Origin of the sequence: Pedobacter sp. (genome assembly GCF_041645105.1) — a bacterium.
Lineage (GTDB): Bacteria > Bacteroidota > Bacteroidia > Sphingobacteriales > Sphingobacteriaceae > Pedobacter.
The window spans coordinates 57,672-115,342 of the sequence record NZ_JBAZQQ010000007.1 but is presented as its reverse complement, the minus strand read 5'-3'; the positions used below and the strand labels follow the sequence as shown (position 1 = coordinate 115,342).

At 34.1% G+C, this 57,671-nt stretch carries 48 protein-coding genes (2 of these 48 cut by a window edge); 20 read left to right on the top strand and 28 right to left on the bottom strand.

Annotated features, from left to right (window positions below; translation table 11 throughout):
- The 6 genes from WC623_RS20235 to WC623_RS20210 all read left to right on the top strand — a co-directional run.
- Window positions 1-820: the 3' portion of a glycosyltransferase family 4 protein gene (locus WC623_RS20235; protein ID WP_372854507.1), read on the top strand. Its footprint begins 464 nt before the window's first position; 820 of the gene's 1,284 nt are visible here — the last part of the coding sequence; its start codon lies beyond the left edge, outside the window; it ends in the stop codon at window positions 818-820.
- A gap of 7 nt (window positions 821-827) precedes the next feature.
- On the top strand, window positions 828-2,639 hold the full coding sequence (locus WC623_RS20230) for an ABC transporter ATP-binding protein (RefSeq protein WP_372854505.1): 1,812 nt from the start codon (window positions 828-830) through the stop codon (window positions 2,637-2,639).
- Complete coding sequence (locus WC623_RS20225) at window positions 2,636-3,820, top strand: glycosyltransferase (protein WP_372854503.1); 1,185 nt, start codon at window positions 2,636-2,638, stop codon at window positions 3,818-3,820. The genes WC623_RS20230 and WC623_RS20225 overlap by 4 nt, the downstream gene beginning before the upstream one ends.
- 23 nt (window positions 3,821-3,843) lie before the next feature.
- The gene (locus WC623_RS20220; protein WP_372854501.1) at window positions 3,844-4,746 is read left to right on the top strand and encodes a class I SAM-dependent methyltransferase; all 903 of its coding nucleotides are present in this window, start codon (window positions 3,844-3,846) and stop codon (window positions 4,744-4,746) included.
- Complete coding sequence (locus tag WC623_RS20215) at window positions 4,743-5,732, top strand: UbiA family prenyltransferase (protein ID WP_372854499.1); 990 nt, start codon at window positions 4,743-4,745, stop codon at window positions 5,730-5,732. The genes WC623_RS20220 and WC623_RS20215 overlap by 4 nt, the downstream gene beginning before the upstream one ends.
- 126 nt (window positions 5,733-5,858) lie before the next feature.
- A complete protein-coding gene (locus tag WC623_RS20210) occupies window positions 5,859-6,821 on the top strand; it encodes a glycosyltransferase family 2 protein (protein WP_372854497.1) in 963 nt (320 codons plus the stop codon).
- On the opposite strand, the gene WC623_RS20205 is transcribed toward WC623_RS20210, so the two are convergent.
- From WC623_RS20205 to WC623_RS20190, 4 genes are read right to left on the bottom strand one after another with little or no spacing between them, the layout of a single operon-like run.
- Window positions 6,818-7,249 (bottom strand): hypothetical protein, encoded by a 432-nt coding sequence (locus tag WC623_RS20205; RefSeq protein WP_372854495.1) that lies wholly within the window; start codon window positions 7,247-7,249, stop codon window positions 6,818-6,820. The two genes, WC623_RS20210 and WC623_RS20205, sit on opposite strands and share 4 nt — an antisense overlap.
- Entirely contained in the window at window positions 7,250-8,689 is a 1,440-nt protein-coding gene (locus WC623_RS20200; RefSeq protein ID WP_372854493.1) for a GMC oxidoreductase, read from the bottom strand.
- 23 nt (window positions 8,690-8,712) lie between these two features.
- Window positions 8,713-9,750: a UbiA prenyltransferase family protein gene (locus tag WC623_RS20195; RefSeq protein ID WP_372854491.1), complete on the bottom strand. Its 1,038-nt coding sequence runs from the start codon at window positions 9,748-9,750 to the stop codon at window positions 8,713-8,715.
- A gap of 18 nt (window positions 9,751-9,768) precedes the next feature.
- The gene (locus WC623_RS20190) at window positions 9,769-10,443 is read right to left on the bottom strand and encodes an HAD family hydrolase (RefSeq protein WP_372854489.1); all 675 of its coding nucleotides are present in this window, start codon (window positions 10,441-10,443) and stop codon (window positions 9,769-9,771) included.
- Window positions 10,444-10,510: 67 nt separating this feature from the next.
- Between WC623_RS20190 and WC623_RS20185 the strand changes: the two genes are divergently transcribed.
- A complete protein-coding gene (locus WC623_RS20185; protein ID WP_372854487.1) occupies window positions 10,511-12,172 on the top strand; it encodes a hypothetical protein in 1,662 nt (553 codons plus the stop codon).
- Between the two features lie 6 nt (window positions 12,173-12,178).
- Here WC623_RS20185 and WC623_RS20180 read toward each other — a convergent pair whose 3' ends face one another.
- Window positions 12,179-12,910: a glycosyltransferase family 2 protein gene (locus WC623_RS20180; RefSeq protein WP_372854485.1), complete on the bottom strand. Its 732-nt coding sequence runs from the start codon at window positions 12,908-12,910 to the stop codon at window positions 12,179-12,181.
- A 189-nt stretch (window positions 12,911-13,099) separates the two neighbouring features.
- On the opposite strand from WC623_RS20180, the gene WC623_RS20175 reads away from it, so the two are divergent.
- Entirely contained in the window at window positions 13,100-13,954 is an 855-nt protein-coding gene (locus WC623_RS20175; protein ID WP_372854483.1) for a beta-1,6-N-acetylglucosaminyltransferase, read from the top strand.
- A gap of 350 nt (window positions 13,955-14,304) precedes the next feature.
- Window positions 14,305-15,639: a hypothetical protein gene (locus tag WC623_RS20170; protein WP_372854481.1), complete on the top strand. Its 1,335-nt coding sequence runs from the start codon at window positions 14,305-14,307 to the stop codon at window positions 15,637-15,639.
- An 81-nt stretch (window positions 15,640-15,720) separates the two neighbouring features.
- On the opposite strand, the gene WC623_RS20165 is transcribed toward WC623_RS20170, so the two are convergent.
- The 16 genes from WC623_RS20165 to WC623_RS20090 all read right to left on the bottom strand — a co-directional run bounded on the left by WC623_RS20165 (window position 15,721) and on the right by WC623_RS20090 (window position 32,208).
- Complete coding sequence (locus tag WC623_RS20165; RefSeq protein WP_372854479.1) at window positions 15,721-16,608, bottom strand: glycosyltransferase family 8 protein; 888 nt, start codon at window positions 16,606-16,608, stop codon at window positions 15,721-15,723.
- Between the two features lie 79 nt (window positions 16,609-16,687).
- Window positions 16,688-17,533: a sialate O-acetylesterase gene (locus WC623_RS20160; protein WP_372854477.1), complete on the bottom strand. Its 846-nt coding sequence runs from the start codon at window positions 17,531-17,533 to the stop codon at window positions 16,688-16,690.
- Between the two features lie 30 nt (window positions 17,534-17,563).
- Entirely contained in the window at window positions 17,564-18,916 is a 1,353-nt protein-coding gene (locus tag WC623_RS20155) for a lipopolysaccharide biosynthesis protein (RefSeq protein WP_372854475.1), read from the bottom strand.
- Between the two features lie 12 nt (window positions 18,917-18,928).
- The gene (locus tag WC623_RS20150) at window positions 18,929-20,626 is read right to left on the bottom strand and encodes a GMC oxidoreductase (protein ID WP_372854473.1); all 1,698 of its coding nucleotides are present in this window, start codon (window positions 20,624-20,626) and stop codon (window positions 18,929-18,931) included.
- A 3-nt stretch (window positions 20,627-20,629) separates the two neighbouring features.
- The gene (locus WC623_RS20145; protein WP_372854471.1) at window positions 20,630-21,205 is read right to left on the bottom strand and encodes a gluconate 2-dehydrogenase subunit 3 family protein; all 576 of its coding nucleotides are present in this window, start codon (window positions 21,203-21,205) and stop codon (window positions 20,630-20,632) included.
- 37 nt (window positions 21,206-21,242) lie between these two features.
- Window positions 21,243-22,052 (bottom strand): glycosyltransferase family 2 protein, encoded by an 810-nt coding sequence (locus tag WC623_RS20140; protein ID WP_372854469.1) that lies wholly within the window; start codon window positions 22,050-22,052, stop codon window positions 21,243-21,245.
- Between the two features lie 37 nt (window positions 22,053-22,089).
- Entirely contained in the window at window positions 22,090-23,268 is a 1,179-nt protein-coding gene (locus tag WC623_RS20135; RefSeq protein ID WP_372854467.1) for a glycosyltransferase, read from the bottom strand.
- Window positions 23,265-24,452: a glycosyltransferase gene (locus WC623_RS20130; RefSeq protein WP_372854465.1), complete on the bottom strand. Its 1,188-nt coding sequence runs from the start codon at window positions 24,450-24,452 to the stop codon at window positions 23,265-23,267. The genes WC623_RS20135 and WC623_RS20130 overlap by 4 nt, the downstream gene beginning before the upstream one ends.
- 2 nt (window positions 24,453-24,454) lie before the next feature.
- On the bottom strand, window positions 24,455-25,234 hold the full coding sequence (locus WC623_RS20125) for a glycosyltransferase (RefSeq protein ID WP_372854463.1): 780 nt from the start codon (window positions 25,232-25,234) through the stop codon (window positions 24,455-24,457).
- 14 nt (window positions 25,235-25,248) lie between these two features.
- Window positions 25,249-25,866 (bottom strand): DapH/DapD/GlmU-related protein, encoded by a 618-nt coding sequence (locus WC623_RS20120; protein ID WP_372854461.1) that lies wholly within the window; start codon window positions 25,864-25,866, stop codon window positions 25,249-25,251.
- A 111-nt stretch (window positions 25,867-25,977) separates the two neighbouring features.
- On the bottom strand, window positions 25,978-27,123 hold the full coding sequence (locus WC623_RS20115) for an O-antigen ligase family protein (protein ID WP_372854459.1): 1,146 nt from the start codon (window positions 27,121-27,123) through the stop codon (window positions 25,978-25,980).
- A 144-nt stretch (window positions 27,124-27,267) separates the two neighbouring features.
- On the bottom strand, window positions 27,268-29,442 hold the full coding sequence (locus tag WC623_RS20110; protein ID WP_372854457.1) for an exopolysaccharide transport family protein: 2,175 nt from the start codon (window positions 29,440-29,442) through the stop codon (window positions 27,268-27,270).
- Window positions 29,443-29,466: 24 nt separating this feature from the next.
- Window positions 29,467-30,147: a TolC family protein gene (locus WC623_RS20105; RefSeq protein ID WP_372854456.1), complete on the bottom strand. Its 681-nt coding sequence runs from the start codon at window positions 30,145-30,147 to the stop codon at window positions 29,467-29,469.
- A 75-nt stretch (window positions 30,148-30,222) separates the two neighbouring features.
- Window positions 30,223-31,305, bottom strand: a complete 1,083-nt coding sequence (locus tag WC623_RS20100) for a sugar transferase (protein ID WP_372854454.1) — start codon at window positions 31,303-31,305, stop codon at window positions 30,223-30,225.
- Window positions 31,305-31,688: a PleD family two-component system response regulator gene (locus WC623_RS20095; protein ID WP_372854452.1), complete on the bottom strand. Its 384-nt coding sequence runs from the start codon at window positions 31,686-31,688 to the stop codon at window positions 31,305-31,307. Before WC623_RS20095 ends, WC623_RS20100 begins: the two co-directional genes overlap by 1 nt.
- A gap of 226 nt (window positions 31,689-31,914) precedes the next feature.
- A complete protein-coding gene (locus WC623_RS20090) occupies window positions 31,915-32,208 on the bottom strand; it encodes a hypothetical protein (RefSeq protein WP_372854450.1) in 294 nt (97 codons plus the stop codon).
- Between the two features lie 474 nt (window positions 32,209-32,682).
- On the opposite strand from WC623_RS20090, the gene WC623_RS20085 reads away from it, so the two are divergent.
- Window positions 32,683-36,225 (top strand): response regulator, encoded by a 3,543-nt coding sequence (locus tag WC623_RS20085; RefSeq protein WP_372854448.1) that lies wholly within the window; start codon window positions 32,683-32,685, stop codon window positions 36,223-36,225.
- Between the two features lie 7 nt (window positions 36,226-36,232).
- Here the strand turns inward: WC623_RS20085 and WC623_RS20080 are convergent, their stop codons facing one another.
- Window positions 36,233-36,703, bottom strand: a complete 471-nt coding sequence (locus tag WC623_RS20080; RefSeq protein WP_372854446.1) for a YMGG-like glycine zipper-containing protein — start codon at window positions 36,701-36,703, stop codon at window positions 36,233-36,235.
- A gap of 188 nt (window positions 36,704-36,891) precedes the next feature.
- Between WC623_RS20080 and WC623_RS20075 the strand changes: the two genes are divergently transcribed.
- The 9 genes from WC623_RS20075 to WC623_RS20035 all read left to right on the top strand — a co-directional run bounded on the left by WC623_RS20075 (window position 36,892) and on the right by WC623_RS20035 (window position 45,533).
- Entirely contained in the window at window positions 36,892-37,731 is an 840-nt protein-coding gene (locus tag WC623_RS20075; RefSeq protein ID WP_372854444.1) for an NAD(P)H-binding protein, read from the top strand.
- Window positions 37,732-37,764: 33 nt separating this feature from the next.
- Window positions 37,765-39,150, top strand: a complete 1,386-nt coding sequence (locus tag WC623_RS20070; protein WP_372854442.1) for an MBL fold metallo-hydrolase — start codon at window positions 37,765-37,767, stop codon at window positions 39,148-39,150.
- Between the two features lie 217 nt (window positions 39,151-39,367).
- Window positions 39,368-40,687 (top strand): OmpA family protein, encoded by a 1,320-nt coding sequence (locus WC623_RS20065; RefSeq protein ID WP_372854440.1) that lies wholly within the window; start codon window positions 39,368-39,370, stop codon window positions 40,685-40,687.
- A gap of 145 nt (window positions 40,688-40,832) precedes the next feature.
- The gene (gene punC, locus WC623_RS20060) at window positions 40,833-42,017 is read left to right on the top strand and encodes a purine nucleoside transporter PunC (protein WP_372854438.1); all 1,185 of its coding nucleotides are present in this window, start codon (window positions 40,833-40,835) and stop codon (window positions 42,015-42,017) included.
- Window positions 42,018-42,109: 92 nt separating this feature from the next.
- On the top strand, window positions 42,110-43,510 hold the full coding sequence (locus WC623_RS20055; protein WP_372854435.1) for a PAS domain-containing protein: 1,401 nt from the start codon (window positions 42,110-42,112) through the stop codon (window positions 43,508-43,510).
- 40 nt (window positions 43,511-43,550) lie between these two features.
- Window positions 43,551-44,099, top strand: coding sequence for a cyclic nucleotide-binding domain-containing protein (locus WC623_RS20050; protein WP_372854433.1), 549 nt, complete (start codon window positions 43,551-43,553; stop codon window positions 44,097-44,099).
- Between the two features lie 7 nt (window positions 44,100-44,106).
- Entirely contained in the window at window positions 44,107-44,664 is a 558-nt protein-coding gene (locus WC623_RS20045) for a YeeE/YedE family protein (protein ID WP_372854431.1), read from the top strand.
- A gap of 2 nt (window positions 44,665-44,666) precedes the next feature.
- The gene (locus tag WC623_RS20040) at window positions 44,667-45,080 is read left to right on the top strand and encodes a DUF6691 family protein (RefSeq protein WP_372854429.1); all 414 of its coding nucleotides are present in this window, start codon (window positions 44,667-44,669) and stop codon (window positions 45,078-45,080) included.
- A 39-nt stretch (window positions 45,081-45,119) separates the two neighbouring features.
- A complete protein-coding gene (locus WC623_RS20035) occupies window positions 45,120-45,533 on the top strand; it encodes a rhodanese-like domain-containing protein (RefSeq protein WP_372854427.1) in 414 nt (137 codons plus the stop codon).
- Between the two features lie 16 nt (window positions 45,534-45,549).
- Here the strand turns inward: WC623_RS20035 and WC623_RS20030 are convergent, their stop codons facing one another.
- The 6 genes from WC623_RS20030 to WC623_RS20005 form a co-directional block, all read right to left on the bottom strand.
- Entirely contained in the window at window positions 45,550-46,014 is a 465-nt protein-coding gene (locus WC623_RS20030; protein WP_372854425.1) for a hypothetical protein, read from the bottom strand.
- Between the two features lie 98 nt (window positions 46,015-46,112).
- Window positions 46,113-47,297: a glycoside hydrolase family 88 protein gene (locus WC623_RS20025; protein ID WP_372854423.1), complete on the bottom strand. Its 1,185-nt coding sequence runs from the start codon at window positions 47,295-47,297 to the stop codon at window positions 46,113-46,115.
- A 21-nt stretch (window positions 47,298-47,318) separates the two neighbouring features.
- A complete protein-coding gene (locus WC623_RS20020; protein WP_372854421.1) occupies window positions 47,319-49,337 on the bottom strand; it encodes a polysaccharide lyase family 8 super-sandwich domain-containing protein in 2,019 nt (672 codons plus the stop codon).
- Complete coding sequence (locus tag WC623_RS20015) at window positions 49,337-50,260, bottom strand: DUF5017 domain-containing protein (RefSeq protein ID WP_372854419.1); 924 nt, start codon at window positions 50,258-50,260, stop codon at window positions 49,337-49,339. The genes WC623_RS20020 and WC623_RS20015 overlap by 1 nt, the downstream gene beginning before the upstream one ends.
- Before the next feature lie 22 nt (window positions 50,261-50,282).
- The gene (locus tag WC623_RS20010; protein WP_372854417.1) at window positions 50,283-52,175 is read right to left on the bottom strand and encodes a RagB/SusD family nutrient uptake outer membrane protein; all 1,893 of its coding nucleotides are present in this window, start codon (window positions 52,173-52,175) and stop codon (window positions 50,283-50,285) included.
- A 21-nt stretch (window positions 52,176-52,196) separates the two neighbouring features.
- Window positions 52,197-55,409: a SusC/RagA family TonB-linked outer membrane protein gene (locus tag WC623_RS20005; RefSeq protein ID WP_372854415.1), complete on the bottom strand. Its 3,213-nt coding sequence runs from the start codon at window positions 55,407-55,409 to the stop codon at window positions 52,197-52,199.
- A 176-nt stretch (window positions 55,410-55,585) separates the two neighbouring features.
- On the opposite strand from WC623_RS20005, the gene WC623_RS20000 reads away from it, so the two are divergent.
- Window positions 55,586-57,671 carry the 5' portion of a two-component regulator propeller domain-containing protein gene (locus WC623_RS20000; RefSeq protein ID WP_372854413.1) on the top strand. It continues 1,973 nt past the right edge of the window, so only the first 2,086 of its 4,059 coding nucleotides appear in the window; it begins with the start codon at window positions 55,586-55,588; its stop codon lies off the right edge, out of view.

Genomic DNA, 57,671 nt, shown 5'->3' with positions numbered 1-57,671 from the left:
TTATGAATTTGAATCAAGAAATGCATATTATAAAGATATTTTACCTAAAGCATTTGCAGTACTATGTGAATCTGAGGCCGGAAAAAGGGAACTTTGCCATTATGAAAATGTAAATCCTCAGCGTGTACATGTTATTCCTATGTTTCCTGGAACAATTGTTGACTTAAAACTAAATAAAGAGGAAGAAAAATCCATTCTAAAGAAATTTGATGTTTCTGAAAAGGATTTTTTTATATATCCTGCGCAATTTTGGCCACATAAAAATCATTATAATTTACTTATTTCTTTTAAAAATTTTATCAACAAATACCCAGGAGTTAAACTTATTCTTTCAGGTAGTGATAAAGGAAATTTAAATTATATAAAATCCGTAGTTCAAGAGCTTAATCTACAAGACAATGTGCTTTTTCCTGGTTTTATATCGGATGAAGAATTATATACTTTTTATAGGAATGCCATTTCACTGGTGATGCCAAGCCTAATGGGGCCTACCAATATGCCTCCTATTGAAGCACATTCTTTAGGTTGCCGGATTATATGTTCTGATTTCCCTGGACACAGAGAAAGTTTAGGTGACGATGCTATTTACATAGACCCTTTGGATAGAGCTGCAATTTTCATGGCCATGGAAAAATGTTATCTGGAAAGATATACACATCTACCAGGATCTACCGATCATGCAACAGTAGAGGACGCCTTAGTAGAAATCAATAAGACTTTTTTAAGTTTATCTTCAATCAGAAAGACTTTCCCATTAAACCCGGGTACATTTAAAGTTTTCATGGCGGCATGGATATTTTCAACTACATTTATGCTTTAAAACTTTCATGGTTGAATCAATTGCTCAGAAATTAAAAAAGCTTAAAACTAATCTAAATGTAAAAAGGACACTAGAATTAGTATGGGATGCAGCGAAAAGTTGGATGATACTATCAATAGTAATGATAGTTATAGAAACAATTCTTTTTCTCGCCTCTTTTTATGCTTTGAAAGTCCTTGTTGATAAAATAACACAAGTTAATAGTTCAACACCTGGAGCGACAGATCTAATTTTAAAACATGTTATTATAGCAGGTTCATTGGCAGTTTTATATGCCATTGCAAAGGCACTATCAGCTTATTTCACTGAAGTTCAAGCAACAAAAGTTGCTAATTATATAGACTACAAGATACATAGCAAAGCAATTAGTATGGATCTTTCCAACTATGAAAACCCTGATTATTTTGATATTTTAAAAAGAGCCAAAGATGCGGGAACAGATCGGCCTAACTTGGTCATTACTACCATTGCTGAAGTTGCTAAGAATACTTTAAATCTTTTTGCAGTAGGTTCTCTATTTATCACCATAAACTGGATGCTTTTACCTCTTTTGATCTTATTCGTGTTACCTACTCTGTTTGTTAGAATTTATTTTGTCAACAAACAAAACATATGGAGAATTAAGCATACCCCATTGGAAAGAAAGTCATCTTATTTAAGCAATCTGGTAACATCTGATACTTCCGCTAAGGAAATAAGAAGTTTTAATCTTGGAAATTATTTTAAAGATCTTTATTATTCTATAAAAATACAGGTATTTAAGGAAAAATTAAAATTAAGCTATAAAAGGACACTTAATGAAGTTCTAACGACATCCATAGCTAGCATTGGTTTTTTTACATGTATCGGTTATATCGCAGTTGGAACGATAAAAGGTACTACTAGCGTGGGAGACATCGTACTTTTTCTAATGGTATTTCCACAATCATTCTCATTAATGCAAAATATATCGGCCGGTATATCCATTATATATCAAAACAGTATATTTATAAACAGTATTTTTGAGCTTTTTGATTTGAAAAATCAATTGAATGTAAATGATGGCGGACTACCAGTTCCTAATGATAACAAACTCGATTTAGAGCTCAAAAATGTATCCTTCACCTATCCTCATAGTATAAAATCAACACTAAATAATATCAATATTAAAATTCCATCTGGAAAAATAATTGCAATTGTCGGATTAAACGGTGCAGGTAAATCAACCTTAATTAAGTTGTTATGTAGGTTGTATGATCCCTCATCAGGCGAAATCAATCTTGGAAATACCAATATAAAAAGCTTTGTACTTTCTGATTTCAGAAAGCAAGTAAGCCCCGTTTTTCAAGACTTTTCCAAATACAATGTTTCTGCAGCAGACAACATCAGGTTTGGAGATATTGAAAAAGAATATAATCAAGATGATATTGTGATTGCATCAAAAAAATCTGGTGCTCATATATTTATTGAAAAATTTCCAGATCAGTATCAGACTATGATGGGCAGACTATTTGAGGATGGTCATGAAGTAAGTATTGGACAATGGCAAAAATTGGCTATTGCCCGTGCATTTTATAGTACTGCCCGTTTTTTAATTTTAGATGAAGCAACGAGTGCACTGGATGCAATTGCAGAAAATGAGCTTTTTGAGTCATTACGTAATAAAATTAGTCAACGCAGTGCATTGATTATAAGTCACAGGCATTCTGCAGTTAAACATGCTGATTATATTTATGTAATTTCCGGAGGAACAATTTCCCAACATGGGACTGATGAGGAATTACTAATGATGGAAGGTGATTATGCCAATTTATTTAAAAACAAAACAGCTCATAAATGATTACTGAAGCTAATTTAAAAACAGAAATCAATAAAAAACTTGCAATTATAACTTGTTGTATAGATGATTGGGGAGGAAGTGAGGAATTATGGGCCAGAAGCATACCACACCTAAATCTACAAGCGAAAAACATCACACTCTTTAAAGATAAAATTAATCATAACCATCCTGAAATTTTAGCTTTAAATGCATTGGGACTAAAATATAAAGAACTTGCGACCAGCTCATCTATATTAAAGAGAGTTTATAACAAGGTAAAACAGCGCATAAAAAAGTTCCCTAAAGATTCATATCATTATAATCCGCTGGCACAACATTTCTTTAAAAATCTACAGAACTCCAAACCTGACCTTGTAGTCATTGCACAAGGTATTAATTTTGATGGTCTGATTTATGCACAGCAATGCCTCCTACTCAATATTCCTTATGTTATTATAGTACAGAAAGCTGTAGACTTTTATTGGCCCTATCCTACGGACAGAGTGTATATGAGAAATGTGTTATTGGAGGCTAAGCAAATTGTCTTTGTCTCTCACCATAACCAAAATCTCACGGAAGAGCAATTTGGTGTAAGATTACCTAATAGTGTAGTGCTTTATAATCCAAACAAAACAGTGATTAAACCGATCCCATACCCTTCTGTAGAAAAAGGGATTAAACTGGCTTGCGTTGCACGACTATTTATAATTGATAAAGGACAAGATATTCTTTTGAGGATTTTATCATCGCAAAAATGGAGATCAAGGCCGGTTACTGTTTCTTTTATTGGCACAGGACATGATGACGAGGGACTAAAAGAACTTGCTAATCTGTTGAAATTAGAGAACGTAAAATTCAAGGGTTTTGAGTCAAATATTGAAAAATTATGGGAGCAATATCATGCTCTTTTATTACCGTCAAGGAGTGAGGGTCTTCCGCTATCCATGATAGAAGCGATGTCTTTGGGTAGAACTGTAATTGTAAGTAAAGCGGGTGGAAACAATGAAATTATTAATGATGGCATTAATGGTTTTATTGGAAATGCCACAGAGGAGGATTTTGATAAAGCAATGGAAAGGGCTTGGTTAATGAAAGACAAATGGGAAAGTATAGGAATTAGTGCCTCTGAATATATTAAAGATCATTTTCCGAAAAATGCTGAAAAAGATTTTGCTGACTGTATTAACAATCTACTTAAATAAAACACGATATTTCATTAAAAAATATGAACACTACTGATCAGATTAACGGAGGGCCATATGATGAAACCTATGCTGCAATGTACAATAGTATTTGGTGGGATAGTGATACCTGGGCCCCGGAAGGAAAATTTCATATTGAAACCATTGCAAACCTATTAAAACCTGGAGGCAACTGGCTTGATGCGGGTTGCGGAAATGGTTTTTTCTTAAGTCAGTTCCCTGAAACAAACAGAAATGGCCTTGATTTTTCAGCAGCAATGATTCATGAAGCAAAAAAGGTTAATAAAGGTGTTGTTTTCCATCAACAAAGCCTTACCGATGAGAATGAAGCATTGAATGGTCAATTTAATCTGGTTACCTGTACGGGGCAGCCATGGAGCTATCTTCCTACACTTGATCAAATAGAAATCGCTGTAAAAAATTTGGCTTCATGGACTTCTGATGATGGAAAGTGTATGCTTACACCTGTTGATATTTCAGATTTTGTACCGATAAATTTTCCTGTTTTCCATAATATGGAAAATGTGCCGAACAATTATGCCTTGGTGACAGGGATTCACTGGACCTATAAGGAATTAGATCATGTACATCATTATTGTCTCTCACCAATGTTAGACCAATGGATGAGGTGGTTTTCCAAGTATTTTAAAAAAGTAGAAATTTTAAGATGGCCACATGAACCAAAAATATTAACTATTCCAAGAAGAGTGATTGTATGCAGCGAAAAACGTAAAGAGGGCGATAACAGTCTGACAGAATTTATTATGCATCCTATTCCAGGAAGTAATGATAAGCAACCTGCTTTTTTTAATCCTGCATCAAACCTAACTCACAAAATGTTGCTACATGAGTGTTTTCATAGATTAAAATCAGGAGCATTTTTTAAAGCAATAAAAAGGAAAATCATCTATAAAATCAGATATTGAACTTAGTAAAAGTTATACGATCTGCAGAGTGGTGGGAATATAAACTTCCCCCATTATTGGCCATTGGTTATGCAACGGCAATTAAAACTGATGTTGATTTTCTAAAATCAATGCCCCATCTGTTGTTCCTGCTGCTATCTCTGATTATTGGTGCTACTTATGTAAGTATTATCAATGACATAACAGACATTAAAGATGATCTGAAAAGTGGAAAAGCAAATCGAATTGCAGCTGTTAAACCTGTGTTACGATGGTTGCTTCCATTAATATGTCTTTTGGTTGGTTCAATATGTTGTTACATTCTTTATCCCGACTGGCTTTCCATTAGTTTATATATGATACCGTGGATTAGCTTTAGCTTATACTCCTTTCCGCCATTCAGGCTTAAGAACCGGGGAATATGGGGAGTACTTGCTGATGCAAGTGGATCACATATTTTCACGAGCTTACTCATGATTAGTAGTATGAGTTTCATAAGTAACAAATCCATAGATTGGCTCTGGTTTATAAGTACTGGAATCTGGGCATTATGTTATGGTGTAAGGGGGATATTATGGCATCAATTTTACGACAGAGCCAATGATATTAAAGCAGGTCTGAACACCTACGGAGTAAAAATAGCACCGAAGGATTTTAAAATAAAAGAAGCTTTTATTTTCGCAATAGAATTATTAGCTGTTGTTACAATGTTGTATTGTGTGCATGAATTATTACCCATTTTATTTTTATTTATTTATTTACTTGTGGCCTATACCAGAACATATGTATTGAAATATAAACCTGTCATCATCGTATCACCTAAAAGTCATCCATATCATATACTTATGGGTGATTTTTACCAGGTTTATTTCCCTATTTCACTATTATGCACAGCCACTATAAACAATAACTATGCATTGGTTATCCTAATTATTCACTTATTCCTTTTTCCCAAAAAAGCATTAGTTTCGTTAAAGGATCTAACTTATTTAATTAGAACTAAATAGTTACAATATTACTTTTCAAAACATTTTTTTTAATTATTTCTCTAAAACAATTGTGTCCTATTGCCTGCACAAGCATATATTCATATATTAGCAATATAAAGTCCGCCCCCTTTCAAACAAAGATTAATGGAAATTAAAAATTTGGTTACGATTATTATTCCAACATATAATAGAGCCTCAATACTTAGGGATGCAATACAAAGTGCATTGGACCAGACTTATCCCAATAAGCAAATCATTGTTATTGATGACGGATCGACTGATGACACTGCTGAATTGTTAAAAGGATATCCGCAGATTGAGTATTATTATAAGAAAAATGGTGGGCAGGCATCTGCAAGGAACCTTGGCCTGAAACATGCTAAAGGTTCAATTATAGCTTCGCTTGACTCTGATGACATATGGTATCCCGAGTTTTTAAGCAAATGTGTAGAAAAACTTGAAACTGAACAGCTGGATTTCGTTTTTGCTAACTGGGATCAGGATGCAAAAAAAGGAGAATCATGGAATTTCCTGTTAAATGATCCTTTTTTAAAACCTTACTTAAATAGAGAGTCGAATCACTGGATAAACCTTGAGTATAAAGAAACAAGAGACCTTTATCTCAATGCCTGCCCCTCTCCTTCCTCTTCAGTAGTGCTTCGAAAAGCTTCAATTGTATCTGGCTGGGATGAAGAAATTAATATTGGTGATGACTGGTGCATGTATCTTGAAATGATTTTATCAAAAGAGCGAAAAATAGCTTTTACGATGGAAAAGTTATGGCACAAAAGAATTGACGACATCAATATATATGATGGAAGAAAGTGGGCTGAAATACTAGAATTTCTATATATAGCTGACCTTAAGAGAAAAATGACCAGATTCCAGTATCAATTAAACAAAGTAGAACTGAGGATTCTTCAGGAACGATACATGGCAAGTCTAGTTGAATTATCAAAACATAACTTAATCCGTGAATTTCGCATATTTACATCTTTAAATTTACTTGGGAAATCATTAGCTATTGATATTCCCTACACTTTAAAGGCAATCCCAAATGTATTCATGAAAGGATTGCAGAACAAAATGAAAAATAATTTAAGCTAAATATTTTTAATGGTGTTTGGAGGATAAATTGCAAAAGAAAAAGGGTTAGGAACAGGACTTTTATAGGGACTATATAATCCTAAGTACTTTACTTCTTTACTTTCATCAGCTCTATTGATAAAAAAATCTGTGGATAATAGATAGTATTTAACAAGCTCAAAGAACGTTGTAGATTGCTCTGGTTTTATTCGCATAAAATACATTGTTTTCCATTTCAACTTTGTCATGAGATCGTTATTGGCATTTTTAAAATAGTCTGTGATGTATCTTTCTACACTTCCCTCTTCCAGTTTTAAATAATACAATTCTCGTTTAATAAGCAACACCGCATGTTCATTTATAGCTGGCGACAAAAAATAAAGTGACGCAGGAAGAGCGACACTCCCTGTTGCCACCCCTATCAGCAATAAAAATCTTCTTCTATTCATTTAAAACATTTTATCAGCCGCAAACAATGACATAGCAGAAAGCGTTAATGTGGGATTTGAAGCACTATAGGTAGTAAACGCACCTGCACCTAGTACAAACAAGTTCCTGTATTGGTGATGAATCATATGCTTATCAACCACTCCACTTTTGGAGTCACTGCTCATCCTGGTTCCACCAATTATATGACCTTCGTTAGGAAAAGGATCCAGATACTTTAATTTCTCTACAGGTAAACAAGAAAGAATTCCCGGTAACTTTGCCTTCATATTTTCTATACCTTTCAAAGTATATTCGGATCGGCCCATAAAATTAACCTTTGGTACTAGTTTATCAGCAGTTGTTGTGATATAATTGGAGTCCTGAGGTAAATCCTCAAAAAGTAAACGAATGCTTGCTATATTTAACCATTTACCACGCTCTAACCTAATATAATATGGTGCATTACTCACTTCCATTAAACACGCTGCAAAGTCTTTTCTATGCGCACCATCATAGAGCATATACCCGTTGGCATTAACCCAAGTACTCCCTCCTACATTACTCATATTATCGAGATATATTAACACCTGCATTCCTAGCTGTTCACCAAAGCCTTTCCCCGTCAATTGGTTTTTATCTCCAGCATTTAACAGAATATTAGTATTAAAAAATGGATTCGCTCCTAAAGCTATTACTTCGGCAGAAGCAATATATTCTTTCCCATCTTTAATATAATTGATCTTTCTGGCTACATCATTCATTACTTCCAGACTATAAACAGCTGCTCCGTATATCAATTCTATTCGTCGATCATCATAAACTCCCATATTCGAGTTCTCGATGGTAAACTTCGCATTTACAGGGCAAGTATCACAGGTGCTGGAAGCCATGCAGGAGTTTCGGCCTTTGGTATCCCTACTTGCCCGGGCGGTAGGCTGACTGATATATTGATTACCATAAGTCTTATGCAATATCTTATCAACTACACTAAATGTATGTGGAGGCAATGGGTACTTACCAGTTCTAGGAAAAGGAGTTCCCTCAGGTCCAGAAATAGACATCAAATTTTCAGCTTCATAATAATATGGGTCAAGATCGTCATAATCTATTGGCCAATCCTGCTCAATTCCAAAAAGAGATTTCATTTTGAAATCTGAAGGCATAAATCTGGGTGTACAGCCCCACCAGCAATTAGATGAACCACCAAGTCCAGTGGTAAATGGCCATCTTTTCTCTGCATTTATATTATTGATTGCCTTTTCCCATGGCTCCTCGAAGTTTTCAAATTCGGAAGGCTCTCCTCTTTTAACTTTTAACCTTTCATCGTGGGGATAAAAATGACCTCTTTCTAAAACCAATACCCGTTTATTCTGATCAACTTTTGCCAGATACTTCTTCAAAAAGAAAGTCGAAGCGAAACCTGTACCAACAACTATTAAATCATAATGATCTTGTTTCATATAAATTATGCTAAAATCATTCTTTAATATTCATAATTATTTGCATTCTGTAAGAACCAATGTAACCAAGGAATCTCCACAAACATTAACACACAAAGCAAAATGGTAAACAAAACTACATACAGCATAAACCATTTTCTAGTATATAGTTTTTCTGAACCTTGTACTGGAGAATCATTCAACAGACCAATCCTAAGGTACCATGAAAATAGTAAAGCAAAAAATGGAAAACTAACTAAAAGTTCAATCCTATCTTTTATCAGAAAGATCCCCATAAAAAAAGCACAGGTAATTCCATAAAAAAACATTGAGACCAATAAACTATTCTCAGTATAATATTTAAAAGACCTGCGGTATCGACCTGCAACTTCAGGATTAGCAATTAACCTGTATTCCGCAAAACGCTTCGTAGCCATTAAAAATGCGCCTCCCATCCAATAAGCAATAATGATACTTACAGGCGGAAATGTATTAATCCAATCTAAATCCCACTTGGTATCTGGAATACCTAAAGCCGGACTAAATATAAACCAACCGGCAGCAAATCTTATCGGATTATTTACCGACTCACTTAGAACATCTAAAAATACCCTATCCTTACTCCTAAATGGCTTTACATTGTACATAACTCCCATAAAAAGTAAAAATAAAGCCATGGATAAGAATTTAATAGATACACAATAGCCAAGAAAAAGGCCTAATATTCCTAAAAATGCATATTCACTATAAACTATTACTGGATTTACAACAGATACTACAGATGATCTTCTTTTCTTGAGTGGATGAAATCTATCAAATCCAGCATCCAGATACTCGTTAATCACGTAATTTGCAGAAGCTACAAAACAAAAACTAATCAATCCTAAAACAATCTTAAACAGTAAATTAGTATCAAAGGGCGTATTAAAAATAGATAATGCAAATAACATCCCTGGAATCATAAATGCATTTTTCGCCCAATTGTCTGGTCTGGCAATCTTTATATAATCCTTTAATCCTGCTTTTCTTGGTGCATCTGCATTTTCTAAAAGTCCCTCTGCAGCTAAACTTGTTTTGGTCATATTGAATCAGTTTTCCGATTAACGGTTTCGTAATTGATCAGATAGCCTATTATAATACAGCTTATCTGTATTATTCTTATTGATTAAAAAAAAAGGAATTGAAGCACGTGCAGCACACTCGCCATCAAGTTCTTTACGGTCGCCAATAAAGAGGCAATTGCTATTTTTAATTTTTAACTTAGTTATAATATAATTCAGTCCAATAGGAATAGGTTTGAAGGCATTAACATAAATGTCGGTAGAACTTACAATTAAGTCTACTGCAATATTCATACTTTTTAATTTCTGTTCCGACTCATAATCAGAATATATTGCTGTTCTAATATTCTTTTTCTTAAGCTCTTCAAAAAACTGTTCGAGCCCAGGATATTTACATGTTTTTAAATACTTATTTGGATAATTAAATATCCAATAGTCTATTACTCTTTTAATTCTACTCAAAGACACATTAACCTTTGATAAAACCCACAAATACTGTTCAGTCTGTAGATCATCTGATTGATAACCATGTCTTTTTTCTCTTTCCTGTCTAAAATGATATAGAATTAAAAGTTCTTTATACCGCCAGGGTCGCATTAAATAATGCAAGAACAAAGCAAGCATCATTTTTTTTCTTAATTTTTTTTGATCATAAAGTGTCCCATCAACATCGAAAATCACAAGTTCTAATTCACCCCAATTGATATTTTCCACTTCATCGTATTTATTTAAGAGTAAAATTATTAAAAATTTCGATATTGCAAACTTTAGCGACCTACAAATGAATTATTTAAAAGATATAAATGTTGCTGACAAGCATAATAAAAACGATTTATTACTATATCTGATATTATTTATTGGAACAGCATTTAGATTATTTCATTTCTTTTATGATCGCTCATTGTGGATGGATGAAGTTTATCTATCCACCAGTCTGGTAAAAATGGACTATAAAGAACTACTTAGCCAGCCACTTTATTATCAACAAAAAGCTCCTATCGGTTTTCTGATGTTAGTTAAGCTCATAGTAAATCTATTTGGAAATAAAGAAATTTACTTGCGTATTATCCCTCTTATATCCGGAACAGCAGCTATGTTTTTATTTGTACCTGTAGCCAGACATTTTTTAAACAGACAAGGAGTATATGCCGCTGTAGCTATAATAGCTTTCTCACCAGCATTGATATTTCATAGTGTAGAAATTAAACAGTATTCAACAGAACTGCTAGGTACCATTTTGAGTTATAAAGCATTTATCCATTATAAAAGCCTAAATAATGATAGAAGCTACTTAAAAAGCAGAGTAATCTGGGGAGTTATTGGCTCAATAATCATCTGGTTTTCTTATTCTTCAATTTTCATATTAGCTGGAATAGCCATAGGTCTTAGCATACAGCAATTAATTCTCAGAAAATGGAGTACGTTCTTTTTAAATGCAATTCCTTTCAGTATCTGGGGTCTTAGCTTCTGCATCAACTATTTTATATTTACACATAAACATGCAGAATCAGAATGGATTGCTTATTGGTTTAGATCTTACGATAACTTCATGCCTCTATTCCCAAGCTCTATTTCTGAATTCCTATGGTTCCCAATGAATTTATATCGAATGATGGATTATCCACTTGGACTATTGTGGAATTTTAATGCCATTTCCGATAATCAGGCAACTAATATGATATTAAAAATGCCATTTATTGGGATTATATTTCTCTTTTCTGGTTTATATGTATTGCTTAAGCATTTCAAAACCAATTCATTTGTTTTAATCACCCCAATTTTTCTTATGTTAATTGCTTCCGGTCTAGAGCTATATCCCTTAACAGAAAGATTCTGGGTATTTATTTCTCCTGTATTTATAATTTTCATAGCCCTGGGATTTCAATGCATTTCAAACTTAATCGAATCCGTAAAAGTTTCAATTTTATTTTATGTATTGATAATTGCAGGGCCATTAATTCAGTCTATACAATCAGTTTTAAAGCCTCAAACGTTCTATGTACATAAAAAGTCGTTCCAACGAGAAGCAATTAGTTATGTAAATAATCAATTCAAAACTGGAGATATGGTTTATGTATATTGGAATAACTTACCAGGATATAGGCTTTATAAGGAAATGTATAATTACAAATTTAAAGCAGTTGAAGGACAGGATGTCAGACAAAAATCAACAGATTTTCATAGTTATATGAATCACTTAAAACCTGATTTTGAACAACTAAACTCGGCCAGTAGAATATGGGTAATTTACAACAACCAATTTTTAACTGATATAGGCGATAAGTTAGATGATCCTGCCTGGTATTATAAATCAGGAGAAATCCCTCCCCTACAACTGATAAAAGAATTTAGCAAACAGTGCAAAACAGAACAACGATTCAAAAGTAGGGATGTAACTGTTTACTTATTAGAATGGAAGAGCCAAAGTCACAAAAGGCTATAATTAGTTTTATTCTGTTTTTCTAGACCGTGCTAACAAAAATTTCATATAAAAGAAAGGAAGAAGTAATGGATTTTCATTCTTTAAATGCATTTTAATTGTTCGGTGTAAATTAACCCCAGTATCTACTACTGCTGTTTTATTATTTCCGTCAGAATGAAAAGTCCCCAGAATACCATCTATTTTAATTACTCTGAATTTCCTATAGACTTTCAATAAAAACCAGATATCCATCGCGTAATGGTCATCCACTGGAAATTCTCCAACTTCATCTTGCACCTTACGTCTATAAAAATAGCTTACAGGATTATTTGGAAAAAGATTTTGCCAATATTGTAAAATATCTTTGTACCGCGGGGAGGGAACTCTAACTACCGAGCTTTCTATATCCTGAAATAATAAATCACCGACTATCATATCAGATTCAGGATTTTCTTCAAATGCTTTTAATACTTTTTTAAATGCACCCGGAGCAAACTCATCATCTGCATTTAAATAAACAATGATCTCACCAGAACTTATCCTAAAAGCTTTGTTCATTGCATCAGATTGCCCATGGTCTTTTTCAGATATATACTTAATATGACTATACTTATCTAATATGGAAACGGTATTATCTTTTGATCCTCCATCAGAAACGATGTGTTCAAAATTCTCATATCCTTGTATTAATACACTTTTGATTGCTCTTTCTATATATTTACCAGAATTAAAAGACGGGGTCAGTACGCTTATTTTCATTATTTAAATATACTAATCTTGGTTTTAATTCATCAATTTTATTTTATGATTAAAGTAGTAGATAATGTAAAATTATACAATAACTATTTCAATTCCCAAAGCAGAGTCCTCAATTGATTTTTTAAATGGCATTGCATGAAATTATAAACATTATATTTGTTTTGTGCAGTTAAAAGTTTATACATCTTTATGCGAATAGCTCATTTAATAATCACACATAAAAATCCATTGCAGCTTGAACGTTTGATCAAAAAAATGCAGCATCCCAAATTTGACTTCTATATCCATTTGGATAAAAAAGTTGACATCAAAGATTTTCAGCACTTAAAAAATATTGGTCAGGTATATTTTATACAAAATAGAATTATTTGTAACTGGGGAGGATTTAGTACACTTGAAGCAATGTTGAATTCATTAAGCGAGGTTCTAGATAAAGGACTTAACTATGGATTTTACAATTTATTGAGTGCTCAGGATTATCCAATCCAATCCAATGAAGAGATTTACGCTTTTTTTTTAGAAAATTTAAAAAAATCATTTATATTCTACGAAACTGATCATGCCGATGAATGGTGGTCAACTGCAGTAAATCGATTCAAGAAATATCATTTAACAGATTTTAATTTCAAAGGAAAAACTTTACTTGAAAAAATTATCAACAAAATATTACCTTCAAGGACATTTCCTATCTCTGTTAAATTATATGGAGGAAGCAAATCTAGCTGGTGGTCACTCAATAGTGACTGTGCCACTTATCTGATATCTTACTATCGCAAGCAAAATATAAAATCATTTCTTAGATATTGCTGGGGTACAGATGAATTTGTAATTCCGACAATCCTAATGAACTCTCCGTTTAATAATTATATTGTGAACGATAATCTCAGGTATATTAATTTCCCTTCTGGAAAGGCAAACCCTAAAATTTTAGGTATGGAGGATATTGAAAAGCTTCAAAAATCGGATATGCTATTTGCACGAAAATTTGACTTAGCAACACATCCAGAAATTTTAGATTGGATAGACGATCATTTAGCAAAATAAATCGTAGAAAATAATCCACAAACCAAGAATCACATTCAAAATAAAACCATGCCAGTTTTATTAAACAATAATGACAGAAAACCTATCAATCCATCAAACTTACTGAAAAACCAGCCATATTCAATCAAATAAGCATTGTTTGTAATTTTACTGTCATAATACAAAATATGTGTAAAAAAAATATTACACATAAAATTGAGAAAATCCTTCCTCAGTTGCTGTAATCATACATTTTGTAATTATTTTAGTAAAAGGGCAACAATTCAACCAATATACTGGTGATTGTGATTGTATTATCTTTGACGCATCTTCGTTTTATACGGAGAATTAATAAAAAGAAAATTACATTTATGGAAAAAAGAATCTCGATGCATTTAATCCTATGCTTATTAATGTCGTTCAGCATTGCTTGTAAAAAAAGTGAACCATTAATTAATGAGGATAACAAAGAAATTCCCGCTCAACCAGAACAACCAACTACACCAACTACACCCACTACTCCTGTTAATCCAACTGAACCAGATGCTGATGCTACTGTATATGAATTCGGCAGAGGATCTGGTAGCTTAGACATTGATGGTAATACATTTACTTTAGCTAGTAAAGCAATCATCAAAATTAAAAGTGGCACATACACTACAATTAACATTGTTAACATCAAAGGAACAGAGAGCAACCCTGTTTACGTTAAAAATGATGGACAGGTAACAATTACACAAGGGATGGTTACTGACAATATTACCAATGTAGTTATAGCAGGTGACAATAATCCAAATATAACTTATGGCTTTAAATTCGAAAATATCTCTTATCGTGCCATCCAGTTTAATGGAAAAATGAATGGCGTTACATTAAAGAACCTTAGCTTTAAAAATGTTAATGATTATGTGATCAGCAGTAAAGGCAATAGCGAAACTCCATATACAGGTAGTGCAGATTCAAGGGTGGAAAGATTTAAGATCTTAAATTGCTCATTTGATGATGCTGGCCAAATTTCACTTGGAGGAAATCTGTCTAAAGAAAGTGGACAAGACAGTGGATTTTTTAAGGATGTTGAAATTGCCTATAACGAGTTTAAAAACACTAATGTAGGCTCTTTATGTTCTTTTACAAATGTTCAGGATTACCATATCCATCACAACACAGTAAATAATGTAAACCCTAGCAACAATAGTCACAATGGAATATTTTCTATGCAAGGAAATGGTACTTTTCATGATAATAAACTAACAAATTATCAAGGAAATGCTATACGCATGTGGCTATATTCAAGAGGAACTACAAAAGCAACTGTTGAAATTTATAATAACGTTTGTTATAACACCAGAAAATACGGCGCATTTGAATTACAAATGTTTGATCGTAATATTGTACCAGGTAAATCAACTTATGCAGATGCTAAGGTTTATAACAATACAGCCGGCCAAATGAACACAAATAAAGACTGGCATGGACAGATGCTAGATCTATACAACACTGGTGGTACACTTGAATATTATAATAACCTTGGATTCGATTTGTATTCAAGCGATTCAAACAGACCTGTAAGCAACATGATTAACAACATGAGCGACACTAAGATCATTGTTGAGAGCAACAACAAATATGTAAGCAGAGACAATGCAGTTAACAACATAACTGATTTAAGTTCTAAAATCAATGGTATTGGCGCATCTATAAAATAAATAATCATCTCTATTTATAAAGAAAGTCCCTTGTTTTAATTAACAAGGGACTTTTTTGTTTATAAGAAATATGATAAGCTACTATTGCAAAAAACTTAATATCTGTTTTTTAATTTTATTGGAAAACTTTCTAAGTACTCTATAATTTCCGCTGATAGGTTTAAATCCAGCCCACTTAGTCTGATTTAAATAGTAATAAAAAATCTCTCTAAACTTCTCTTGTGATCTATATGATTTAAACGTAGGCTTAATGTCTAAATAATGTATGATATAAGGGTCATGATGTTCAAATGTAGCAAACCAATTCCATCTTGGGTCTAATTCTAGCCATTTATTAGCAAAAACAACATTAAGCCCATATTGATCGACCAATACCACATGCTCTGCATGCGTTCTCAAAGTATCAATAACTTGTTTGGATATATCTTGCTCAACCCATTTAACCACATCAATTAGCATTATTCCAGCATTAAAATATTTAGTTGTAGGTAGCAGACCAAGTTCCTTATAATTCGGAATCCCGCCCCAGGCACAATCAACGGTTTTTCCAACATCTAAAACAGCTCCTATAGTTGCTCCTTCTAAATTAGTATTCCACAGAAGAGATATATCTTTCATTACTACAGTATCAACATCGAGATAGATCAACCGCTCAACATCTTTTGGTAAAGCATATGGAGCAAACAATCTTAAGTAAGTTGTCAAAGGAAATGCAGACTTATCAACCGGAATACTCATCCCAGATGGGATTATAGATTTTTTCTCGAACCAATTTATCGTTATTGTCTTTGTAGATACAGAGTTTTCAATTTTACTCTTATTTTTATTTGAAATACCATCATCAATTATATAAAAATCGATATGCTCTTCACTAACATGATTAAGCTCAATAGATTTTAAAAGAGCTGCAATGAGAATTGCATAATGATTATCACTTGCTACAACAATTGATATATTGTTTTTTTTCATAATTAACTAAATTAAGAGAAATATATTCAAGTTTGGCTAAAAAGCCAAAATTATAATACGTTGATTATTATACAAATAGCTACTTATTATTTTGTTTAATACTTTCGAACCACCTTTTTGCCAACTCATCTAAACCCTTTTCTGTAAAATGAACAGCGTCTGCCCGATAATAAGCCAAGTTTAATGAATCAGTATTTGGTCCGCGCTTAACATTATCAATTTCTTTTATTACTTCCTCCTGGGCTTTTATGACATCTGGATCAATTCCATACAAATTATCATTATTGTAAGGAAAATAACTACTAATCGAAGTATAAAAAGGCGCATTAAATTTTCTATCTCTTATCATTTTTATAACCTCTTTTAACCGTTTCTTATATTCAGCTGTGGTAGTATTGTCCACATTATCTGTTTCACCCTGATCCCAAAAAATATGTGTCAATTTGATGTTGTCATTTTCCAAATAGTCGAGTGTCTTTATCAGTTTATCTTTACAATGACCTTCAGACCAACATTCTACAGATGTTCCACCAATAGCACAAGGAACAATAATTACTTTTTCATACAGTCCACTATCAATCAGCATATCTGCAACTCTCGTCCAAACACTACTACCACCACCATCAGGACCTAATAAAGGTTCTTCAGCTTTATATAACTTCCCCTTATAATAATTATAGACTTCATTTCTAGTTGAATAGGTTCCATTTCCGTAATTGCCAGCATTGGATTGACCAAAAGTCAAGCAAATCATAACTTTTGGATCATTAATAATAACATCTTTATCAGGCACTTCCTTTCTAAAGTGTAAATAGTCTCTGATGAACTGTGCATTAATCAGATACTCCCGGTTTCTATTAGCTAATATGCCGATGAATATCCCTAAAATTAATATGGACAAATACTTTATACCCCTTTTCATCATATAGTAACCTGATAATAGTACAACATAGTGCTAAACTCTTGAAAAAGCAGCTTTTGAAAAACTCTTTAAAAATAAAACAACCTCCTTGTAACCAGTAACGTAAATATCAATAATACTTATTCTCTTAAACTTATTAAGTGGATAATAAGTCATAAGTATCGCTACTATTCCCGGAAACAATGATGCAATAGCTATAGAATAAATAGATTTATAAATGCTAACTCCTATAAACACTGCCACAACAAACACAGCTACCATTATTATTATCTTGTAAAAATTCACTTTTGGCAAATGAATAACATCAATAGCCAATGCAAAAAATCGGTCTATTGGATATAGTAGAGACATCAACATAAACATTCTAAAAAGGTTTGGAGCTTCGGTATGAATATACATTTCACCACCAAGCAACTGAATGATAGGTTCGGCAAATATTAATGCTATAATCACAAATGGTATGAGCGCTATTGTTAGCATTCCTATCAGCTTTTTTAAGGAATACATCATATCATCAAGCTTACCGTTATTGTAATGCGTTGAAAGAATAGGCATACCTGTAGCTGCAAAACTTAAGAGAGGAATTTCTATGATCTGTAACAGTTTACCTGCTAAGTTGTACATTGCCAAGGCAGCCGGGCCTATTAAGAAATTAATAATAAAAGTACTTGTTACTCCAAACAAGCTTAGATTAATATTGGTTCCCATTGCGTATTTACCAAAATGAAATAGCTCTAAAATAGTCTCCTTATTCGCATATCTCAAAGTGCCTATTTTTGTCCAGCCAAACAATAACACACACAGGCTAGAAAGCAAATTAGATCCTGCGTAAGCAATTAAAACCGAAACAAGAGTAACCTCTTTCATCAACATCAAAACAAAGATTGCAAGCAAAAAAGAACCTTGACTTATAATCCTAAGAATTAACAAACGATCAAACCTCAGATAAGACTGTACGACACAATTTGCCATAAATGAAGGCAATGAAACAATGGGAATTACAGAAAAGAATTTTAACGATAGGATCAATCCTTTATCAGTAAAAAGGTCTGCTATGAAAAAAGCCGGAATATTGATAACTATTGCTAAAGCAGCTACTGCAATCCCTAAAAACCATGCAGACCCTGCAATTTGCCTAGCCCTTCTACCAGTAGTACCTGAATAAAACTTGATAAAAGTAATTGTTAAAAATCCTCCCCTCAATGTTTCCATTACTCCATTTACAGTTAATATAAAAATATAAACCCCAATTTCTTCGATAGATAACGATCTATAAAGTAAAGCCAGACTTAACATTCCTATACCAGCCATCAAACCATTACCAAACAATGACTGGAAATGAACATTCTTATATATCGATACTACTTTTTTTATAATAAACTGCATGCAGATTTGTTTCTATAAATTACCTGATTTCAATTCGTTGTAAGCATAATCACAAGCACGAGCTGTGAGTGCCATGTAAGTTAAAGAGGGATTTTGACAGCTTGAGGAGGTCATGCAGCTACCATCCGTAACAAATACATTTTTTACAGAATGCATTTGATTAAAGCCATTTAAAACAGAGGTTTGGGGATCATTACCCATACGCGCAGTCCCCATCTCATGAACTGTTGTACCTCCAGCTTTATTATAATTAAATGAAGTTACATTCCCAAATCCAGCATCTCTAAGCATTTTTTCTGATGTTTTTCTAATATGTTCCATCATTTTATTTTCATTGTCACCAAAGGCAAAGCTGATCTTCACCAAAGGCAATCCCCACTGGTCAAATTTGTCATTTGATAAGCTAACCTTATTCTCGTAATAAGGCAAACATTCTCCCCATCCAGCCATCCAAACTGTCCAAGGACCAGGTGTTGTTAGTTGAGCCTTAAAATCCTTACCAAACCCCGGTAAACTATAAAGTCGATCCTCCCATTCTTGCCGTTCTCCGTGGCCTTGAATATTATAACCTCTTTTAAATGGCAAACGCTCTTTAGTTGTTAAATTTTGATACCTGGGGATTAAAAAACCACAAGGTCTTCTTCCTTTATAATACCTATCCTTAAGTCCATTAAATACACCATATGCTCCGGCAGAAGAGTGGTGGTCCATTAAATTATGTCCTAACTGGCCACTATCATTCCCCAATCCATTTGGAAATCTTTCTGATTTCGAATTCAGTAGTAAAGCAGTAGTAGCAATAGTTGAAGCATTTACAAAAATTATCTTCGAGTAAAACTCCAATCTTTCTCTTGTGTTCGTATCTATAACTTTTACACCAGTTGCCCTTTTTGTCTTTTCGTCATAAATAATTTCTGAAACAACCGAAAATGGTCGTAAAACCAAATTACCTGTTTCAATCGCAACGGGGATAGTTGCACTATTACTACTAAAATATCCTCCAAAAGGGCAGCCTCTATTACAAAGGTTACGATTCTGACAAGGCCCACGACCTTCCCAGCCCTTGGTTAAGTTTGCTACACGTGCAATGGTCAATAAGCGATTTTTATTACGCTTTGCTATAGAATCACCTAAATGCTTTTCTATACAGTTTAATTCCATAGGAGGTAAAAAATCTCCATCAGGTAACTGAGGTAAATTCTCTTTTTGCCCACTTACTCCAATAAAAGACTCTACATAATCATACCAAGGAGCAATATCTTTATAACGAATTGGCCAATCTACTCCAACACCATCTTTTTTATTGGCTTCAAAGTCCAGGTCACTTAATCTATAGCATTGCCTTCCCCATGTTAATGACCGTCCACCTACCTGGTAACCTCTAATCCAATGAAATGGTTTCTCTTGTATATAGGGATGTTCTTTATCACTAACATAAAAATGCTTTGTTCCGGGATTATATGCATTAACCTGAATTGGATCAGCTATCTTCTCCTCTACAGTATCATTAAAACCATTTTTAAAATCCCATGGATTTAAGTTTGCTGTAGGATAATCTTTAATATGCTCCACATTCCTTCCCCTTTCCAATAATAAGGTTTTCAATCCCTTTTTACACAGTTCCATCGCAGCCCACCCACCACTTATTCCAGATCCTATTACGATTGCATCGTAAATATTATCATCTTGTATATGATCAGAATTATTCATACTCTATTTAGTTGCCCAAGATTTTTGATTTGGCTTTAGTGGAATACAGGATTGAAAAGAACCTGGTATATAATCATAAGCTAATCCTTGAGTAGCGCCAACTTGAGAATTGCAATATCCCTCAACAGTCAAATTTTTAAGTTGAGTAAAAAAAGATTGTCCAAAAAGCCTTTTATTTATCTTATTAATTATTTGATAGGAATAAACACTTTTTGCTTCAAAATACTCCAATATTTGATATCGTTCAGTTAATACACACTCTGAATAGGTTTTATTAAACCTATTTAATGCAAATTCTTCTACATTTTTTAACCCATTTAAAAAAATATTCTGTTCTAAAGTTTGGGTACAATTTAGCATAACGTTAAGAATATAATTTTCAACTTTTGCCGCTTTTGCCCCAGGAGTATCAGTCAAAGGAATAATGGTTTCTGCCAGTTCAGCAATTAAATCCTTATAAGAGATAATAGATGTTGGGTCAACACTTCTATGAAAAAAAAACCATTTGTAGGCAGAAAAAGAGGAAATTCCTAAGAAACCAAAAGTTAAAATACCCTTTAAAGTTGTCCTTCTATCCATTCATCAATCTTTACTATTATTAAGCCCCCATTTCAGACTAACTGATATTTAAAACTCTCTTAACTCTTTTAATAGTTCCCTTAAGTATTCCACCATCAATCTGAATACGACGATCGGTAGTCCACACCAATGCTTTTATATGGTTTACATAAAAAAGTTTACCAAAACCTTTATTTCTTAGCTTTAATGCAAGCCATCCATCTTCAATAGTTCCCGGAGGATGATTAAAGCCTTCCACTTGTAAACCTTGTGCCTTTCTGAATGCGGAATTGAATCCATAAACATTTACAGCTTCATCCTTTACAAGCTTGTTATACCGACGTGAAAAACCAGAAATATATTCATAAAAGAAATAAGTTAACCGGCCTGTTGGTCCTGTTGGAATCAAAGAGAACCTCCCATAGGTAATTGCTATGTTCTCATCATCGATCAATGGCTTCACCATTAGTTCAATCCAATCTTCAGGATAAATAGTATCCGCATCTGCATTTAAAATATACTTTCCTGTAGCAGCATTCATTCCTGCATTCCTAGCAAATGCAATTCCCTGCCTATTCTCTGACACAACTTTTACACCACAAGCCCTTGCTAAATCTTCTGTATCATCTTTTGAATTATTATTTGAAACAATAATTTCCACCCTTCTATGTGTTTTATTATGGCATAATGAAGATAACGCAGGAACAATACTTTCTGTCTCGTTATAAGCAGGCATAACCACACTAATTTCCGGCTCACCTTTATACAAAACGGAATATGCATCCGATGCATCCTTACACATTTCTGCTTTCGTCAAAGAGCTTTTTATATATTGATTAATTGATTTTGGAATTTGAATTGGCCTCATGATGTTAAAATTTGTTCCTTATGAACGGATTTTGCAACTATTTCGTTGTCTTTTCTATATAATGTTCTGTTGCGACTGATATTTTATTGGCAATACGAGCTTTCATCAGCGCCAACACCTGGAAATAAATAAATTTAGGTATAGCAATCAATGATTTATATATTTCCTTTTTTGCTTTAAAGTATATCAATGACTTTATAAAAACAATTACAAAACCAATGCCTAAGATAGCAAACAAAACGGCTATTTTGGGCATGATAAATAGATTAACTAAAAAACACATGATGGAAAGAAAAAGCAGTATAAAAAGAGGTGGTCTGCATAACATAATTCCATAAAGAAATTGGTTCCAGTTAAACTTAAAAATTCCAGTTGATAACATTCTTAAACCTAATCTGAAAAATTTAAACCATGTATTGATCCACCTGGCCCTTTGCTTAACCAACTGATCAGATTTTGCAGTTTTTTCATCGAAAACCACAGCTTTTTCAGAAAAAGCAATCTTAAGCTTTCTGATTACAATCTCATACTGAAGTATTTTATCAAAACCAGCTCCATTGCTATCCAAATCTTTTAGACATTCCATATAAAGTGAGGTACTAAAAGCCATTCCAGAACCAGATAAAGAAGAAGAAGAGCCTGCTTTAGTCAACAAAAACTTATCTACATAACGATAGTAAATATCATTTGCAGCATCCAGACAAGCATAATTTGAATTGAGATTTTTAGCTTCTCGAACTCCCTGAACCGCATGGTACCCCATTTCAAATACTTTATTCAACTCGGTTAAATAATTTGAATCAACTAAGTTATCACTGTCAATAATTGTCAAACGTTCATGATTGCGCTTAAAATTATTAATTGCATAAAAATGGGATTTGACATTGCTTGCCAATACCGTTTCAGGACGAAGCACAATGATCTTATTATCATTAAATACCAAATTAGATACATCACAATTATCAGCCACTATATAAACCAAATAGTTGCTGTAATTGAGACTAAGAATAGAGCGAACAACATCGGGGATCAAATCCGTTTGCTGGTATGCTGTAACAATAATAGCATAATCAGATTCGGCAACGTAATCAGATTTATCTTTCGATAAATTAGGCACAAAAAGCCTTACCAACCATAGAAAAATTGGAAAGATTAAATGTATTAACACATATACTTGCAATACATAAAACAAGAATAATAATACGTCTATCATCATGCTTTCAATAAAGTATTAATCTCATTCTTCATTTCCTGGACACTATTTTCCCAGGTATGACCAAATGCAAAATCTTTCCTTGCCAATCTACGTTCTTCATTATCCTCTTGTATTGCCAAGTCTATTAATTTTATGTAATCCTTCTTGTCGTCTGCTAAATAAACAAAATCACTAAAAAACTCCATAGTTTCAGTACGTGTAGCCACAACAGGTTTACCTAATGCAAGATACTCATCTATTTTTCTCGGATAATTGCCGCGAGTAATTGCATTTACCACTTGTGGATTTATACAGATATCAAAATTATTTATGTAAACAGGAAGATCTGAGACTTCCTTTTGCCCAAGAAAGTGTACGTTTTTCAAGTCGTGAAGTTTGCTAGCCCTGAATACATCATCCTCCGGACCTACCAACACAATTTGATAATCTATATATTCCTTTGCAATATGCAATATAATATCAACATCTAAACGTGATGCACTAACCACCCCTACATATCCAATTATTGGCCCCTTTAAATGTTTTAAGTCATCTGGCTTGGTATTATTAACATCTTTAAAAGACTCAATATCACAACCCTGCCCCACATTAATCGATCTTGCGTTATACTTTCTACAATATGTTGCTAGATATTCTGAATTAGCAAAACAAAGATCACTTTTAGCAATCAATTCCGGCTCAAGTGTTTCTCCATGCTTTTTCCAATAATCTACTCCAATCATATAATCTCTGGAGTAATAAATGCTCAAAACTGGCTTAAGATAATCACCAAGATAAAATGCCTTAAACATCTCATTATCATTAAATAGAATTATATTTTGAAAATTTAATGTGTCAAGTGCTTTAATTATAGAATTAGATAACTTCCGGTTATTTCTTTTATTAAAGAATCTAAATAGGCCTAATGAATTAATCCAATTAATAGACTCTACTATACAATCTGGATAATAATTCCATAAGTTATCCTGTATTTTTATTAATCCGGATTCTTGTTTATTTACAACACTAATCCTTTTTTGAATTTTAGGGTCCTTTTTATTTTTTATTAAGCTGATCCTATCTAAGGGGGAATTTATATATAGGACTCTATTGGTCTTACTCCATTCCAGTGCAATGTTTTTACAGTTACTTCCTATATCAGTATCCCAGGGTTGCTGACCTATAATGATAATGTCATTACTCATAATCAATATTTTTTAAGAAAATAACTGTAATTAAATATATATTGTCTATAAAGATACCGCATAAGGCTTACTACCGGATTATTACTATTTCTCCAAAAATCCCTTTTAACTGTACTAGGTTCTGTAGAACTATTTATTTGATCAAAAACAGATTTATAATCATTAAACAAATATCCCTTTCCCTTATTTCTCAGAAAAGATATCATCATATCAAACTCAATTTTGTCAGAATGTTTTGTTTCATTATACCTTCCGAATTTATCTAAAAAGGTACTTCGTCGTATATGTGGGTGATCACTGTATAAATGAAATTTATTTGTGTCTGCAGACCAAGGATCAAATATCATTTCTGAGAAACCATCTCTGTAATACTTCACCTTTGGATGTGCAAAATAAGAATAGAATCTTACATAGTCAGCTTCGGGATCATCCAACAAAATCCCCAATCCATCTTCCAAAACTTTTTGAAAACCGGGTAATGGAACAAAATCTTCTTGAACATACAATGTATATGGCTTAGTCACAGCATCCTGTCCCTTATTAATATTATTTCCTAACCCACTATTCTTAACTGCTTTTAATAGTTTAAATTCAAACTTATTTTGAAGATTTTCCATATAATTAATATGTTCCTGTTTGCTACCATCATCAGAAATCAGAATTTCACCAAAAGTAAAATCATAGGATGCGAAAGATTCTAATAATCGTTCCAGCGATTTACTTCTGTTATAATGAGTAACCAGCAACGTTACTTGCTCAAAACCTCTCTTTTTTTCAGACATTTCGTTTATCCATATTAAAAAACCTTTTCCCAGGTTAAAGTTTCATTATTATAACGCTTTATGACTTTTGCAGGATTACCTACTGCTATGCAGAATGGCGGAACATCCTTTGTAACGACACTTCCAGCTCCTATCACACTATGCTTTCCTATTGTGACCCCAGCCGTAATTACACTATTTGCCCCAATCCAAACATCATCCGAAACTACTATTTGCTTAACAGTTACGGGTTGAGAGGCTGGCGGAATGTTTACATCTTCATACCCATGATTTAAACCAGAAATAACTATATTTTGTGCTAGCATTACGTGACTACCAATAGAAACCGGACCTATAATCACGTTACCAAGGCCTATAATACTCTCATTACCGATAATCACGGCCCCTACTCCATTATTAATTGTTGTGAAATCTTCAATAATTGATTTTGCACCCAACTCAAATGTATTAAATGGGAATACATCCATACGGGTTTTACTTCTAATAATTGAGTGCTTACCCTTTTTATGTTTAAATGGATTTAAAAAAATTCTGACCCATAGTCTAGGTCTATGGTCATTTGCTGGAATCAACAATGACAATGCCATTTTCTTTAACTTAGGATTAGACTTTATTTTTGAAATTATAGACATAAATTACTTATAAAGGTACCACTAATCATCTGTCTTTTTTAATCCGCTTATTAAACCTAATATAAGGCAAATAATGGCAGGTAATGCAAAAATCTCGAATGGCATAATCTGTTAACTTAATAATGTACTCTTTTCCATTTTTTCTAGTTTAGGACTCATCATAATAAACACCCATGATAAATATATCACAATTGATGTCGGCATGTTATTGATCACCTCATTTCCATAACTACAAATCAAAACTCCAGCAAAACCAGCAGTTAAAGCAATCATTTTAGTCTTCAAGCCGGGGTCTTCCAGTCGCCATACTATACCACAACATTTTCCTAAAATAAACATCATGATACATATCCATATAGTCAATCCGACCACCCCATACATTGCCCAAAGTTTAACAAAATAACTATCGGGTTGTACTGTTGACAAATACTTATCCTGGTTATACAAAGTGCCATTATAACCAATGACACCAAGCCCTCCTCCAAACGGACGTGTTGACATATAAGCTTTCAATTTCTGTTGGGTCATAAACCTAACATTTAAAGAAGGATCCTCTGGATTTAAGGCTGTTCTCAACCTATATATTTGATAGTTACTGTCGCCCAAATGAGTAAACTTAAGCACCAATAAACAACAAGTAGCAATAAGACCTCCAATAATCACAACTTTGAAATTCTTACTAAGAAATATGGCTAGAAAAACACCTGGAACTAAAGCAAAAAGTGCCCCTCTTGTACCAGAAATAAGCATTCCATAAAAATTAAGTGCGGCGCAGATTAACAACACGATCTTCTTCCACTTCGTCATTGGCCCTAAAGCCAATACCAATGCAATCAATGCTATATGTGCCTGAGATGCTCCAAACTGTCCGGCTCCTGTATAGAAAGAAAAAACCCTCAATCTACCCCACAGCATATGGGTAGATGCATTGGCTGTAACGAACTCTTGTTCTCCGGGAGTTAAGCCAATAAATAGTTGTTTAATCCCATTCAATGACGCTAGTGTAGAACATGCAATCACCATAATTAGGAATAAATCAAGGGATCTATTGCTGTTGAAAATCAGAAAGCCTAAAGTTAGGATCATGAATGGATAAAAGGCGGTAGTCCTGATTTCTGCTACCCAAGCCAAAGTATTTGAACCCGGGTTTAAAACTTCCAGAATACTGACGAAAAGCCATAGCAACAACAAATAAAAGAAACTATTATTTAGCGATTTCCACTGATCCTTATCAGCCTTAAATATAGCCGCTATCATAGTGATAAAAATGACACCTTCAATGACTACTCCAAATGGAAATCCTCCTATCTCCCTTCCAAGAATAATAAAAGTAAAACAATAAAATATTAGAAAATAAAGAAGGAAAGCCCGCATCCTGAAATCGAAATAAAATTTAATTTTCTAATTTACCTCTTTATTCAAAGTGCTGAATTTCGGATTTTTGATTTCCATTTTATTCAATACCCATCCCAAAAATCCCGGTAAATTTTTAATATACTCAGTAAGTTCTTTGTCGGCATCATTTATAGTAGATCCATACTCAAAAATTGCGATATTTTTTTCAGTAAACAATAACCATTCTTTAGCAATATTGAGATCGTGTAAACTGTTCACATCTACAATAATCATATCAAACTCATCTCTGAGTACTTCAAAGCCGGCTTTCAAACTCTTAACACTCTGAATTTCAAGCAATGAAGTTCTAGCAGAACTTTTATTCATAATGGTGATGAGATCTTCCGTATGAAATTCCTTTTTCATTAAAAAAGTTTGAAAATTCTGTCTTGTTGTCAATGCTTTCTCGTTATCAGACTTCACAAATGGCGCTTCATCAGCAATAAGTAAAATCTTCTTGCCTGTCATTGCAAAAGCGTAAGCCAAACTATGTGCTATAAATGTTTTCCCCTCATTAGCATTCAGACTGGTGACCCCTAGAATTTTACTATTATCAGCATCCATCTTAGAGCTAATCTCAAATCGGATAGCACGTAACATTTCACGATACATTTCATAATTTGGATTTTCTGTTTTATCATTCCAGATATCTCTTACACTTCTCTCATTCCCTAAAATTTTATTCAGAACTCCAATAGATTTTGAATTTGTAGCATGAGCAAGCTGAAGAGTTGTCTTAATGGTACGATCTAGCATAAATACAACGAATACATAACCTAGGCATAAGAAGAAACTTCCAAAACCTGAACCAGCCAAATAAAGAATTTTCTTTGATGGCTCCGGATTCCCAGGCAACCCAACTTGTTCTATATTTAAACGAAGTCCCATATTCTTCTCGGTTCTAGTCTGATTATAACGTTCAAGTGCAGCCATATAATCTTTAGTAGCTAGATCTGCGTCACGCTCATAATTATGTATGTCAGCATCATAAGGAACCATACTAGCATACTTTCCTCTCAGACTTCTTAATTCCCCATCCATTGATTTAACAACACTTTTTGCTTGTTGAACACCAACTTCCAGGTTAATTTTCTGTTGCACTAAACCTTGTTTTGAGGCCCTTGGATCCATTACATTCTCATCAGCATTTTTGCTGCTTCGAGCCTGTATCATCTGAGATAATGAATCAATCTTCTTCTGATCAGAAAGCTTAAACCCACCATCAATGTAAGCTGCATTTGCAGCCTCTAACTTTCTTTTAAGATTTATGATCTCCAGGTTGTCTGCCCTACTACTACCACTAATATATGAATCACTTCCTCCTAACTTGCTCTCTATAGCTGTAATAGCAGCCATATTAGATTGAATAGTCTTTAAAGCATCAGCTCTCTGCGCTTCGTATTGTGTAATTTGGGCATAAACAGTTGCAGATTGTTCATTAAGATTTAATACACCTTTACTCCTTTTAAAGGAAGAAAGTGCATTATTTTTAGAATTCATTGCAGCTTCCTTGTTTTTCATCAAAGAGTCCAGTAAAACAATACTATTGTTTTGATTGATGTTCACATCATGGCTATAAATATTAATAAACTCAGTAGCTAATGTATTTACTACATAAGCAGAAAGGTCAGGGTTTTCTGAAACAAACTCAATATTTATAAAGTCGCTATTATCCTGGTGAGTGATTTCAAGTTTTTTCCTCAATCCTTCCTCATCATAGCCCATTGAACCAACAATATCGTATAATTTATACTTCCCTTTGTTGTCACTAAGTGCAAGGATAGATTTATTTGCTAATTTCTGTCTAAAGTTATTGATTACTTCTGCTTTATCCTGTTGCGAAAGCGAATCGATCTTTTCACTATACTTTCTAAAACTTTCCCTTGGGTTTTCTAAGTCGTGCAAAATCAAATTATATGAAAGAAGATTGATTACTTTTTTCATTTTCATTTTCTCCATGATGCCATTAAACTGTTGGCTTACACTAAAGAAATCAACATTTTGTTCAGAAATTACCTTTTTAGACGGGTCAAGTAATCCCGTTGAAATCTGCACATCAGAAGCATATTCTTTTGGCAAATTTTGAACTAGAAAATAAGTGATACAAACTACAACAATCGGGATGATAATCAGTAACCATTTATATCTAAGTAATGTATTTAGGAATGATTTTATGTCCATTTATTAATATCAATTACGCCACAATTATTTAACTTCGGCAAGTTTTTCTCCTATAATTTCCTCAAGAGCATCTTTTGCCTTAAGGTATTCAACTTCAACCTGAATCTTAGCCGCACTTGAAGCAGATACAGCAATACGAGATTGATTATAAGCATCTATAGTTATTTCTCCTCTTTCAAATCTAGTCCTTAAATTTTCAGCAACCCCCTTATTATCTTGTGCCGTTTGGGTATTAATTTTCAATTGGCTTATCTGCAGGATATAATCATAATACCTTGTCTTAACTTCTCTTTCCAATTGTAACTCATACTCTTCAGCTTCATACTGTGCTATTTTATATTCAGCTTTCGCCTTTTTCACTTGAAAAGGCTTTTGAAGATAGTTCCCAAGGTTAAAATTAATACTAAACTGGAAACCGTTTACATTATAAGGATTAATTGGATCTAGTACCGATTTATCTTCAGGTCTATAAAAATAATTTGCATTAAATAGATCAAGATAAGAAACCTGTGCCATTGGAATAGCGGCCTTTGCTCCATCCTTTTGAGCATCAAACATCTTTCTTCTCGGAAAATTCTTCTTTGCAAGATCAATATACTTTTGTAGATCCGCATAGTTTATTTCTGAAATAATAGATTGCTGTCCCATTGCATCTATACTTAGAAACATTAGTGATGCAAGAACCATATTTAATAATTTTTTCATGTCTTATTTGTTTTTGTAGGTTAATTTTTCAATTCGATGTAATTTAAAATAGTATTTAAACGTATTAAAAGCGTTCTAAACGCTTTCTTTTTGTATTAATGCTGGTATTGTTTTTAAAATAATTTTCATATCCAATAAAATAGAATAATTAGCTGCATAATAATTGTCAAGTTCTTTTCTTTCAGTTTCCGACATATCTGCTTTCCCTCTTTTACTTATCTGCCATAAACCGGTCAAACCAGCTGGTCCCAGAAATCTAGTCGACCATTCATTGGTAGTCAACTGCTCTGCCTCGTATAAGGGTAATGGTCTGTTACCAACTAAAGACATATCTCCAATAAAAACATTAATCAATTGCGGTAATTCATCGATACTTGTTCTCCTTAAAAAGGCACCGAGTTTAGTAATTCTGGGATCATTTTTAAATTTAACAAATGCAGCTTTACCATTCTTATTATTTGACTCATTGGAATATTGATTCAGGTCAGCGATAGATGCAATCATCTGATCAGCTCCACTTTTCATCGATCTGAACTTAAAGAAATCAAAAATCTTATACCCTGCACCAACCCTTTTACTCTTATAAATAACAGCACCTTTAGATTCTAGTCTAATTAAAATTGCTACTATAATGAATAACGGACTTAAGCAAAGTAAAGCACAACCTGATGCAATAACATCAAACATCCTCTTTGTTAAAGGTGTTTGATACTCCACATCCATACGTTTGGAAAGTTCGAGCAACTTGGGTTTAATCAATTTAAACTTGATTAGAAAATTAAGCCTTTCATAAAAGTCATCAATTGGAAAAGGGTAAGTGTAATAATCATTCACTTTCAGTTTAAGAGCTCTAGTTCTCCACTCCCTATCCTCCTTAACACCTAACAAAACAATAATCAACCCATGAAGTAAAGGATTATTTTTGATATAACTTACCTGCTCAAAACAATCCTTATTGTCATCTACTTCTATCAGGATAATATCTGGCAGACTTAATAAAGACCTATTATCCAGATAGTTTTTAAAATCATCAGGATTTTCGAAATGTTCTATATTAAAACTATTACCATAATCTTCAAATACTGCACTTTTCAGCAATTTGCCGAAATATACAATTTTTGCATTTACATCGGGCCGATTAATAGTAGTTGTAATCATTATGCAAGAAGTTCTGTAATATGAGATTTCAAAGTATTAGGGTTGAATGGCTTCTCTATAAAACGATCTATTTTAAAAGGCATCTCTTTCACTTTCTCTTCCAAATCCTCTGCACCAGATAACAATATAACAGGCGTATTTCTGTAAAAACCACTTATTTTAAGATTTCTAATCATAGAGCTACCGTCAAAATAAGGCATCATTAAATCGGAAATGATCAAATCTGGATCATTCCCTTCCTCAAGCCAGGCTATAGCTTCAATACCACTAGTCTTAATAATCAATGTATATTCAGCGGATAAAATAAAATTCAACAACTTAAGTATACTAGGCTCATCATCAACAATTAATATTTCTTTTTTTCTACCTTCCTTACTCTCCATGGTATTAAGCGTTTAAAATAGTGTTCCAGATAGATTTAATTCAAACTTAAACAAATAATTTCTCAACTACTTCTTTATTAAAAGAATTTTTATTCACCTTACTATCAATCAAAGTTAATTCTCCATTCTTTCCGAATGGATTTAAAAAAGTTTATCCGCATTTTTTACATAATATTCCCCTTACAACTACATAAATGCATTTGTCAAAAAATATAAATTTAAAAAATTACTTAGTTTTAATCCTGAAAGACCCTTCCCTTACTTCCCCCTGTAAACAGGAACTTAGCTCATTAGATACTACCCGGCCATAAGAATCAATTATCATCAGTCTAATACCTTGATTTTCCAGCGATTTAAGCTGCGTTTTCAAGTTAAAATCTGTCACATAAAAAAAAGGAATATCTTTACTCCCATCTTTTACAGACACATTAAAATCTTTGTTTTGAACTGAATAACTAATCTGGCAATCATTGCATTCGACACGTAAAACTCCTTTATTATTAAGGACAACATTCGACATATCATTTGTTAATGATTCCTTTTTGCAACTGCAAAAGGACAAAATGAGAAGAATCAATAGGGTTGAGATTTTCATTTTTATTACTTTTTCATCGAACTAATTGAAAAAATCAGGCCACTACACCTTTTTTAGTTATCAATATTCAACATTCTTATTAAATCGTTGTAAAAGAAGCATATTACGGCCTAAAATACTAACTATCAATGCTAGTTTAACAATCAAAATATCAAAAACAACATACCCACTTTTCTAAAAATTCCCCGTTACGGGGATTTTTATCAACAACACATCACACAAATTCCTGCATAAATAGCTAAATTAAGCCACTGAACCGAGCAATAAAACTTCTAAATACTGGCGTAACGCTATGCAAAAGCCATAATTGATTTTTTATAGCTTTTACTTATGCTCCTAATGTATAATTAACTATTTTTACCTTGTTGTTAAGTAGAGACACTTGACTACCATCTTCTTATGAAATATACGCCGCTTCCCGAAAGTGAAAAAGAACGATTAAAAGTGTTAAACAATTCAAAAACATTTGACGCCATATTCGAAGCACAACTCGAAAGTATTACTGAGCTTGCTTCATCAATCTGTGATACAAATATTTCATTTGTAACTTTAATTGATCAGGATAAAAAATGGTATAGATCAAATAAACTCTTTACTCCCGAGGAAATAGCTATAGAAAATGACCTTTATAAACAAACAATAAAACGTTCTGACTTATTAGAAATATTAAACCTAACTAATATCGAGCAAGCTAAACCAGATCTCGCTCAGCAATACCTCAAAATTAAATATTATGCAGGAATACGCTTAACCGATAATGATGGAGTTATTATTGGAACATTATCTGTTCTTGATACTACGCCCAGAAAAGAACTCTCATCAAAACAAAAAAGAATGATAGAACTTCTGGCTACCGAAATCATTTCATTGGTAGAACAGGACAAAAGTAAAAAAGAGTTAAGTCACTTTTTAAGACTTTATAATTTATCCAGTGAACTGATGTGCGAAATGGATATAAATGGATTCTTCCAAAGGATAAACCCTGCATTTACCAGCTTGTTGGGCTGGACTGAAGAGGATTTACTTAAAAAATCTTTTTACAGCTTTCTTCATCCCTACGATTTACAACCTACCAATGATGAATTCAAGAAATTAAATACAGGTAAAAACACTATAAATTTCAGTAATCGCTTTAAAACCAAAAAAGGCGAATACAAAACACTGCAATGGAATACTACTATTGAGTCTCAAACTCATAAAGTACTTGCTATTAGCAGAGATATAACTAAAGAAAGAAATGTCCAGCAAAAGATCTTAAACAATGAAAATAAATTAAAATCCCAATTGGAAAATAGTCCGGGATTTATGTTTACACACGATCTATCTGGTAATTTCATTTTTCTTAACAGTAATTGCTCACAACGATTAGGTTATACCAAAATTGAAATGCTAGGTATGAAGCTATTTGACTTTGTTCCTAAAGAGCACCGCACCGCTGTTGACTATTACCTCAATGAATTAAAAACTACCGGTAAAGCAGATGGTTTGATGGTCCTTAACCACATAAAAGGTGAGCCTATTGTTTTAGCCTTCGACAGTACAATTGAAAATATCGATGCAAGCAAGCCATACGTGTTGGTAAATTCAATTGATATCACAGAAAGATATAAGCTCACTAAGGAGCTGAAAAAGCAAAATAAAAAACTTGAGCTAGCCAATACAATTGCAAGACTCGGAAACTGGGATTTAGATTTATCTGCTCAAAAGCTCGTATGGTCTGCTGTTGCAAGGGAAATATTTGAAGTTGACAAAGATTTTGAGCCCAATCCAGAAAATGAACTGTTGTTTTACAAATCTGGAAAGAGTAGAGATAGTCGCTTTAATGCATTAAACAATGCAGTATTAAATGGAACTAATTGGGACCTGGAATTACAGCTTACAACTGGAAAGGGCAATAATATATGGATTAGATCAATAGGTATTCCTTACTTTGCTGATGGCAGATGCATCAATATCAGGGGAACAGTTCAGGATATTACCAAAATAAAAAATATGGAGGCCAACCTTATTACTGCAAAAGAAGATGCAGAGCTGGCTAACAAAGCAAAATCAGAATTTCTGGCAAATATGAGCCATGAAATACGTACACCACTTAATGGCATTATTGGCTTTACAGATTTATTATTAAAAACTCACTTAAACGAAACACAACAACAATACCTTTCTATAGTTACCCAATCTGGAAATGCTTTATTAAACACCATTAATGATATTTTAGATTTCTCTAAAATTGAAGCCGGAAAGCTAGAAATGAACCGGTCTAAATTTAATCTTTATGAACTGGCCGAAGAATCGGCTGATGTAATTAAGTATCAGGTACAAAGTAAAGGTTTAGAAATGTTACTTAATATCTCATCCGATTTACCAAAATACATTTGGGCAGATGAGTTGCGCCTCAAACAAATTCTTATTAACTTATTAGGTAACGCTGTAAAATTTACTGAAAAGGGAGAAATAGAACTAAAGGTCGAAGCATTAACAGATCCGCAATTAAGAGAAATCAAATACCGGATTTCCGTTAGAGATACGGGAATTGGTATTAATCCGGATAAGAAACTAAAAATATTTGATGCTTTTTCACAGGAAGATGCATCAACTACTAAAAAATACGGGGGTACTGGTCTTGGACTTACCATCTCCAATAAACTACTGGGTTTAATGAACAGCAGGCTACAGGTAGAGAGTACACTGGGTAAAGGGAGCACTTTTTATTTCGAAATTACACTTCAGTCTGAACCTGGTGAATCTATTGAAGTACAGAATTTAGATTCAATTAAAAAAGTCCTTGTTGTTGACGACAACACCAACAACAGGCTTATTATTAACAAGATGCTTTCTCTTAAAGATATTCAAGCTATTGAAGCTAATAATGGACAAGATGCCCTCAAATTAATCTCAAATGGAGAAAAATATGATGTTATATTGATGGATTATCATATGCCAAACCTTGATGGACTCGAAACCATAAAACGCATCAGGGAAATTCAAAAAGATACAAATAATCAACAGCCTATTATTTTATTACATAGTTCTTCAGACGAATCAATTATAAAAGCATGTGAAGCGCTCAATGTTAAGAACAGACTCTTAAAGCCAATTAAGTTAAAGGACATGTATAACTCCTTGTTTGAGGTTATTTCAAAAAAACCACAAACAACTAGTTCTATACTTCAGGAACCTGAACGTATGGATGATCATATCCAGGTTTTAATTGCAGAAGACAATGCTGTAAACATGTTACTGGCAAAAACAATTGTAAGAAGAATTGCGCCCAATGCAACTATATTTGAAGCCAAAAATGGGCTAGAAGCTTTAGAGCTGTACAAAAACACTAAAATTGACATCATTTTAATGGATATCCAAATGCCAGAAATGAATGGATATGAGGCTACTAAAAAAATTCGCAGTGTTAAAAAACAGAATTTACATACACCTATCATAGCATTAACTGCGGGGAATGTTAAGGGTGAGAAAGAAAAATGCTTTGCTGCTGGAATGGACGATTTCATATCAAAACCAGTAGTTGCACATACAATAGCACTTTCATTAAAAAGGTGGTTAAAAGATCATAAAGAACATCATCAAAGTGATTTAGCATTACAATCATCCGAAGACCCTACTTATCACTTTAATATTGAATTACTTAAGGAGTATGTTGGAGACAATGTTGAGGTATTAACTAAAGTTCTGTCACTGCTTAGAACAGAATTAATGAATTTCTCTAAAGAATTTAAAGAACATACTATAAATAAAGATTTAAACAAAATTCAGGAATTAGGGCATAAAATGTATGACACATCTATTGTTTCTGGTTTAACCGCTCTGTCAAATATAGCAAAGAAAACAGACTCAATCACGACCTATAATGATCATGAAATTAACAGCCTGTTATCTTTAACCCGACAAGAAATAAAAACGATAATAAGTCTGATTGTAAAGTAATTAAACCCTAATTCTTAGGCTGTACCCTACCCGATTTACGGTCTTGATCTCTTCCGATTAAGTAACCTGCACCAGCACCTATAACACCACCAATTGCCGCTCCTCTACCATCTTTTTTATCGACAATTACACCACCCAAAGCACCAGCACCAGCACCTATAACAGCACCTTTAGCAGCCTGGCTCCATCCCTTTTTCTTAGCCGGGGCAGACGTTTCATTATTACTTGCACTTGCAGATCTTGCAGCAGCTTCATTTTTTTCAGATAATAAAAGTATACGTTGCTCTTCTTTAGCTTGAGCTAAACGTTGTTCTTCTTTTTCTTTAGCCACTACTTCTGCTTTTTTAAAGCTATCAAGTTTTAAACTATCTTTTATTGCAGCTATAGTCTGTTGCTTTATAAGCGCCTCTTGCTTAGCATTATTTGAACAAGCTGATAATATTATACCAGATATTAGCACAAAAAAAATCCTTTTCATAACCTTATATTTTTAATCTAACCATAGAATATAACGGTTATGTTACAGAAATAGTGCCAAAGGTTATTTTATTTGTAAATACTCATAATTCGGCCGTCCATTTTGATCTTAAAGTCCATTTGGTTACTTTCATCAAAAAATCGCATCTGATATTAAATAAAAATCAGCCAAAACCAATAATCTATTAAATGAGTAATCCTGTACCGATCAATAAAAAGACAATAAGTATTCTAGGGTGTGGGTGGTTTGGGTTAGAATTGGCAAAAAAACTTGTACAAAAAGGACATATTGTAAAAGGTTCAAGTACAACAATGGAAAAGCTTCCTCTTCTCGCCACTTATCATATAAGACCTTTTTTAGTCGACATTAAGAAAGACACTGCCCATTATGATCCTGATTTTTTTAAAACCGACCTTCTCTTTATTTGTATACCGCCAAAAAGAAACACATCAGAACAATCTGATTTTTATTCCAAAATAGAGCAAATTGTAAATGCTGCAATTAAAAACCAGATTAAGCAAGTTCTGTTCATCAGCTCAACAGCTGTTTATGGAGATACTAATGAAGAAGTAACGGAATTAAGTATTCCACAGCCCGAAACTGCATCTGGAAAAGCCATGCTTCGGACAGAACAATTACTTCATGATCAAAAGGAATTTACAAGCACTATTATCCGTTTTGCCGGTTTAGTTGGCCCTCAACGTCACCCTGGTAGATTCTTCGCAGGAAAAACACATGTTCCGAATGGTAAAGCCCCAATTAACCTCATTCATTTAAATGATTGTGTGGGCTTAAGCATGGCCATCCTTGAAAACGAAAACTTTGGATATACTTTCAATGCCTGTGCTCCTGACCACCCTAGTAAACAAGTTTTCTATACCTTGGCGACTATAAATGCACAACTAAGCCCACCTTTATTTGTTGACGAATTGTTAAGCTGGAAAAAAGTATCTACTGTTCATTCACATCTGTTAAACTACAATTACCTTGTGAGCGACTGGATTAATTGGCTTAAGGATGAAAATTAAAATGGTAGATTACCCTATACAGATAAGTAAAAAATGAGATTGACAATTTTAGGTGCAGCAGAACAAGTAACCGGAAGCATGCACCTGCTACAAATAAATGATTACAATATATTAATTGATTGCGGTCTGGATTATGAAAAAGGGACATTTCAAAATGAAAACCTATATTTTACATTTGACCCTGCCAGTATTGATGTAGTTATATTAACACATGCTCATATAGATCATTCTGGTAATCTACCTACTTTAGTAAGAATGGGCTTTCATGGACAGATACTTTGTACTCCTCCCACTGCAGAACTTACTGAAGTACTACTTTTAGATTCAGTCAATGTATTTTTAAGCAAACAGAATAAACGTTCACGTTCAAAAAGATTTAAATCAGGACCAGATCCTCTTTATCTATATAAACATGTAACTGAAACAGTTGATCGCTTCGTGACCATTAACTTCGATAAGGACTTCCCCCTTAATGAAAATATATTTTTAAGATTTATTCCTGTCGGACATTTATTAGGTGCAGCAGCAGTAATTTTAACAGTAAAAGAAAAAGGCGATACAAAAAAGATAGCTTTCACAGGAGATATTGGAAGAAAAAACTATCCATTGCTTATAGATCCTCAACCACTTCCTCAGGTAGATTACCTGGTATCAGAATCAACCTATGGAGGTAGATTACACAGCACAGGAACAACGCTAGAACAAAAACTAATTGAAACGATTACCGAAGCCTGTATCAAATATCCTGGAAGATTAATCATCCCTGCTTTTAGTATCGGAAGGACGCAGTCTCTGGCTTATACCCTAAACAAGATATTTAGTGAAAAGAAGCTGCCTTTTGTGAAGGTTTTTATTGATAGTCCTCTAGCAGCTGCAGCAACAGAAATCTATCAGAAATACGAAAACTACCTTAATCCGGAAGCTCAGGGGTTTTATAAAAACCAAAAACAACATTTTGATTTTAAAGAGCTTTCCTACGTTAATGATAAGCGGGAAAGCATGTCTGTAAGTAATTATCATGAGCCCTGCATAATCATATCTTCTGCAGGAATGCTTGAAGGAGGTAGAATACAGGACCATCTGTATTACAACATACAAAACTACTATTGCACTATATTATTTATTGGTTATTGTGCAAAAGGAACACTTGGTAATAGACTTTTAAGAGGTGATCCTATTATCAAATTAAGAAATCGTGACCTTATGGTTTATGCTACCATTAAGCAAACAGACCTATTAAGTGGTCATGGTGACCATAAAGACCTAGTAAATACCGTGAAACAACAAGACCCAAATACTTTAAAGAAAGTATTCCTGGTACATGGTGAAATAAATAGTATGAATAATTTATCAGAGTCGCTGAAACAAGAAAACTACCAGGTAATTTTACCGAAAAGGAATGAAAGTTTTGAACTTTAGGTCTCATAATATACCATTTTGTAGTAAATACTATACAGATCTTTTGAAGCTTTAACTAGCCTCAGCTATTTATAAACGGCTACAATAATTAAATTAACAATCTGAATACCAATACTTTAATAATTAATAAATAAGAAAAATAGCTTTGGCAAGGTTATTACAAGTAGATAATTGTTCACAACAAATTAAAAAGAACAAAAATCTAACATTTATAAATATGACGTCTAAAATTACAAAAACGGCTCTAGTGCTATCCCTAGTAGGGTTATCGTCCCAAGTATTTGCTCAAAACCAATCGGCAAGATTTTCAGAACAACCATTCCGTACATGGTCAGTTGGTCTTCACGGTGGAATATTAAGTCAAAACACAATATTCAATGGAAAAGAACGTGATTTTCAATCTGCTAATGAAGGTAAATCTATCGGTTATGGTGCTTACATTAAAAAACAACTGTTACCTGCATTAGGGATTCAAGTTGATTTCCTTAGAGGTAAAATGGAAGGCTTAAGAGCTAATGATGACAATGGCTCATACATTGGTGGTTCTAGCTACGAAACTAAAATTGAATGGTCTGGATCATTAACAGCGGTTTATAACATCGCTAACATCAGCATCAATCATGAAAATGCAGTACTAATTCCTTACGCTAAAGCGGGTGTTGGATATGGTGTTGCTGGTGCAACAACTACTAATGTTCCATTATCTGCTAACGAAGGTTACAAAGAGCGTGTATTTATTCCAGTTGGGGTAGGTTTCAAATTAGGCTTATCTAAAGGAATCAACTTAGACTTCGGTTACGATGTAAATTTTGTGAAATCTGATAAATTTGATGGATTTGAATCAGGTTCAACAAATGACAGATTTTCTTATGGTCACGTAGGTTTAGAATTTGCGTTAGGAAGCAAAGAAAAACCTCAATTACAAAACTACAGCGCTTTAGCTAATCTGCGTAAGCAATCTAAAGAAGAGTCTGATGAGTTAAGAAGAGCATTATCTACTGCAGAGCAAAATGCTGAAAGAGACAGAGCTCAATATGCAAAAGATATGGGTGATGATGATAATGACGGTGTTGCTAATAAATTCGACAAATGTCCAGGTACACCAACTGGTACAGTTGTAGATGGTTCAGGTTGCCCAATCAAAGTTCAACGTGAAATCATTAAAGAAACTAAAGTTGTTGTAACAGAAGCAGATCGTAAAGTTGTTGATGAAGCCATCAAAAACTTAGAGTTTGATTTAGGTAAATCAACAATCCGTGCTACTTCTTATGCTACATTAAACAAAGTTGCTGAATTATTGATCGCTAAAAACTTTAGCTTGAAATTAGCAGGTCACACTGACAACAGTGGTTCAATGGCTTTAAACTTACGTTTATCGAAAGAAAGAGCTGAAGCAATCAAAGCTTATTTGGTATCTCAAGGAGCGAATGCTTCACGTATAGAAGCAACTGGTTACGGTCCAAACCAACCTATAGCATCTAACAAAACTGCTGAAGGTCGTCAGAAAAACCGTAGAGTTGAGTTTACATTGTTTTAATTTGTAAAACAAAGAATAAAAAAAGGCCAGGTAAAACATGTTTTACCTGGCCTTTTTTTATTTAATGCACTTAATAATTAGATACCACTACTCTTCCCTTTAAAAGGTTCATTTATCTTAGATTTGCATTTTTAAACGGAGAGAGATGATGTCAAAAAATAAAAAGAATAGTTTTCTATTTTTTGTCTACCTAACAGGACTAAGCATAATTGGTTTTTTAGCGACAGATATGTATTTACCAGCATTTGATAAAATGCGGATAGATTTAAATGCAAGCAAAAGTAGTATTAGTGCTACAATGAGTTTGTTTTTAGCTGGATATGCAATTGCACAGTTGTTATGGGGGCCCATCTCTGATAAAGCAGGAAAGCCTAAGACTGTACTGATGGGACTAGGTATCTTTACTATTGCTTCACTAGGAATATATTTCACTGAAAATATAAGTATCCTTTTAGCGCTAAGATTAATTCAAGCTATAGGCGTTTGTTCCGCTGCTGTTTGCTGGCAGGCACTAGTAATTGAAAAATATCCTAAAGAAGAAACCAATAAAGTATTTGCGACAATTATGCCTTTGGTAGCCCTATCTCCGGCATTAGCTCCCCTAATAGGTGCTTTCTTGCTCAATTATTTTGGTTGGAGATCTATATTTATTGCACTTGCAATAATTGCATTCCTACTCATACTTTATACCTTAGTTATTAAAGATGACAAAACATCTGGCAATAATTCTGCAGAATCTTCTGAGACCTCAGCTGATAAATCTTACTTTTTGCTTTTGAAATCTCACAAATACTTGGGTAATGTATTGATATACGCTCTATGCTCAGCCACTTTCTTTGCCTGGCTTACGGGCTCTCCATTCTTTTTAAAAGAACTTGGATATAATGAGAGTGAAATTGGCTTTAGCTTCTTCCCGCAAACAGTAGCTTTTTTAGTTGGTGGTTATGGATATAGGAGTATATCAACTAAAATTGAGGGAAAAAAGTTGATTCCAGGATTACTGATACTCAATGCCTCCTGTTGCATTGCCCTGTATCTAATCACTATTTCAATGACACCCACTTTAACTATCTTGCTCATTCCATTTTGCTTAATGGCTTTTTCCAATGGTGCTTGCTATCCAATTGTAGTGGCAGAAGCATTGAAATCTTTTCCAGGTAATTTAGGTAAGGCTGCTGCATTACAAAACACGATTCAGTTAGGAATTTGCTTTTTAGCGAGTGCTGCTGTCTCTATATTTTCGAAAAATGCATTATTAAGTACCACTATTGTAATGTGCTGTACTATTCCCTTTACTTTTATTGCCTATAAACTTAGTTTAAGGGGGTAATCAGAGAACTGTAGATTTTTATTTCCGGCCAAATTATTGTATTATTATACTTTAAATCAAGATTGAACAAATCTGTTTAAAATAATATCACTATGCCTACAATTGATGATATAGCATATATTTACAATTCTCTGCCTAGTGCCAGTATCATATTAAAGGCTAATGCTCCTCATTTTTCTATTGTTACGGCTAACACAGCTTTTTTAAACGCAACACATGCTGATCTAGCTTTGATTAAGGATAAGGACTTTTTCGATAAATTTCCAGAAACCATTAACGACAATAATCTTGACAGCATGCTAATGGCCTTTGAACAAGTATTGTTGCATAAACATGCTCATCAGGTTAAAAATTACAAATACACGCATAAGATTTCTGTCCATGAGCAATCTGTCCCGGCATTTTGGAAAATCGAGGTATACCCCCTACTAGATTTAAAAGGAGAAATAGAATACATAGTACAAAGCTGGGAAGATGTTACAGAAAGTAAACAAGCACAGGACTCGTTAAAGTTGAGCAATGAACTATACGACTATGTAAACAAGGCCACTAACGACGCAATTTATGACTGGGATATTGTACATGATCATTTAGAATGGGGTGAAGCATTTTCCAGAGTTTTTGGTTACCGTCATAATGGCAAATTCACAATTAACAATTGGTCGGAAATCTTGCATCCAAATGATCTGGAATATACCAATAAAAGCTTATCAAACCTTTTAAAAGATAAGACTAGAATAAATTGGGCCATCGAGTATCGACTTAGAAAGGCCAATGGTGAATATGCCTTTGTACAGGAGAATGGATACGTAATAAGGGATAGTGATGGTAATGCCATTAGAATGATAGGCGTTTTGCAGGATATTACCCAAAGAATGGAGCACGAGCTTAAGATTCAAGAGCATTTGGAACGATATAATGCTGTTTCTAAAGCTACTAGTGACACCATTTGGGATTATAACTTGCTGACCAACGAAATTGTATGGAACAATGACGGAAAGGATATTTTCGGTCACAGACGGGCTAATGATACCTACGATTGGTGGAAAGAGCATGTTCATCCGGATGACTTACCTAAAATTTTAACTCTTTTTGACACTTGTATTTCCCAACAACGGCCCAGATGGATGGGTGAATACCGATTCAGATGTCCTGACGGATCTTATAAGGCTGTGTTAGACAGAGGTTTTTTATTTTTTGATACTGAGGGTAAGGTCATTAGAATGATTGGAGCCATGCAGGATATTACAGAAAGGGTAAATTATATCCACACCATTGAACAACGAAATTTAAAGCTTAGTGATATCGCCTGGGCACAGGCTCACCTTGTTAGGGCGCCTTTAGCACGCATTATTGGTATCGTACAGTTGCTAAAATATGATGATGAAAAGATTACAGATCACGATGAACGGAAACTATTGTCTTATTTGGACATTTCGGCGAAGGAATTAGACGAAATTGTAACCGGTATCATTGATAAGAGCATTATTTAATTGAATACCAGATTGCCTTCAAATCAGACCATCACTAAAAATGAATACAGATAATAATTTACAAACATATATTGATAAACTTTTCCCTCAATTTGAGCCAGCTTTAAAACAAATTTTGATCGAGAATGGCTCGATTAAATCTTTTGAAGATGGAGAGATGCTCATGCAGACCGGTCAAAATATGCGCTCCACAATGTTGATTGTTGAAGGTGTAGTAAAATTGTACCGTGAAGGTGAAGATGGGAATGAATTCTTCATGTATTACCTGCAACCAGGTGATGCTTGCGCCTTGTCTATGATTTGTGCTGCCAAGCAGGAAACCAGCCAGGTAATGGCAAAAGCTGTAGATTCTGCCAAAGGCTTGTTGATTCCTATTTCCTTAATGGATACTTTGATGAAAATAGACAAACATAAAAGCTATTTTGTGCACTGTGCCGGAGGTTACCGGTCTATGATCTTCAATTCTATACTTCGTGCTCGTGGATTTGACAACCTTATTGATATCCAGGGAGGCTTTAAGGCTATCCAGGAATCAGGAATACTAGAAACATCCAGTTATATTTGTCCATCTAAAATGACTAAAAATTAGAAATCACATGTTAGAATTACTCAAACAACCATGGCCATGGTATACTTCAGGATTTGCTATTGCCTTAATTATGATCTTACTACTTGTCTTTGGAAAATCATTTGGTTTCTCTTCAAACCTGAGAACATTATGTACAATTGTCGGGGCAGGAAAGAAATATAGTTTTTTTGATTTTGACTGGAAAACGCAAAAATGGAATCTTCTATTTCTGGTTGGTGCTATTATTGGCGGAGTGGTATCAGCAACCTTGTTAAAAAGCGATACCCCATTGGCATTATCACAAGCTACTATTAACGACCTTGCAAAGATCAATATAAAGTTTGACGGTCAACTTAACCCTTCACAGCTTTTTGGACCAGATTTCATTAGCTCTCCGAAAGGTATTATTGTCCTTTTATTCGGCGGTCTATTAGTTGGTTTTGGTTCTCGCTATGCTGGTGGATGTACCTCAGGGCATGCCATTAGCGGACTTTCGAATTTACAATTACCATCACTAATTGCTGTTATCGGTTTCTTCATCGGCGGTTTATTAATGACTCATCTTTTTTTACCTATTATTCTTTAATTATGAAAGGACTTAAATTTATACTTGCAGGAATACTTTTTGGTGTTATTATGGCAAAATCGGAAGCCATTTCATGGTATAGGATTCAAGAAATGTTCCGCTTCCAATCGTTCCATATGTATGGTATTATTGGTACAGCTGTAGTACTGGGTACGCTTTCCGTTTTCCTGATCAAGAGGTTTATGATAAAGGATATTGAAGGGAATCCGATCACTTTTATTGATAAAGATAAAAGCTGGAAAAAATACATTATTGGCGGATCAATTTTTGGGCTGGGCTGGGCACTCACAGGCGCTTGTCCTGGACCTATGTTTGTAAATATTGGTTACGGATACTGGTCTATGATTATTGTTGTATTAGGTGCTTTAGCCGGAACATATCTATACGGTGTAATTAAACATAAACTTCCACACTAAAAGTTTGTCACTCCCTTTTAAATTACTTTCATTTGCATTATGAAATATCTTTTAATTTTAATTGCTTATATCAGTTTCAACTTTTTAAGTGCGGCCACTGGCCATATGCAAAATCAAGCTAAAGCACAAAGTGCAACTAGTTTTAAAGCTAAAATGGATAGTGTAAAAAACAAAACTATTCTTGATGTACGTATGCCAAGGGAATATAGTGTTGGTCATATTAAGGGTGCAATAAACTATAATGTATATGAGAAGGACTTTAAAGAGAAAGTTTCGACATTAGACAAAAAACGCCCTGTTTTTGTGTATTGCAAAGCCGGAGGCAGAAGTACTATGGCTGTAAAGCAACTTAAGGAACTAGGCTTTACTGATATTCATGAATTACAGGGAGGAATGCTGGCTTGGGAAGCGGAAAAACTGGAAGTTGTAAGGGAAAAAGCTGTTAAAGAATAAATATTGCTAAAGAGGATTAAAATCCCCGAATATTTGGTCTGCTCGTCAATGGCGAAAATGACCATGGAATAGATGTCAGTATCATCAGAAGTGCAATGGTAAACCACATTGCCATAATTCTATACTTCTGATAATCATTTTGGGCCTTGTCTATCTTATCAGCCCCTATTGTAATTATCCCAACAGCTAGAACCATCATAGTAATGTGTTCCATACCAAAAAATCTAATCTCTCTGAGGTGAATCGCTGTACTGAAATTACTTAAAAAATATCTCACAATTGGACTCAGTATATACAAAACAATACCAATACAGAATTGAATCTGCACAATTTTCACAGTCAGGATTTTGATGGTATTGTCGAAAGAAGAGAAAGCATACTTTTTAATTCTACCTTGATAGGCTCTGAAAACTGCTACAAACAAAATTATCAATACCAGCCATCGGAAAAGAGAATGTAAAGGGAGTAATATTGCGTACATTTTTGATAAGTTGTAATGAGCAAAAGTAGTAATAAACTAAGAACAATCTCACTAACTTAACGACATTATGGGGGAGTAAATCTCCCCCTGTTTATTTATTAGAGATACCATTTTTTGTACCTACCCAAAGCTTCCAAATAATAATAATCAGCATATATAAGAGGAACATCAATCTCGCTATTCAAAGGATAAGCTCCAGTACTATGCATCAATAAAAAACCACCATTCTGACCAGCTTTAGCTCTGTAAGTATCACTTGATAATGACTTTATTATAATTTCAGCTACATTTACATACTCCTTTTTCTTATCATCACCACTGTATTGGGCCAATTCCAACAAAGCCGAAGCAATAATTGCACCTGCTGAAGCATCCCGTTTTGCATAAGGAATTCCCTGGGCATCGAAATCCCAAAACGGAATCTTATCAGCTGGTAAATTTGGGTGTGTTAATATGAACTTTGCGATCCCTTGAGCTTGTTTTAAATAAGCTTTATCTTTTGTAAAACGGTACATCATCGCATACCCATAAAGTGCCCATGCCTGTCCGCGTGACCATGAAGAGCAGTCAGCTGCCCCCTGCCAGGTTGCTTTCCTTAAAACATTTCCATTCTCAGGATTATAATCAACAACATGATAAGAACTAAAATCCGGTCTAAAATGATTTTTTAAAGTAGTGTTGGCATGTATAATCGAAATATCTGCATATTTTTTATCGGCTCCATTTCTACTTGACCAATACAATAATTCTAAATTCATCATATTATCAATAATTACAGGAAATTTCCAGTATTTATTTGCGTTCCAGGATTGGATAGATTGAACCTTAGGATTGTAACGCGTTGTAAGAGATTCTGCTGAACGAAAGATAATATCCTTATAAGCTTCATTTCCTGTAATTCTATAAGCATTCCCGAAACTACAGTACATCATAAAACCCAAATCATGATTACCAGTATAAGTCTGATTTGGTGCTATAGTTTTCAATGCCTCTTCAGCCTCCTTTTTTATAGTTTCATCTTTTGTTTGTTCGTAGATATACCAAAGGCTACCTGAATAAAAACCACTACACCACCATTTAATATCCTTGTTAATGGATTGACCATTAGCATAACTTTGAGGCGTTTGTCCATCCGGTATGTTTTTACTTAAAATTTTATATTGATCTGCAGCAAATTTAAACTCATCGTCAATAAGTTTGACCATTGAACTGCGATCCCTAGTCTGTGCAAAACAGATTGAGCACAAAAGCATCGAAACTAAAATAAAGTTAATTTTCTTCATGTTATTTTAAGGTTATTATTTTTATTTAATTGTAAAACTTGCTGTTGAACCGGCATAAGCTCCACTTGGCATTGTACAAGTTATTTTCTTTTCTCCAGAAAACATAAGTTCTACCTGTATATCAACATCTTGCTGACCAGGATCGGATACATAGAGAGTTGGTGTTTCGGAACCTAATTGTTTAATATAAATAACACAGGCTTTATCGACTTTAATGGTCATATCATTGTTCTTTAGCATTCCAGGCTTATAAAACACCGCCATCAACATGTGTAATCCTGTATGCTCAACAGCTTGTAGGGATTCCGTATTTTCCAAAATCTTTATTGTATTCCGATTATATTTTGAAATTCCATTTTTTCCAATACCTGGGAGGACAACATATTCATAACTTCCATTTTCAGGCTTGGTCCCATGATCTATCCATAATTTGAAAACTCTTTCTTGTAATTCCTGTTTACTTCCAAAATGATTGATCCTATACCAGTTCCCTTTTTGTACGTCGTTACTGATTTTAAGATTTCCTCCTTTAGGTAAAACATATCCAATGCTATCTTGTATTAACCATATTTCATTGCTACTTGCCGATTTCTCAACTTTTTCTCCCTTAAAGGAGGAAGTAAGAGTACCTTTAGACCAAGATTGATTGAGGCTTGTGGTAATATGCTCATTTGCCTTACTTTTTATTCCTGCCCCCAGACATACTATCTCCTGATCAAAAAAGAACCATGATTTTTTAGCCTCAACACTATCATAATTTAAGCTGTAAGTCGAGAGACCATAAAGCCCATCACTAACGCCACCAACAAAGCCTGTGGTACCTGGAATACCCCACTCCTTTTCAATAGTTGATCCACCGTCATCAAGATAATCCCTACTAGTGGTCCCCGGAATTTTATCCCATTCCCAAATAGGCATTATGTTGAAGTACTCTGACCCATTACGCTGAATATTAGTAGCTCCATCTGCTAAAAACTTGCCCAAAATATTCTCATTATTCCCTCTTTCAGTCCTCAATGTTCTCTTTGAAGCAGTCTGTATGCTAAAAGTATATGCTGGGCGAATATGTAAAGTATACCCACTTTTCCAATAATGACGATGAAAGGGCTCAGATCCACTATTTATATCTTCATGATCAATAAGCTTCATTTTCATCATCATCCCGGAAAAATCTCCCTTCAGTGAATCCTTACGACTTAAACCTCTTCCTCTTACATTAAAATCATAAAATCCATTTCTCATTGTCCTGCTAAATGTATTTTTAATAAAACCTACAAGAACTTTCATTTTTTCTTGAGACAATGCATAAGAGGTGTTGTGCAAATAATAAGCAGCATTGACAGAATTTTCAGCGAATACACGTCCATAGCTAGCTATCGATTGCTGCTTCCCATGCTGATAGTAACTTCCATCTACCTGAACACCACCTTTATCATCCATTATTGCAATTGGTTCAAACAGAAAATTAGCTGCAGAATCCAGGGTTATTTTATTTTCAGTTAAACAAGCCCGATACAAATAATGTAATGCCACATCAGAAGTATTAGCACCATCTCCCGGCTTTAGCTTTCTTTTCATCCTCATTATCAATGCATTTTTAAGATCAGCAGACAAAGGCCTCTTAGCAGATTGCATTAAAATAAGCGTCTGGCCAATAACCTGTGGATAATAAATATCATTGTACCACCAGTTTTTATTTACAGGGTTTCTATCTAACCAATTTTGCAATGATTTAGTTATTGAGACATAAATTTTAGGATCGTTATATAATTGATTTGAAGGACGAATGAATGCCATTGCCATTTCTTTAATTCTTCTTAAAGGATCATACTGAACATCTGTATAATTAATGTCACCCCAACTCCCGTCAGATTTAAAATTCAACAAGCTTTTGTTAACTCTATCCGTTAAAACTTTATCATTAATCTCATTTTGAAGATCTAAATAAATACGATTCATTATCATCCCATATGGCTCATTTTGTGCGAATAAATCATCTATTGAAGCAATGAATATAAATAGAAATAGAATGACCTTCATTAAGGGATTATTTTAATCTTAAATTCTTTAATACTAGATTCAGCACCATCAGGTGTTGTGTTATAAGAAAAAAACGTAGCTTTATATTCTCCTGTAGCGGCATATTTATAACTGTATACAGTTGTCGCCGCAGCTGAAATATTCTTAACAATAGCAGTAGGAACATCAGGAGTAACCCTTCCCGCGTATATTGGTTTACTTACAACCCAACTCGTATTACTCGCCTGTGTTGCTGGTCCTCCAATTATTGTTAATCCAGTAGTCGTTGCAACCCACCTAGCACTAGCAGGTGTCCAAACGTTACCATAACGCGTCCAAAAAAGGTTATCATTAGCAAGAGAGGCTAAATTATAAGTATAATCGGCCAATACATTGTTAACCAAATAATTGCTAACAACCCATGTTCTCTGAGTTGAGCCAGTTACCCCTGTATACTTAAAAGCAATAAAAAGAGAATCTCTTTCATTACTAATGATATCACTTAAATCTACAATTCCTGAATTTACAGCAGTGGCACTAGTCGCCAATGAAGCGCGATTTGTGATGTCTGTCCAGTTCGCATTCACTACTGATACAGAATCCATCTTCTTTAACTGGTTGGTCGCAAGTACCTGTAGCGTCCCAGTCTGAGTTCCAAATGATGCTGTAGTGGTAAAAGACAATGTCGTCTTTCCCAATTTCACAGATCTATTTCTAAGTTCATACTTATTACCTATAGCTCCCCCCCAGAAAATAATGTTATCTGCATAGCCACTCAAAGCAAATTTACAGGTATCTCCGAGTTTAAAAACAAATGTATCATCTATACTTGATCTGGCATTTTTTAAATCAATTGAAACCGTAGGAGAATTGACTTTAAGCTCCTTCTTACAAGCTACAAAAAACATGCAGGCTGTTAAGATTATATTAAATAGATATTTCATGTCCTTTTTTTTTAATCGTTAATTAATAGCCAGGGTTTTGAATCAAGGCTTTATTCAAATTCAACTCATAGGTTGGTTTAGGAAGAAAAACATGTTTTTGATCAATACCGGCTAAGCCCTGATATCCATTTAAGTTTCCAGATGCTGATACATTAATTCCATTTGCAGCTGCATAATTAGTAAAGGCCTGCATATCGGCTACAAAATTACCCCACCTTATTAAATCTGCTTTACGAGAACTTTCAAAACACATTTCTCTCATCCTTTCATCTTTGATAGCCTGATGAAAATCCATTTTATTCAAGCCAGGTGTTAATATGTATTCGGTTCCGGTAGTGATTGTTGCCGTAGCTGTAGCTGTAATGCCTGTTGTAGGCGCTGCTATCGTAATTGTCGGTGCAGAACTAAAGTATGGTCCTCCTGTGGTTAAGTTCCCCCTTGAGGTCAGTTTTATACCCGTTACAGCTGTACCAGTAACCACTGCTTCAGCTGTAGCACCAGCCCCCCCGCCACCACTAATTGTTACTATAGGTGGTGATGCAGCTGAATATCCTGTCCCACCATTTATCATGCTGATGGTTTTGATAATATTACCATATTTTGTACCATAGCCACGTTCACGCACCTCATTAATTGCGTCGTATGCAGCCTGAGTTGGTCCATTATTTACCTGATTTTCCGCCTCTGCTTTCATAAGCAGAACATCTGAATAACGAATAACCGGCCAATTGATATTATAAGTTCCGTTTAAACGTGATGCTTCGGGACAGTATTCTCTGCGAAATTTACCGCAACTCATTTGCCATACATTCGGACGATTGGCTTTTACTCTTACTGTTGAGGTACTGGAGTAATAGAAATCTGGACAATTCCAATCTCTTCTGGTATCCAAAGATGCTTTATTAACCAATGTACTACCGGGATCAACTTCATAACTATCAAACAACTTTTTAGTAATAGAAATCCATGAAGCTGCTGTATAAGATGTCTTATCAAAAACGACATAAGAAGAAGAAAGGCCTACAAAATTACCGATATCATTACCAGTTTTATTAGTTTCACCTGCTGCAGCTCCAGCAGAGCCCCATTCTAAAATATTCTCTTTAACATCGTACTTATCCTGGCATAAATTGATAAATACCTGTTTATAATCTGGATTCAACATATGCAGACCTGACTTAATTACCTTATCCGCATAAGTAATTACATCAGCATATTTGCTTACGTCATTTACAGGATATCCAGCCCAGTATAAATACACTTTGGCCAACATAGCTTGAACAGCAGTTATCGTTACCTGGTCATTGTAACCCAGACTAGCAACAGTACGTCCTTCCAACAGCGTTTCTGCTTCTTTTAAGTCGCTTACAATATGTGCATAAATGTCGGCTTGTGGTGTTGCAGGAATATTTACATCTGAAATTGCAGGGGAATGCAATATTAAAGGTACATCTCCGAAATTAGTCGTGAGTAAAAAATAATTATATGCTCTTAAAAACAAAGCCTGTCCTTTGATATATCCACGTTGTTTCTCGTCCATTGTTGGCTTGTTAATGTTATCAATAAGCACATTTGCATTATTGATGCCTAAATATGGCCACCTCCAAAGGTCTGCTATATAAGCATGTCCGGCATTGTACGAAGAATAATAGAGGCCTCTTGCCTCTCCACTTGATGGACGGTTGGGAATCATTTCATCAGTTGTGCTGCTAAAATTAAAGTTCAGAACCTGTCCGTACATACGTTCATACATCATATTGCTGTACACACCGTTTAATGCTACCTGGAGCTGGTCTGCGGTTTCGTAGTAATTCTTTTGACTATAGAAATCAGTTGGTACTGTATCTAAAAATTTATTACAGGATGAAAATACAGTCATCACAAATAACAAAACCATTATATATATATGTCTCATTTTCTTAATTTTTTATAGTAATTAAAATGCTGCATTTAAACCAAAAGTAACGGTAAAGGACTGAGGGTACGTACCGTAATCAAATCCAGGTGTTAAGTTACCGGGTCTTGATGAGGCTTCAGGGTCTAGTCCTGAGTACCCTGTGAACGTTAATAAATTCTGGGCAGAAACATTCACCCGCAATTTAGACATGCCAGTACTTTTCAAAAGTTTGCCAACAAAATTATAACCTAGCTGTACTGTTTTCAATCTCAAATAGGATCCATCCTCTACAACTCTTGACGAATAATTTGCTGCAGTCATACCCCCTGCTCTAAATAAATCGTTGGTTTGATTTGTTGGTGTCCAGCGATTTTCGAAACTTGCAAATTGATTTAAGTTTGGATTGGTTACAATTCCTCCTTCAAAAACATAACGGTTGGCATTAATGATGTTATTTCCATAAGACCATTGCAAAAATACCCCCAGATCCCAGGCTTTATAACTAAAATTATTACTGAAACCACCAGTATGTATTGGCAAACCACGACCAATTATAGTATAGTCATTACTATTAACTACTAAATCGCCATTCAAATCTTTATACTTAATGTCTCCAGGCTGTATAGATGCCCTGGTAGCTCCATTCGTAGTAATATCATTTTTAAGCAAAAAAGAACCATTTGGCATTTTATCAAAATCACTGTATTGATAAACTCCATCGAAAATCAAACCATACATCTCTCCAACTGAGCGGCCTTTAACAGAAATATATGGAGACAAACTGGTATAAGTTGTATTGAAGAAAGTACCTGAACCCCGAATCAGTGAGTTTTGTCCTTCATTTAAATCCAGAATTTTATTCTTATTAAAACTAATATTGAAATTGCTGGTCCAATTGAAGTTTTTAGTTTTAACATTGGTGCTATTCAGTGTAATTTCCAACCCCCTATTCTCCAGTCTTCCAATATTTTTAAATCCGGTAGAACTTTGTATACCGTGGGAGTACGGCAATTCCGCGTTTAATAATAAATCTGTGGTTACTCTTTTATACAGGTCAACTGTTAAGCCAAAACGGTTTTTCAGAAAACTCATGTCTAAACCAATATTAGTCTGTGTATTGGTTTCCCATCTTAAATCCCGATTTCCAGCTGCGGTTATAACGCCACCAATAGCAACTGGATTACCATTAAAAGAATACCAATAATTGATGTTTCCTAGATTTATCTGATCCAGGTATGCGAAATCACTAACTCTGTTATTTCCCGAAGCACCATAACCTACACGTAACTTACCATCTGATATCCAGCTTACTTGTTTTAAGAAATCTTCCTGACTAAATCTCCAACCTGCAGATACAGAAGGGAAATATCCCCAACGATTTCCTGGAGCAAATTTAGATGAACCATCGGCTCTGAATGAAGCAGTCAATAGATATCTACCCTTGTAATCATAGTTTAAACGCCCTAGAAATGAGACTAATGTCCATCTGGAACTTCCAGAAGTGATTGAGGTATTTGCTGGTGGACTTAAATCTAATGCATCTATCCCTAAGCTTTCATTGGTAATTTGTGTAGCATATATGGAACGAAAAGAATTCTTATTCCTCTGAGATGAAAAACCAGCTAATACTGTCAGATTGTGATCTTTATTAAATGTATTTCGATATGTTAGTGTATTATCATTTAACCAGTTAAAAACAGGTTCTGTTACAAATCTTCCATTCGGTCCAGGGCTATTAGGATACCTACTGGCTGACTGTGTAAATGAGTTGTTAAAGATATTAGTTTCTCTATTACTGTTTGTAAACCCTCCTGCAACTCTAAGCTTTAGTTTTGGTGTAAAAGCATATTCTGCATATCCATTAGCGACCATACTTGTTGATTTATATAGTGTTTTCTGGTTTTGCAAGCTTATCAATGGATTTACCCTATAATCCTGATTATTTCCGATATCATTCGTAGGATCGTAAAAAGAGTCTATAAGGTCTGTGCCTTGATCCCGTCCTGATAAGGATGCGGCAGGCCTGTAACCCCAGACAGAATATAATAATCCGGCAGATGCATAAAAATTTGTTGCCGATATAGGTGTCCCAAAAGTTTCGCTATAAGCATAATTAATGTTTATGCCAGTTTTGAGTTTATTATTTATTTTATGATCCAATACAACACGCCCTTGAAATCTTTCAAAACCACTTTTAATAACAATTCCTTTTTGATTATTATAGTTACCAGAGATGGAATAGGTAGTCTGCTCATTACCACCTCGCATAGCAATATCATGATTTTGATTTTGGCCAGTCTGGAAAACATGATCCTGCATATCAATACCTTGAACATTTCTATAATCTTCAATGGTAATACCATCTTTTAAATAGACCGAATCAGCAAAAGTTGAATTAAGTTCCTTTACATATTTAACAAACTCATAAGGTTTAAGTAATGGTATTTTACTAGGTGACTTCTGTAAACCATAATAAGCATTATATGTAATCTGAGTTTTTCCAGCTTTCCCTCTTTTAGTAGTGATGAGCACTACTCCATTTGAGCCCCTGGCACCATAAATTGCGGTAGCAGAAGCATCTTTTAAAACATCAATGGATTCTATGTCTGAAGGATTGATTGAGTTTGCATCTGAATTTTCAGAAGGGAATCCATCTATCACATATAACGGTGAGTTGTCTTGTGATATTGAGCCTGCACCACGAATCACAATATTTGCAACTGCACCTGGTTGACCATCATTTGTTGAAACTTGTACTCCAGCAACACGACCAGCCAATGCCTGATCAAAAGACTTTACCGGGGCCTGTTCCATATCTTTCATATTTACAGACCCAACTGCTCCGGTTAAATCAGCTCGCTTTACCGTTCCATAGCCAACAACCACAACATCATTTAAACCTATTACTGCTGATTTTAAAATAACATTTATAGTAGTTTTATTACCTACTATAATAGTTTGTGAACTAAAGCCTATATAATTAAATACAAGCTCATCAGTAGCAGCAGCCTGAATTTTAAATCTGCCATCTCCATCTGTTAAAGTGACTATTTTAGAGCCTTTAATAGAAACAGAAACACCTGGTATCGCTTGCTTCTGTTCATCGGTTACTACACCAATTATATTCTTACTTTGAGCAAAAACCTGCAGACTGGTTAATAGACCCAGCATTAATAGTGTTAAGAATTTTTGATACTTGTGGGCATATAACAATAAAGCTTTAGTGCCCCAGTGATTGTAGAATTTAATCATAGTCTGAGATTATATTTGGTTGTTATTCAGCTCTCTACCTTTCTGATATCGAGACCTAAACAAACGTATGATTTTATGTTTTTTTTGAGGTGGTAATTTTCAAAGTAATTAGGGGTATTTTTCTAAATTATTGAGGAAAACAGGCTAAAAATCATATTTTTAACTTATCAAACCAAATGAGTTACTTACAACCAATACCTAAAAAATCGTCTAAATATCTATACTTAATAATTATAGCTATTGGATTCTCCATGCCTGTAAAAGCCCAACGACCTATATTATTTGATCACATAGGCATTGAAGAAGGACTGACACAAAATTCTGTTATTTCCATCACTCAAGATAAAAATGGTTTTATGTGGTTTGGGACTCGTTATGGCTTAAACAGATATGATGGTTTCAATATTAAGACTTATCAATTTCCAGCTGGAGACTCTACACTATCTGCTAACAATTACATTAAAAGTTTATACTCTGATTCTAAAGGAAAGTTATGGGTAGGAACTCCAAATGGATTAAATCTATATGATCCGTTAACTGATAGTTTCAGTAAATTAAAACACGATAGAAAAAATCCAAATAGCTTAAGCAATAGTTTCCCTGTCTGCATTTATGAGGATAAAAATGCTAACATCTGGATAGGTACTCCAAATGGATTGAATAAACTCGAAAAAGGTAATCCAAATAGCATCAAAAGATATTTGACAAATGAAGGTTTAAAAAACCCTCATCATGACATCAGAACCCTATATGAGGATCACGCCGGTCATCTGTGGGTAGGAACATCTAATGGATTACTCAAAATGGAACTAAAAGAGGGGAAATATCATACCACAATATTTACTCATAACAATCAGAAAGGTAGCATTAGCGATGATTACATTTCAGGAATTGCTGAAGACCGAAAAAAGAGACTTTGGATTAGTACCCAAAATGGGGGGATAAATCTTTTCGACCCTATTCATCAAAAATTCACGGCTTTTAAACATGTGGAGACTGACCCTAAATCTCTAATTAACAACACTATTCGATGCTTAACTATAGATGACGCTGGTAAAATCTGGATTGGTACACTGGATGGTCTAAGTATAATGGATGTGGAAACTTTTACTTATACAAATATCAAATATGATCCGAATGAGAACAGAGGCTTAAATCAGAACTCAATACATGCGATGTACAAAGATCAGAGTGGCTCTATCTGGGTGGGTACTTATTTCGGAGGAGTTAATGTCAATTATCCTTATGCAACTACATTTAAAGTCTACAACAGAAGCAATTCTAACCTAAATAATAATGTCATCAGTAGCTTTGCTCAGGATCAGTCTGGCAACCTATGGGTAAGCACAGAAGGTGGTGGCTTAAACTATCTAAATCAAGGCAATACTACATTTAGATCATTTAAAAACATACCTGAAAATCAAAATTCTTTAAGTTCAAATCTCGTTAAGAAAATACTTTTAGATAAAACACAAAAATTATGGGCTGCAACACATGGTGGAGGTTTAAATGTATTAGATATAGATAAGAAAGCTTTTAAACATTACAATTTCGGTTCAAAAACAATAGAACAAGTTGATGAAATCCGTGCTATAATAGAAGATACTGACTCCCGGTTATGGGTAGCAACACATTTAAACGGGATCAGTGTTTCAAATCCGGAAAAGACGAAATTTAATTTCCTGAAGAGATTAAGTCAACAATTAGAAGGCCGGAATGTAATTAGCTTAATACAAGCTAAAAATCAGCAAATATATTTTGGAACTTCAAACGGCCTGTATATTTACAACCCAAAAAGGGCTGAGTTTTATACATTAAAAAATCAAAGAACAAACCAACCCATTACTTTGTATATTAACTGTATTGCAGAGACCAAACAGAACAACATTTACTTCGGCACCAATTATAATGGCTTGTATTACTATGATCAACATAAAAACAAACTCCTTAACTATACTATAAAGAATGGGTTGCCGAATAATAACATTATGGCCATTCTGGAGGATGACAATGGTTATTTATGGATTAGTACTGCTAATGGCCTATCTATGTTTAACCCAGTATCAAAAACCTTTAAAAACTACACCATAGCTGATGGTCTTGCTGGTAATGAATTTAACTTGAATGCTGCATTTAAAAACCAGAATGGTGAAATGTTTTTTGGAGGATACAAAGGTTTTATCAGCTTTTACCCTGATCAAATTCAAACCAATTCAAAGCCTTCTCAAATTGTTGCAACAGATTTACAGCGCTTTGATCAAT

Excerpts from the sequence above, each read along its gene's own strand:
- WC623_RS20045 (WP_372854431.1), top strand. The coding sequence starts at position 44,107 with ATGTTAGAATTACTCAAACAACCATGGCCATGGTATACTTCAGGATTT.
- WC623_RS20135 (WP_372854467.1), bottom strand. The coding sequence starts at position 23,268 with ATGATGATAGACGTATTATTATTCTTGTTTTATGTATTGCAAGTATAT.
- WC623_RS20015 (WP_372854419.1), bottom strand. The coding sequence starts at position 50,260 with ATGAAATATCTATTTAATATAATCTTAACAGCCTGCATGTTTTTTGTA.
- WC623_RS20170 (WP_372854481.1), top strand. The coding sequence starts at position 14,305 with ATGGAAAAAAGAATCTCGATGCATTTAATCCTATGCTTATTAATGTCG.
- WC623_RS20230 (WP_372854505.1), top strand. The coding sequence starts at position 828 with ATGGTTGAATCAATTGCTCAGAAATTAAAAAAGCTTAAAACTAATCTA.
- WC623_RS20070 (WP_372854442.1), top strand. The coding sequence starts at position 37,765 with ATGAGATTGACAATTTTAGGTGCAGCAGAACAAGTAACCGGAAGCATG.
- WC623_RS20110 (WP_372854457.1), bottom strand. The coding sequence starts at position 29,442 with ATGGACATAAAATCATTCCTAAATACATTACTTAGATATAAATGGTTA.
- WC623_RS20030 (WP_372854425.1), bottom strand. The coding sequence starts at position 46,014 with ATGTACGCAATATTACTCCCTTTACATTCTCTTTTCCGATGGCTGGTA.
- WC623_RS20220 (WP_372854501.1), top strand. The coding sequence starts at position 3,844 with ATGAACACTACTGATCAGATTAACGGAGGGCCATATGATGAAACCTAT.
- WC623_RS20200 (WP_372854493.1), bottom strand. The coding sequence starts at position 8,689 with ATGAAACAAGATCATTATGATTTAATAGTTGTTGGTACAGGTTTCGCT.
- WC623_RS20225 (WP_372854503.1), top strand. The coding sequence starts at position 2,636 with ATGATTACTGAAGCTAATTTAAAAACAGAAATCAATAAAAAACTTGCA.
- WC623_RS20025 (WP_372854423.1), bottom strand. The coding sequence starts at position 47,297 with ATGAAGAAAATTAACTTTATTTTAGTTTCGATGCTTTTGTGCTCAATC.
- WC623_RS20065 (WP_372854440.1), top strand. The coding sequence starts at position 39,368 with ATGACGTCTAAAATTACAAAAACGGCTCTAGTGCTATCCCTAGTAGGG.
- WC623_RS20160 (WP_372854477.1), bottom strand. The coding sequence starts at position 17,533 with ATGATGAAAAGGGGTATAAAGTATTTGTCCATATTAATTTTAGGGATA.
- WC623_RS20005 (WP_372854415.1), bottom strand. The coding sequence starts at position 55,409 with ATGATTAAATTCTACAATCACTGGGGCACTAAAGCTTTATTGTTATAT.
- WC623_RS20055 (WP_372854435.1), top strand. The coding sequence starts at position 42,110 with ATGCCTACAATTGATGATATAGCATATATTTACAATTCTCTGCCTAGT.
- WC623_RS20195 (WP_372854491.1), bottom strand. The coding sequence starts at position 9,750 with ATGACCAAAACAAGTTTAGCTGCAGAGGGACTTTTAGAAAATGCAGAT.
- WC623_RS20175 (WP_372854483.1), top strand. The coding sequence starts at position 13,100 with ATGCGAATAGCTCATTTAATAATCACACATAAAAATCCATTGCAGCTT.
- WC623_RS20145 (WP_372854471.1), bottom strand. The coding sequence starts at position 21,205 with ATGGATAGAAGGACAACTTTAAAGGGTATTTTAACTTTTGGTTTCTTA.
- WC623_RS20100 (WP_372854454.1), bottom strand. The coding sequence starts at position 31,305 with ATGATTACAACTACTATTAATCGGCCCGATGTAAATGCAAAAATTGTA.
- WC623_RS20040 (WP_372854429.1), top strand. The coding sequence starts at position 44,667 with ATGAAAGGACTTAAATTTATACTTGCAGGAATACTTTTTGGTGTTATT.
- WC623_RS20150 (WP_372854473.1), bottom strand. The coding sequence starts at position 20,626 with ATGAATAATTCTGATCATATACAAGATGATAATATTTACGATGCAATC.
- punC (WP_372854438.1), top strand. The coding sequence starts at position 40,833 with ATGATGTCAAAAAATAAAAAGAATAGTTTTCTATTTTTTGTCTACCTA.
- WC623_RS20180 (WP_372854485.1), bottom strand. The coding sequence starts at position 12,910 with ATGAAAATAAGCGTACTGACCCCGTCTTTTAATTCTGGTAAATATATA.
- WC623_RS20120 (WP_372854461.1), bottom strand. The coding sequence starts at position 25,866 with ATGTCTATAATTTCAAAAATAAAGTCTAATCCTAAGTTAAAGAAAATG.
- WC623_RS20140 (WP_372854469.1), bottom strand. The coding sequence starts at position 22,052 with ATGAGGCCAATTCAAATTCCAAAATCAATTAATCAATATATAAAAAGC.
- WC623_RS20050 (WP_372854433.1), top strand. The coding sequence starts at position 43,551 with ATGAATACAGATAATAATTTACAAACATATATTGATAAACTTTTCCCT.
- WC623_RS20095 (WP_372854452.1), bottom strand. The coding sequence starts at position 31,688 with ATGGAGAGTAAGGAAGGTAGAAAAAAAGAAATATTAATTGTTGATGAT.
- WC623_RS20020 (WP_372854421.1), bottom strand. The coding sequence starts at position 49,337 with ATGAAGGTCATTCTATTTCTATTTATATTCATTGCTTCAATAGATGAT.
- WC623_RS20205 (WP_372854495.1), bottom strand. The coding sequence starts at position 7,249 with ATGAATAGAAGAAGATTTTTATTGCTGATAGGGGTGGCAACAGGGAGT.
- WC623_RS20085 (WP_372854448.1), top strand. The coding sequence starts at position 32,683 with ATGAAATATACGCCGCTTCCCGAAAGTGAAAAAGAACGATTAAAAGTG.
- WC623_RS20075 (WP_372854444.1), top strand. The coding sequence starts at position 36,892 with ATGAGTAATCCTGTACCGATCAATAAAAAGACAATAAGTATTCTAGGG.
- WC623_RS20125 (WP_372854463.1), bottom strand. The coding sequence starts at position 25,234 with ATGTCTGAAAAAAAGAGAGGTTTTGAGCAAGTAACGTTGCTGGTTACT.
- WC623_RS20010 (WP_372854417.1), bottom strand. The coding sequence starts at position 52,175 with ATGAGACATATATATATAATGGTTTTGTTATTTGTGATGACTGTATTT.
- WC623_RS20210 (WP_372854497.1), top strand. The coding sequence starts at position 5,859 with ATGGAAATTAAAAATTTGGTTACGATTATTATTCCAACATATAATAGA.
- WC623_RS20130 (WP_372854465.1), bottom strand. The coding sequence starts at position 24,452 with ATGAGTAATGACATTATCATTATAGGTCAGCAACCCTGGGATACTGAT.
- WC623_RS20185 (WP_372854487.1), top strand. The coding sequence starts at position 10,511 with ATGAATTATTTAAAAGATATAAATGTTGCTGACAAGCATAATAAAAAC.
- WC623_RS20105 (WP_372854456.1), bottom strand. The coding sequence starts at position 30,147 with ATGAAAAAATTATTAAATATGGTTCTTGCATCACTAATGTTTCTAAGT.
- WC623_RS20080 (WP_372854446.1), bottom strand. The coding sequence starts at position 36,703 with ATGAAAAGGATTTTTTTTGTGCTAATATCTGGTATAATATTATCAGCT.
- WC623_RS20115 (WP_372854459.1), bottom strand. The coding sequence starts at position 27,123 with ATGATAGCGGCTATATTTAAGGCTGATAAGGATCAGTGGAAATCGCTA.
- WC623_RS20155 (WP_372854475.1), bottom strand. The coding sequence starts at position 18,916 with ATGCAGTTTATTATAAAAAAAGTAGTATCGATATATAAGAATGTTCAT.
- WC623_RS20090 (WP_372854450.1), bottom strand. The coding sequence starts at position 32,208 with ATGTCGAATGTTGTCCTTAATAATAAAGGAGTTTTACGTGTCGAATGC.
- WC623_RS20035 (WP_372854427.1), top strand. The coding sequence starts at position 45,120 with ATGAAATATCTTTTAATTTTAATTGCTTATATCAGTTTCAACTTTTTA.
- WC623_RS20165 (WP_372854479.1), bottom strand. The coding sequence starts at position 16,608 with ATGAAAAAAAACAATATATCAATTGTTGTAGCAAGTGATAATCATTAT.